Genomic DNA, 57671 nt, shown 5'->3' with positions numbered 1-57671 from the left:
GGGACAGCCGAGGACGCGTTCGAAGTCGCTGAAGCGGGACGAGCCGTACCAGGCCTCGCGCAGGATCAGGATCGTCCACTTCTCGCCCACGATCTCCAGGGTCCGCGCGATCGAGCAGTTCGACGTGTCGCGGTCGAGGCGGGAGTCCAGGCCGGTGTCTGCCAGTGCATCGCTCAACGCATCCATGCAGTGATACTAACCGCATCTAAGTTTACTTTTCTATACTCAGCCTCTAGCGTCGTCACCAGCACACCAACCTCGCCGCACACCGAACAGGCACGCGGCCCCCTCGTAAGGAGTGCCACCATGGCGGTCAGCCAGCAGGCACACGAGTTCGCAGAGTTCCTCGCCGGCGTCAGTGCGAAGTCGTCCACGCCGGGTCTCGACCTGGCCGTCATCCGCGACATCGTCGACTCCCACCACAAGGCGTCCACGGAGCCGGAAGGCGTCACCTACGCCGAGGTCGACGCAGGCGGCGTACCCGCCCTCTGGGCCATCCCCGAAGGCGCCGACCCCGACAAGGCGCTGCTCCACTTCCACTTCGGCGGCTCGGTCACCGCCTCGATGCACTCCGACCGCAAGGCCGCCGGCCACATAGCCAAGGCAGCCGGGGTCCGCTCCCTCGTCGTCGACTTCCGCCTGGCACCCGAGCACCCGTACCCCGCGCAGCTCGACGACGCCGAGACCGCCTACCGCTGGCTGCTCTCCGAGGGCTACGAGCCACGCAGCATCGGCAGCACCGGCCACTCCATCGGCGGCACCCTCGCCGTCATGCTGCCGCTGCGCCTCCTCGCCAAGGGCGAGGCCACCCCCGGCGCGATCGTCAGCGTCTCGCCATGGACCGACCTCACCATCAACAACCCGTCGGTCGACAAGAACGAGCACAACGACAAGATGCTCAGCCGGGCCACGCTCGAACTCTTCCGTGGCGCCTGGCTGCAGGAACCCGGCGTTGAGTTCGCCGATCCTCGCATCAGCATCGCCAATGCCGACCTCACCGGCCTGCCCCCCACCACCGTTCACTACGGCGAGTTCGAGACCCTCGCCGACGACGGCGCCGAACTCGGCCGCCGGCTCGCCGACTTCAAGGTTGTCTCCTCGGTCCACCCGATGCCCGAAGGGCAGCACTCCTTCATCCTCGGCGCCGGACGCGTCCCCGAAGTCGACGAAGCCATCCGGCAGATGGGTCAGTGGCTCCGCCGGCACCTCGGCAGCTGAACGCAACAGCTGCCCGAACAAACGCACCCACCGTGAAGAAACCCCTGAAATCACGCAGAAGGCTGACTGACATGAAGGCATTCGTCGTCGAGAAGTACGGCAAGGACGGCGCACGCGCCGCAGAGGTACCCGAGCCCGTCGTCGGGGACCGTGACGTGCTGGTCAGAGTGAGCGCCACCAGTATCAACCCGCTGGACAAGATGGTCCGCAACGGGGAGTTCAAGCAGCTCCTGAAGTACAAGCCGCCGTTCGCGCTCGGCCACGACGTGGCCGGAGTGGTGACGCGCGTCGGCTCCGCCGTACGCGGTTTCGGCGTCGGCGACGAGGTCTACGCCCGTCCGCGCGACCTGCGGATCGGAGGCTTCGCGGAGTTCATCGCGATCGACCAGGACGACGTCGCGCCCAAGCCAGCCTCGCTCACCCTCCAGGAGGCGGCCGCGGTGCCGCTGGTGGCCCTGGCCGCCTGGCAGGTTCTCGTCGACCGCGCCGCTGTGAAGCCGGGCCAGAAGGTGCTCATCCACGCCGGTGCCGGCGGCCTCGGGTCGACGGCCATCCAATTGGCCAAGCACCTCGGCGCCACCGTGGCCACGACCGCCGGCACCGATTCCGAGAAGTTGGTCAAGAGCCTCGGCGCCGATGTGGTCGTCGACTACACCAAGGAGGACTTCTCGAAGGTGCTGTCCGGCTACGACCTGGTGCTGGACTCCGTGGGCGGGGCGAACCTGGAGAAGTCGCTGACCGTGCTGAAGCCCGGCGGCCTGGCCATCAGTGTCGTCGGCCCGCCGGACGCCGGGTTCGCCAAGCAGCTCGGCGCCCCCTCGTTCATGGGCCTGATCATGAACACCCTCAGTCGCAAGGTCCGCAAGCAGGCCACGTCGCTGGGCGTGCGTTACCAGTTCTTCTTCATGCAGGCCAACGGCTCACAGCTGCGCAAGCTCGCCGCCCTCTACGACAGCGGGAAGCTCCGCCCTGTCATCGATCGAACCTTCCCGTTCGACCAGACGCTTGACGCAATGGCGTACGTCGAGCAGGGCCGCACCAGGGCCGGCAAGGTCGTGGTGTCGATGGTGCCCGACAACGATTGAGGGTGCCGAGTCGGCCGCTCACCGGAAGGCGACCGAACCGCCGTTCATACGGCAGGAGTTGACAGGCATGCGTCCGCCGCCTGGCGGGCAGACAACGGGCTACGTACTCCGGCGAACAGCGACGGTCGCTAGCCTGAACAGCAGATCCCGGACAGGGACCCCGCGCATCGCGGTCATGGAGATCCCGCCGAGCATCCCATCGGCCGCCGGTTTGTCGAATGTGTGCTGCCCGATCCATTGCAAGCCTTCTGTCACGGCGCTGCGCCTCCTCGGTGTCGGTGGGTGCCGACCGTCATGACGCTCCGGGCTTCGTCCACGGGCCGGGGCATCATGACGGTCGCGGGCGGTAAGGGCTCGGTGTCCTGGCCGGTCCCGCAGTAATCCTCTGGTGCAACTGGTCGGCGGAGGCCAGGGGGCTCGCGCCCGTCGCTACGTCCGCGTGGATCGGTAGTGAAGGTGGGGTTCCTCGCTTCTGAGACCTCAAGTTCGGTGCACCCGGGCAAACCCACGTCCACCCGGTTACGGTTACGGCTACACCACCCGTCGGTTCGCCGACGAGCCTCCTTCGGGAACCTCGAACCCACGGCCTGCCCGCCCGAGTTCCTCGATCGCCTGGTGGGTGGGGTGCTTGGGGCCGCCGCAGGTAGAGGGCTGGGTGTCTCGGCGGCTCCGCCTGCGTCTGTCCTCCCTGGACCGCGTACCGATCGCTTCGCCGTCCTCACGGTGGCACACCCTGGCTCCTCAGCTGAACAGGGCAGGTGGTGGGGCCGCCTGCTCACCTGGTGAAGCGTGAAGAGCCGAGGTTCACCAGGTGACCGACCACGCTGATCCGCACGCCGTCCGAAGCGGCACGCGCCTCGGTGAAGCCCACGTTCTCGGGGAGTTGGACCCGCCAGGTGGCCGTCGGCTGTTGCGCACCAGGGAGGTTCAGGGAGATCTCCGTTCCCTGGGCGAGCAGCGTGCCCGTGCTGTTCAGTTCCCGCCCGCCGACGGTGCCCGTGACCTTGACCCGTGCAGCTTGCCCGGTCGAACCCGGGGCCTGTGAGATGCGGATGGGCCCGCCGTTGCCCGCGAGCCGTGTGACCACGCCGGACAGTGCGTCGTACGAGAGCGTCAGTGTGCCTGTGGCGAGGTTCGCCTCGGCGCTGCGTGCGGTGAGGGAGGTCACCTGCACGCCATGCAGGTCGAGCTGGAGCTGCTTGACGGTCAGGTAGCCGCCCTGAGCATTGTTCGTGGTGTCGATGGTGAACTGCCCTGCTGTCAGCTTGACGTGGTCGAATGTCTGGCTGAGCGCCTGTGTCAAGAAGGGGAATCCTTCGATCGACACGTCGAGGTGGCCGTCGGTGGTGTTCTGGTAGCCGTACTTCTCCGCGGCGAGGTGGGTGGCTTCCTTGTCGGCGTAGTACACCGCGACTCGGTCCGCAATGGTGAAGAGTACGGCCAGCACCACCACCGTGATCGCGAGGACCTTGACCCAGCGACGTCTCATGTGAATTCCCCCGTAGTTCCGGCCTTGGCTGTACACGATCAGCCCGGAGGTCAATCATGCACGGCATGCGGCTCGCACAACGGCATGTGGAGTGAGAGGCTACGGGTTCGCGGCGTCCACGACCGGCGGGTCGGTCGGACCTGGGGCTGCGTCGGATGTTGACCGCCAGGGATGCATCAACGGGCCGTCAGCAACACATACTTGATCGCTCGGGAAGGCCTCGCGGTGGCTGACACTGGCGGGCCCAGCCGTGCAGCAGCTCAACTGGCGGTTCACAGCCGACCGTTCGAGTCTCCGATCGGCGACGACGTGGCGGGGGACGTGCTGCGCTGCCTCCCCCTCACCTGGATAGGCAGCCGGCAGTATCGGCGGACGCGGAAAGAACTCAGAACGTCCATGCCAGCAGGGGAGATGACATGACGACGTACGCGGTGGGGGATGAGCAACGCCAGCGGCCTGGCTCGGAGCAGCCACGCCGACGTGGCGCCCTTGTGCGGGTTGCGCCGTTCGTGGTGACTGCGCTGGTGGCCGGAGCCACGGGGGTGGCCGGCACCGTGATGTACCAGAGGATCGCCGCTCCGGACACGGCCGCGGTCGACGCCCAGGCCGCCAGTCTCGCCAAGGACCTGCGCCAGGACCTGACGGCGGGGTTCTACTCGCAGGGGCGCGCCTTCGGCGGGCAGTTCACACAGGGCACGCTCGTCACCCAGACCGAGGCACACGGCGGCGTGCTGCTCAGCGCCGACACGGTGCCCGGCCGGCTCGGCGGTGGCAGTCACACGATGACGGTGATGCTGGGGCTGGTACCACCGGATGCGCAGACCGTCGCCGCGAGCGCCTACCCGGTCCGCTGCTACCGCTACACCTTCGGCATCGGCGCCTACACCGTCAAGCAGTCCGGCACGGCCTGCCCGGCCGAACGGACCGACGGCAAGCCCGGCAGCCTCGTGGCACAGATGGGCGCGCTGCTCGCCGCGCAGCCCACCGGCGCCTACCGGCAGATGGCGACCGCGGGCTATACGCATACCTCGCAGGGCGCCGTGGATTTCCTGACGGACAAAGGCTTCATCACCGCCCGTGACACGGTGACCGGGGTTACCGGGAAAGCCGCCGACGGCGATGCGTACGTCCTTGCCCTGCGCATCAACGACACCTGCCACTACCTGCGTATGGACGCCTCGTCCGCCGCGTCACGCCTGATACCTCTGTGGCCCGCCCCAGCCGACGAACAGGAGACATGCGGCGTGAAGCAGGCCGCGGCCGCCTCCATCCTCTACGGGATCGACCCAGCGAAGGCGGGCTGATCACCACCCCGCCGAGGGTCCTTCCCCTGAAACAACAGCACCGGCGATGAGCCTCGGTGGACGGAGTCGGTGGCTAGAACGCGTGTTATCGGTGGCCGGTTGGCTACCAGCATCACCTTGGTGTCGGCAGTGCGAGATCGCCGGCTGGCTCTGGCACGCATCCGTTCCCAAGGCCTCTGTTCGCGGGAGCTGAGCGACAAGCGCCACGCTGATCCTCCGCAGTTGAGACGGAGTGAGGTGCCGGACCGGAGCCACGGTCCGGCACTTCGTCACGGTTGCACGGTCGCGCCGTGAGGAACAGGCCGCGCAGGTCGTCTCTGCCTACGCCGACACCGTGGCTGATTGCCCCGGACTATGGCCACATCACCACGCTACTGCCGCTGTAGACCGCGGATAAAGTGGAGGCGGACGAGATCAGGGACACCGATGTCCAGGTGCCGTAGGGAGGAACGCCGTCGAGGCCGTCCGCGCCACCGACGCAGGCGTCACCTCCTTCGGCACAGTCCCCGTCTCCGCGGGGGCAGAAGCAAATCCCGTCAGGTTGAAGTCGTCGATCTGCTTGTGAGCGCGCGCGTCAACGTCTACTACGCCGACGGTGACCTCGCCCAGGCGACCTCACCCCTCGGCCTCATCACGCGCTACGCCTACGACCAGCTCGGCAAGGTGCTGACCCAGACCGAGGTCTCCGACACCTACCCGGCGGGCCTGGTCACCCGCTACACCTACGACCCGCTGGGCCGACTCCTCACCGAACTCGACCCGGGCACGACGAACGCCGTCAACCAAGCCGTCGTGCACACGGCCCTGACGACCAAGACCTACGACCCCGACGGCAACACACTCACCACCACGGTCTCCGACACCACCGGCGGCGACACCGCCCGCACGACCTCCACCATCTACAACGACTTCGGCGAGCCGAAGACCGTCACCGACCCCGAACAGCACGCCACTTCTTTCACGTACGACGCCTACGGCAACAAGGCGACCGAGACCGACGCCGACGGCCAGGTCTACGCCTTCACCCACGACGCCAACGGCAACCTGCTGACCACCACCCTCACCAACTACACCGGTTCCTCGGCCACCACCCAGACGGCTGCCCCGCAACTGCTGGAGAAGCGACCTACGACCCGGGCGGCCGCCTGTACACGATCACCGACGGGATCGGCGTCACCACCACCTACGGCTACTACGACAACGGGCTGACCAAGCAGATCACGGGCACTGGTTCCTCCGGCACGACGTCCGTCGACGCGCAGGACTCCTATGACGACGCGGGGAACCTGACTGGGAAGACCACCGCGAACGGCACCCTCACCACCACGTACACGGTCGACGCCGCCGACCGCACCACAGCGACCACTGAAGACCCGAACACTCTGGCCCGGACGACCGCCTACACCTTCGACGACGACTCCCGGGCCCTGATCTCGACGCAGACCGACGCGGCGGGCGACCCGTCCCAGAAGTGGACGTACACCTACGACGCCGGGGCCGACAAATGGCCGTCCTGGGGGCTTTCGTGCGCTCTGGCACCGGTCGGAGGCAGGCGTCCCCATCGCGGCTCGACCGGAGATGAACGAGAGGTCTGCCAGAGTCGCCGCGCCAGATCCGAACCAGCCAACTCGGGTCATTCAGGGGGCAGTTCGGGAGGTCGATGCCTCTGGCTGCCTCTGAGTGACCCGGGTCGAATCGGGGTCGAATCAGAGCGTTTTCCTCTGACCGCCTTCGATCGCCTCTGCAACCCGACCTAGCAGGTCACAGCCGTTTCGGCCTCCGCAAGCCCAGGTCAGAGAGGCGCGTCGGTGGTACCCGCAGTCCCAGGAAGAAGGGTCTGCTGGCTGACCGGGCGGCCTGGGCGCAGGCTGGATGCATGACGACAACACTGATCACCGGAGCCAACAAGGGCATCGGCTACGAAACCGCCCGCCAGCTCATCGCCGCAGGTCACACCGTGTATGTGGGGGCCAGGGACGCCGAGCGTGGACGCCGGGCCGCCGAGGAACTGGGCGCCCGGTTCGTTCTCCTCGACGTCACCGACGACGCCTCGGTCGACGCCGCGGCCAAGACGATCGAGGCCGACGGCGGACTGGACGTCCTGATCAACAACGCCGGGATCGAGACCCGGAACGCGGACAACAGCGTGCCCACCGCCGAGACCGTGACCGCCGACCAGATGCGCACCACCTTCGAGACGAACGTCTTCGGTGTGGTCCGCGTCCTGCACGCCTTCCTGCCCCTGCTGCAGCGCTCGGCGGCACCGGTCGTGGTCAATGTCAGCAGTGGACTGGCCTCGCTGACGGCACTCTCCGACCCGGAGCACTTCGCGCACTTCTACTCGGGCATCGCGTACCCGACCTCCAAGACCGCGGTGAACATGCTCACCGTGCAGTTCGCGAAGGCGTTCCCGGCCATGCGGATCAACTCTGTCGAGCCCGGGTTCACCAAGACCGACCTCAACGGCAACACGGGCACACAGACCGTGGCGGAGGGCGCCGAGATCATCGTCCGGATGGCGCAGCTCGGCCCGGACGGACCGACCGGCGGTTACTTCGACGTCAACGGCCGGCTGCCCTGGTGACTCGCAGCTGAACCAGGCGGGGCGCGGTGAGCATCCCGCCCGGCATCGGCCGCCGGCGCACCCTGCACCTGGCCTTCGACCGCCGCCCCGTCACCGCCGAACGTGCCCTGGCCCGGGGGCTGGTGGACCGGATCGAGGAGTGAGACGGCCGTCGGGGCGGTGCGTCAGCCGAGGCAGATGACCAGCAGACAGAGGTGCGAGGGCGAGGTCGCGGTCGTGGTCGGTGCCGGACTCGCCGTCGGTGTCTGTGCGCTGGTGCCGGCAGCGGCAGCGGCAGCGGCGGTGGGTGTGGGCGTGGGCGTGGCCGCCGGCTCCGACTGCGTGGCGGTGGTGCCGGATACCGCGGCTGCGGCCGCAGCCTGGGGCTGGGCGGCGGATGGCGCCGTGGACGGCACCGACGTGCCGGTGAGCTGACGGGGTGCCGGGGTTGCGCGGGGTGTGCCGGCGGTCTGCTCGTGCGGCGCGTTCGCGATGGCCGTCGACCGGGCGGAGGGCGTGGGGTCCGGGGCCCGGTGGCGGCCGGTCGGTGTCGGCACCGAGGGGATGGGCTCCGTGGCCTGTTCGTCCGCGACTCCCATGGGCGCGTTGTCCGGGGCGGCGGCCGCCTGTGCCCGGTCCGCGGACTGCCGGTCCAGCGAGGCGACGGTCAGACCGCCGCCGACCAGAGCGACCGCGGTGGCCACCAGGGCCCGCCGCTGGGTCTTCTTCCAGCGGACCCGCTGACGGCGCCTGGCTGCCCGGCCGAGCGGCGCGCCGGACACGGTGGGGGAGTCGTCGTACGAAGCCTCGGCCGCCTCTTCCGCCTCTTCCGTGTCGTCGTGCCAGGCGCTGTCGGCCGGGGCCTGCCAGGGCGTCGCAACGACGCGGGGCGCGATGTCCGGGGCGTAGGCGCCGCAACCAGGGCACGCCAGGGCGCCGTTGAGGTGCCGACGGCACGAGGAGCAGTAGTCCATCCGCGGTCTTCCTGACTCGACTGCGCCAGCGGCGTCCTCGGCCGTGGCCTGATCTCGTTCGTATGGGGGATCGAACGGCCTGAACGGTAGCGAGCCTTTGGCCAGGCAGTGTGCAGCCTGTGTGCCGTTTCTGCGCAGATGCGTCACACGGACCGACCGGACACGCTGAGTCACCGCCGTACGTAAACCGCGGTAGGCCCCGCTGCAACCGCAGTACGTCGCCGCGGAGGCGGGTACTGCGTCCTGCGCCCGCCGGTTGACCACAGGGGGACGACGACGGGAGGTCGCCATGCTCGCCGCCCGCGGCAGGTCCAACGACGAGATCGCCGAGCAACTCGTCCTGAGCGTGCTCACCGTGCGCAGCCACATCCAGCGCGCCCTGACCGAACTGGGCGCCTGTGACCGCACCCAACTCGTCGTCATCGCTACCAGACCGGACTGGTCCGTCCGGAACCCCGGCCGGTCTGAGCGTGGGACACGTCGCCGGAAGCGGGTGTCCGCCGATCGCGACGCGTCAGCGCGCGGCCGCCTCCTCGGGTTCCTCGGGCTTTCGTCCCCAGGCGGTCAGCATGCCGGCGGACAGCGCGGCACACTCGTCGGAGGCCAGGTAGCGGACCGCCGCGTCGACGGCGGCGTCGTCGACCAGGCCGGTGGCGAGCATCGCCGGCCGGCTCCGCTCCCAGGTGTCCGCCCAGAAGCGGCTGACGGGGCTGCCCGGCAGCAGCGGCGGCACATGGATCTCGGCGGCGACGGACACCAGCCCCGCCCCCCGCAGCAGCTGCGGATACGACGGCACCCAGGAGACATCCGTCCCGATGGTCGCCCGCAGCCCCTGCCACATCGCCCGCATCACCGTGGAGTACGGCGTCTCGGGCGTCCGGTCGCTCGTCAGGTCGACCGCGTCGCTGAGCACCAGCACCCCGCCCGGCTCCACGAGTCCGGCCAACGCGGTGATCAGACGGTCGTGTTCGGGCAGGTGCATCAACACGAAACGCGCGTGGACGAGCCGGAACCGGCCGCGGACCGACTCCGGGGCGGCGGTGATGTCGGCCTCGATCACGTCGAGCCCGGGCCGCTCGGTGAGGAAACGTACGTCCCGGTCCACGGCGAGCACGCTCTCCACCCCGGCCTCGTCCAGGAGCCTGCGGGAGATCGTGCCCGTGCCGGCGCCCACATCGAGGCAACGCCAGCCCGGGCTGGCGCCGAGCGCCCGCAGCCGCGCCATGGTGATGTCGTCGTAGACGAGGGCGCCGACGTCGATGCGCTCAGCCTCACCCGCCTGATCGGGACGGAAGGCGGCCTCGCCGTAGCGGCCGCCCGGAGCGGTGGTCATGGCGCCGCCGGGGTGACGCGGGGGCTGCCGTCGAGCCCGAGCGGCCGGAACGGCCGGCACAGCGGGTCGTCGAAGAGTTTCATGGCCGGGCCTCTTCAGGTGGTGGTGCGGTACCGGGCGGCCCGCCCTGAGGCGGTCGTTCCACCGATCGTCCACCGACTCGTCCACCGACGACCACGCGTACGACCGAGGCGCGCCGCGCCTGACCCGATCGGCCTCACCGGTCGTGGGTGGCCGCACGCGGGCATTCGCGGACGCGGGCCACGTCCGGGTTGGTGGACACGTACTCCTCGTCGGCCGGCGGCACCGAGGAGAGCGCTCGGCCGCGGGGCCGCCGCGTGGCGATGACCAGGTCGTGCCGGCCCGAGCGCATCTCCTCCCGCAGGGGCCCGAGAAGCCCTGGCGGACCACCGTCGTCGCGCGTAGCGAGCGCATCCAGGGGCGGCCACCTGACCGGCCAGCTCGTGGACGAGTGAACCGGCGGCCCTCGCCCAGGAGCGCCCAACCCCATGCTCAACGGCCACCAGGCCTGGCCGGACGGCCTGATCCGCGCCGCCTCCGGACGGCTCGCGGCCCGATCGCCGCGAGGGGCAGCGGGCCGTCGGCCGCTTCCGCGCCGTACAGTGCCGATGGCCCTTCGCCCTCCGTACGCCGACCAGGAGTCACGACGATGACGCAACCGACCGGCAGCTCCCGTGCCCCCCTGTACGGCTTCGTGGGGCTCGGTGTGATGGGGCAGCCCATGGCGCTCAATCTCGCCCGGGCCGGAACCCCGCTCGTCGTGTGGAACCGGACGGCCGACCGCGCCGAGGCGCTGCATGCGGCCGGGGCGCAGATCGCGACGAGTGTCGAGGACGTCTTCGCACGCGCGCGTGTCGTGATCGTCATGCTCCTCGACGAGGCGGTGACGGACACGGTCCTCGGCCGGGGCGGCCCGGCGTTCGAGAAACTCGTCGCCGACCGCATCGTCGTGTCGATGGGCTCGACGGCACCGGAGTACGCGCGCGGGCTCGCCGCCGACGTCCACGCCGCCGGCGGCCGCTTCGTCGAGGCGCCGGTGTCCGGCTCGCGCAGGCCGGCCGAGGGGGGCGAACTGGTCGCGATGCTCGGCGGCGACCGGGAGACGGTGGAAGAGGTACGGCCGCTGCTCGCCCCGATGTGCCGGGAGACCGTCTACTGCGGTCCGGCAGGCACCGGGGTGCTGATGAAACTGGCCGTCAACCTCTACCTCGACACGACCATCGCGGCGCTGGCCGAGGCCGTCCACTTCGCCCAGCGGCAGGGCCTGGACCTGGAGACCTTCCGGGCCGTCGTCGACTCCGGCCAGCTCGGAAGCGGCGTCACCCGGGTCAAGGTCCCGATGCTCGCCGCGCACGACTTCACGGTGCAGGCCGCTACCTCGGACGCCTACGCCAACACCCGGCTGATCGCCGACGCGGCCCGAGCGGCCGGCATCGCCACCCCGCTCCTCGACCTCAGCAGCGACCTCTACGGCGAGAGCGTACGGCTGGGCAACGGACGCCTCGACATGTCCTCGGTCCTCACCGCGATCGAGTCCCGCACGGACACCGCACCGGGGCGCTCCACCGACTAGGCACCGGGCACGCGGACCTCCGTCTCTGAAGTTTTCCGCCCTGACGTCGGAGATCTCCTGCCTCGACGACGACGACGACGCCGACGCCTGGACGGCCGGCGACGGAACGACCCCCTGTCCGTACTCCTCGACCAGGCGATGGGAGTGACGTCCGGGTCGATCCCGTGAGCGGCCTGGGCCGGCGGGCCTTTCGGGAGACCGCCTATCAGGCACAGGCGCAGCAGCGCGTCACCTTCGTCGTGTGGAACGTGGGAGCCCGAAGCCGGGTGCTGACCTTCGGGACCCGTGCGGCCGCCTCGACAACGCCGGCCGCCGTGTCGGAGGGCAAGACGGTCCAGGTGGCTCGATCCATCACCGCGAAACTGCCCACGGGTCATTGAGCCGGCTCGTGCCTCTCGTCAACGGGTCAGCCGGTACGCAGCGTCCGGTACGTGGATCCGCCACAGGTCCCGCGTCAGACCGGTGCCTCGGCGCCCATGCTGGACACCTGGTCGCTTCTTTCCCTGGAAAGCCTCATAGCGGCGGGCGACCACCAGCCGGCCAAGCTGGCGGCCGGTCGCCGACGTCAACTTCGTCGGGTCGTTAAACTGATTTTGCTTCAGCTTGGCGGGCCCCTTTTCGAACGCCCCGACGTCGATATCGGGCGGGTGCTACGGAGGATCACGGTGAACGAGGCGGAGGAATGGAAGCCGGGGCAGGATACTCAGATGGTTGCGACGGCGCGACTGCTGGGACAGGACCCGGACAAGATCCACTGTCCCGCCTGGGGCGTCATCGGCAACCTGGGTGACAGCATCTGCTACGCCGGCGTCCCCGCGAAGATTGAGGCGATCCAGGCCGAACTGCGTCGCCGCGTCGTCGACGACGATCTCCCGGTGCGGGTGATCGCGCCCAACTTCGCGGGTGGGATCTCCGACGGGCAGCGAAATGGCACGCCTCAGATGCGCTACTCGTTGATCGGCCGGGAAACCACCAACGACGGCGTGTGTCTCCACCTGGAGGGGAGCGATGTCCGCGGCGTGATCGCGGTGGTCGCCTGCGACAAGCCCCCGGTGGGGACCCTCGCCGCGATCTTGGAGCGCAACGTCCCCGCGGTGATCATGTCCGACGGCTCGATCCGCCCTGGCACTGATTCCCGCACCGGCGAGCCGATCGACATCATCTCCTGCTTCCAGGCGGCGGCAGAGCCGGCGGCCGAGCGGCGGCGGGTGGCACTGGAGGCCTCGCCGGGCCATGGCAGCTGCGGCGGCATGTTCACGTACAACACCATGCAGTCGTTCATCGCCACCTGCGGCATGGAGCCACTGCACATGGTGAGCCCGGCATCTGAAGATCCGCGCCGGATCAAGGAATTCCCCGCCCAACTGCTCGATGCACTGCAGCTGCTCACAGAACGCGGCATCCGGCCACGTGACATCGTCACCCCATCGGCGCTGCGCAATGCCACCCTGGTGGCCATCGCGATGGGCGGCTCCACCAACGTCGTGCTGCACGCGCCCGAGCTGGCCCGTGCCGCGGGCATCGACTACTGGCGCGAGGTGATCACCCAGGAGGAGTTCAACAGGATGGCGCGCAAGCTGCCCGTGCTGGTGAACGCGTGGCCCTTCGGGCGGTACTCGATGGTTGACATCGACGCCAAGGGCGGCCTGCCGGTGATCGTGCGCGAACTGCTCGCCGCAGGCATGCTCGACGGCACGTGCATGACCTGCACCGGTGAGACGCTCGCCGAACAAGTCGCACGCCTCAGCCCGGTCGCACCCGACGGGGACGTCATCCATCCACTGTCGGCGCCGTTCAAGCCGACAGGCGGCTTGAGGTTGCTCCGTGGCAATCTCGCCCCCGAGGGCGGTGCCGTCATCAAGCTCGCCGGGGTCGAGGGTGGCATGGAAAACGGCCGATTCGTCGGCCGCGCCCGGGTGTTCGACAGCGAGCAAGCGTTGCTTGAGGAACTGACCAGGGCCCCGGAGGAGTTTCAGCACCGGGACATCGCAGTGATCCGTTACGAGGGACCGCGCGGAGCACCGGGCATGCCGGAGATGCTCGATCCCACCTCGCGGATCACGGCACTCTGTCGGCAACGCGGCATCACCATCGCCCTGATGACCGACGCCCGCTTCTCGGGCGGGTCGGTAGGGCTGGTGATCGGTCACGTGTCGCCCGAGGCGGCGCAGGGCGGCCCGATCGCCCTCATCGAGGACGGCGACACGATCGTCGTGGATGTGAACCAGGACACCCTCGACTGCACCGAACTGAACGACGCGGCGACGGCGGCCGAGCGCCGTGCGCGGTGGCAGGCCGAGACGGACCGCAACGACGGGACACACCCACGGGTTCGGCCGGTCAGCGCCCGGCTGCTCCGTCGGATGCGCGCCTGTGCCCTTCCCCCGCTCCAGGGCGGCGGGGTATCGGAGGGCGTGGCCACCGAACCCCGGGAACAGGCGCGCCCGACAGGCCGGGAGAGGTGACGGAGTCGGCAGGCTTTTCCAGACCCACGTGATCGCGAGTCTTGCGGACCGAAGCTCCGGTTGTCACAGGTGACCGCCAAGTCCCCCGTGACAACCGGAGCTTCGATGTGTCACCGGTCTGTCACGCCGCCCATCGCGAAGGACCGGGCCCCCGTGTCGCCGCCGGGCGCGGCCGGCGCGACCACACGGCGTTGGGCGAGTGGGCCGACGGCCCCCAGCACGTCCTGTCCGGTCATGGACGCCTTCCGGCCGGCGGCATGCCTCGCGCCCGGCCACCCGCGCCGATGCTGGGGCGGCAGACCAGGAGGCGCCGACGAATCCGGCGGTATTCCCCGAGGGAGTTGATGATCGCGATGCCGCACCACCGGGTTGGCGAAGGGCCACGGGCCGGCCGGTGGGCGTGGCCGTCGCCGTGCTGCTCGCGTGACGCAAGACCCCGTTCCTGGTGGTCGCGATCGGGGCCGCCGCGGTCACCGCGCTGCTGCGCCCGGCCGGGATCGACTGAGCCCCGACGGCTCGGGCGTCGCGGTGGAGGCGGCGCAGAGCACGGGCGCCGGGGGAAGGGAGGTCCCTCGTCGAGGTCCACCGGCCGGGCTCACGCGAAGGCGATGATGCCGGCGTGGAGCCGGGACTCGACGGGCAACTGCGTCAGGACCTGTGCCACACAGGCCTTGACCGTACGTCCTTCCCTTGATGGCCAGACGGCCGGCGATTCGGCGAATTGGAGGCGCCCTGGTCGAGGGCCTGGAACACCTCCGGTTCACGCTCGTACAGAGTGGCGACGCCCGCCGTGATCGCGGCGATGCTGGTGTCGTCGCGAGGATGTCGGGCAGGTCGAACGGGTCGTTGCCCTCGCGCATCGCGTCGAGGATCCGCCTGGCCATGGTGTCGCGCCCGATGGCGTCCCGCGAGGTCATACGGCTCCCGCCCGCACCGGCCGGTGACCCGGTCCCGCCGCAGTGCGTCTCGCCCGCCCGTCAGCCGTCGTAGCAGACGAAGACACGGGAATCCGCGGCTGGATCATGCGACAGTCCCTGTAGTCCCCTCCCCGGCTACGACGCGGAGACCTCGGTGCGCCGCCGCTCCGGCTTGAACGGCAGCGAGGCCACCGTCGCCCTCACCTCACGGTGCGCCGTACCCGGCCTGTTCGGCGCGGTGCAGTCAAAGGCGCTCTCGAAGCCGACGCACGCCCGATTGGGTCTGGCCCACTGAGCGGGGGAGAAGATGGAGGCATGAAGATCTCCGTCTCCTCCGACATGGACGAACCCGTCGCCCGCCTCCTCGTCGAGGAGCTGCGCCGCCGTGGCCACGAGGTGCGTACGTACGGCGCACTGGATCCCGGGGCCGACCCGCAGTGGGCGGTCTGCTCGGAGGCGGCCGCCCGCGATGTCGCCGCCGGTGGCGCCGACCAGGCGGTCGTCTGCTGCTGGACCGGCACCGGCGCATCGATCGCCGCCAACAAGGTGCCCGCCGTCCGCGCGGCCCTGTGCACGGACGCGTACACCGCCGACGGCGCCCGCCGCTGGAACGACGCCAACGTCCTCGCCCTGAGTCTGCGCCTGACCTCGCAGCCGGTGCTCAAGGAGATCCTCGACGCCTGGTTCGCGGCAACGCCGAGCCAGGACGCCGAGGACCTCGGGAACGTGGCCCACGTCGGACGTCTCGACGCGGGCCGGGGGACTGTCTAGGGTCAGTGGGCGCCGAGTCCGCCACCACCGAACGAGCCGCTGCTGCCCTTGCTCCAGCGCGGCCGGTCAGTCGACGTGCTCGGCCTGGTCTGCTGATTGCTCAGCTCGTAGGGAGTGAGCGGGCGGCCGCCCTCGGGCATCCGGGGAATCTCCTCCGACTCACGGTTCTCCCGGATCTCGTGGATCGCGCCCTCCGGTGGCAGCTTCGGCTGCTCATCGGGACGCGGCCGGGGCGACTCGCGGTACTTGACACGGTTGCCCAGCCAGAAGCCCCCGGCGAGCATCGCCAGTACGGCCACCGCCACCACGAACAGCCCGAGACTCATCAGGCCGCTGGGAGCGGCCAGCTCCATCGATACCGTACTCATAGGTATAGGGATACCCCGCCCAGAACGGTATGAACCGGACGCAGGTGTTTGCCGTGACCGCACCTCGGCAACCCGGAGTGCATGACGCCGACGACTTCTCAACAGGAGCTCTACGGATACCTTGAGGATCGTTTCACCTGCGCGCAGGCCTGTACGGAGTGTGCTCGGCTGTGCGCGCTGCGCGCCAGTGTGTTCGATCCCGACGGCACGGCCGAGCTGGAGCGGGTGCGCCGTACGGGCATCATGTGCGCCGAGGTGTGCGACGCGACCTGCCGGGCGCTGACCGAGGAGAACGTCCAGGACGAGGCGGGGCTGCGAGTCCAGCTGCAGTGGTGCCGGACGGTCTGCCTCCAGTGCGCGCAGGCCTTCGACACCCGCCCCGGCGCGGAGAAGAGCGCGGCCGCCTGCCGGGCGTGCGCCGTGGCCTGCACTGAATTCATGGCGGCACTGGCCTGAACGGCGGCCTCCGGGCGCAGGTTGGTCACCGGTTCCCCGGCACCCCGCGAGACGCCGTGGGACGGCTGGCCTGTGCAGGGTGTCACGGCCGGGGGGAGCCGAGATGCCATCGCCGGAGACGCCCGTAGGCCGACGGCTGACCGTCACCGCTCTGATCACGCTGATCCCTGTCGCCAGGCGCTGGTTGAGCGTGGCCGGCAAAATGTATCGCCCCGCCACGCTGCGGCTCAGTCGCTCTCCGCGCCCATGTGCAGATGGACGGTGACTTCCCGGAGTGTCGGGGACGGTGGCAGCGGGTGAGGGCCGTTCGGGCGCAGGCCGTCCACGAAGATGCGCACATGGCGGGTGGCCAGGGCCCTGGCCTGCTCCGCGGGCAGGTAGGGCATGGGGCGGCAGACCAGAGCCCCGGTGGTGATCAGGTCCATGTGCGTCACGTCGGGTCTGATCGCACCCCGGGAGCGGGCATGGGTGAGCACCTCTTCGAGGAGGGGGGCGATCCTGCCCTGGAGTTCGACCGCTTCGGGGCTGGTGGCGACCGGCCCGCCGATCAGGGGGAGTACGAGCGTGTCCCGTTCGTCGACCAGGTGGAGCAGGAACCCCTCGACGGCCGCCAAGGGGTCCTGCGGGGCGGTGTCCAGGGCGCGGCGAGCGGCGTCGACCACCGTGACGAACCCGTCGAGGACTACCTGCTGGACGAGGGCCTCGCGATCGGGGAAGCGCCGGTAGAGCGTGGCGATGTTGACGCCGGCGCGGCGGGCGATCTCGTCCAGGGGAGCGGCGGTGCCCAGTTCGCGGAAGGCGGTACGAGCGGCGGCGAGGATCTGTGCCCGGTTACGGGCCGCGTCCGCCCGCAACCGTGGTCTGCCGCTGTCGCCAGGGGTGCGGGAAGCCACCGTGAGCCCGTCCTTTCTCGGCCGCGCCGACCGGCCGTGATCTGGGGGTCGACGCGTCGAGGTTACGTCAGGCGGGTTCCCGTGGATGTCTAAGTGAAGGATTTCCTGCGGTTGATGTTACGGTGGGCGTGCCCGTCGTAGACCGGTGACGTCCGGACGCCCGCGCTCACGCCTCGGGCGCGGTGCACGCCTCCCGCTGGGTTCGGGCGCCGCAGCCGTCGCCCACAGAGACACTCCCCCGGTTTCCTTGGAGAAGAGCAGTGGTGTCATCCGCGCAGAAGGCACGTTTTGAAGGCAAGGCGGCGGTCGTCACCGGCGGCAGCCGTGGCATCGGCGCCGCTGTCGCCAGGCGACTGGTCCAGGAGGGCGCGGCGGTGGCGATCGGCTACCGGGGCAACAAGGAGGCCGCGGACGCCCTGGTCGCCGAGCTGGGTGACGGCGGCGGTCACGCCATCGCCGTCCAGGCCGACGTCGCCGTCCCGGAGCAGACCGGAGCACTGATCGCGCGGGCGGTCGCCGAGTTCGGCCGGCTGGACGTGCTCGCGTCCTGCGCCGGAGTCGAGCACTTCGATGCCCTGGAGAAGATCACGCCCGCCGACTTCGACCATGTCTTCGCGGTCAACACGCGCGGGCAGCTGTTCGCGGTCCAGCACGCCGTCGCCCACATGAGCGAGGGCGGCCGGATCGTGCTGACCTCGTCGGTGAGCGCGTCGAGGGCGTTCTTCGGGCACACGCTGTACGCGGCGAGCAAGGCGGCGGTGGAGTCGATGGTCCTGAACCTGTCCGCGGAACTCGGACGGAAGGGCATCACCGTCAACGCCATCGCTCCGGGCGGCACCGCCACGGACATGGCCGCGGAGAACTCCTCGAACTATCTGCACCCCGATCTGGTCGGCAAGCAGGACCCGTCCGAATGGATCGAGCTCGGCGTCGCGCTGCGGCGGCTGGCGGAGCCTTCGGAGATCGCCGCCGGATACGCCTTCCTCGCCTCCGCCGACGCGGCCTATATGACAGGCCGCACGCTGCAGGTCGACGGCGGGCTGTTCTAGGCGGACGGCTCGAAGAAGCAGAGCCGGCGCATCCGGCCCTCACCCCCCAGGTGGCCCATGCGGTTCGTCGCGCTGCGGAGCCGCGGTCGCTGCCCCCACCCCGGCCATGGCACTGCTGCTGCCGCTCTGGCTGATCTGCGCGTTCTCGTTCGCGACGGGGTGCTGGTGGAACTGAACCGACGATGGCCCAGTGGAACGTGGTCATGGCCAGGACCACCCCGTCGGACCGGCTCACCCGCGTCGGCGCGTACGACATGCTCGGCTTGATGATGGTCGCGACACTGTTCGTCTCGGTGTCGATCCTCGCACCGGCACCGAAGGAGGTGCGCACGGACGTGGGGTGGGCCGGCGCGATCCACTGACCAGATGGCCGGCTTCACGAACGCCCGCTCCCGCCGAACCGCGGTTCCGTTCACGTACCTGCGCCGCCATTCCCAATTTCTGCAACACGTTCTACGGTGTGCGCCGTCAGGACCGCCCGTGGGGAGCCTGGAGGCGCCGTGCACCTCGACCACACGCCCGAGCAGCAGCGGCTGCGCACCGAACTGCGCGCCTACTTCGCCGGCCTGGTGCCGGACAACGCCTACGCCCGCTACGCCGACCCCGCCGCGCAGAAACGCTTCTACCGGGAGACGGTCCGCCGGCTCGGCACGGACGGCTGGCTCGGCGTGGGCTGGCCGAGGGAGTACGGCGGCCGTGGCCTGACCGCGATGGAACAGTTCATCTTCTTCGACGAGGCCGCCCAGGCGGGCGTACCGCTCCCGCTGATGGCGCTGAACACGGTCGGCCCGACGATCATGCGGTACGGCACGGACGAGCAGAAGTCGTACTTCCTGCCCCGCATCCTCTCCGGCGAGATCGACTTCGCCATCGGCTACAGCGAACCCGACGCCGGCACGGACCTGGCCGCCCTGAAGACCCGAGCCGTACGCGACGGCGACGAATACGTGGTCAACGGCCAGAAGATCTGGACCACCAACGGCGACACCGCCGACTGGGTCTGGCTGGCCACCCGCACCGACCCCGAGGCCCCGCCGCACAAGGGCATCACCATGCTCCTGGTGCCGACCTCCGACCCCGGCTACTCCTGCACCGTCATCAACACACTCGCCTCGCACGACACCACCGCCAGCTACTACGAGAACATCCGCGTCCCCGTATCCCGCCGGGTAGGCGAGGAGAACCAGGGCTGGCGGCTGATCACCAACCAGCTCAACCACGAACGGGTCACCCTCGCCGCCCACGGCACCATGGCGATCCGCGCCCTGCGCGACGTCCAGCGCTGGGCCATGGAGACCAAGCTCGCCGACGGCCGCCGCGTCGTCGACCTCCCCTGGGTGCGCCGCGGCCTGGCCCGGACCCACACCCGCCTCGACGCCATGAAGCTGCTGAACTGGCAGATGGTCACCGCCGTCCAGGAGGGCACCCTCACACCGCAGGACGCCTCCGCCGTCAAGGTCTACGGCTCCGAGGCCCGCCGCGACGCCTACGCCTGGCTGATGGAGATCGCCGGTGCGGCGGGCCCGCTGAAGGAGGGCTCGGCCGGCGCGGTCCTCCACGGCGACCTGGAACGCGGCTACCGCTCGGCGGTCATCTTCACCTTCGGCGGCGGCAACAACGAGATCCAGCGGGAGATCATCTCGTGGATCGGACTGGGGATGCCGCGGGTACGGCGTTAGCCTGCGGTCATGGGCGGCGACCCCGGACTGTTCACCCCTGACTCCGTGACCTGGCAGCTGCACGGCGACCCGATGATGTGGGTCGCCGGCATCCGCGCGCTCTACCTCCAGGCCCTGCACCCGCGCGCGGTGCGCGGCGTGATGGAGAACTCGGACTTCCGCCGGGACGCCTGGGGCCGGCTGATGCGGACCGCGAACTTCGTCGGCACGACGACCTACGGCACGACGGAGGCCGCCGAGCGGGCCGGGGCCCGGGTGCGGAAGATCCACAGCATGCTGGCCGCGACCGACCCGGACACCGGCGAGCGGTACGGCGTGGACGAACCCGAGCTGCTGCTGTGGGTGCATTGCGCCGAGATCGACTCGTATCTGCACGTCCTGCGCCGCTCCGGCTTCCCCCTCACCGACGCCCAGGCCGACCGCTACCTCGCCGAGCACCGGGTCAGCGCCCGCCTGGTGGGCCTCGACCCGGCCGCCGTACCGGCCGACCGGGCGGAGCTGGCCGCCTACTTCCAGCAGGTGCGGCCGCGGCTCGCCGTCGGAGCCGACGCACGCGCGGTGGACGACTTCCTGCTCCGCCCTCCTACGCACCCGCTCCTGACACCGGCGCGCGAGGTGCTGTGGCGGCGCGTGGCCCACCTGGCGTACGCCTCCCTGCCGCCGTACGCCCACGAGCTCTACGGCAGACCGGCCCCCGAACCCGCCGTCGTGACCCGTCGACTGCGCGCCACCGGCACCCTCCTGCGCTGTGTTCCCGCACGTCTGCGCTGGCAACTCCCGCCCAAACACATCCTGCGCGCCATGGCGAGGCTCGGCCCCCACGCGCGCCCGGCACCGTACAAAGTCGGGTATTAGACCGCCATACTGGACGACCAGGGGGTGTGTCATGGAACGGGCCGGTTCGCGACGGCCGCACCTTGACGGCGACCCCCTGGGGAGGGCGGGGCTGTAGCGACGGGGGGCGACGGCGCGCGATGGCTGACACCAGGCTGGTCCAGGGTCGGTACCGGCTGCTCGACCTGATCGGACGGGGCGGGATGGGCGAGGTCTGGCGGGCCCGCGACGAGTCCCTCGGCCGGCAGGTCGCCGTGAAGTGCCTCAAACCGCTGGGCCCGCACCACGACCAGGCGTTCACCCGCGTCCTGCGCGAACGGTTCCGCCGTGAGGCGAGAGTGGCCGCCGCCCTCTCGCACCGCGGGGTGACCGTCGTCCACGACTTCGGCGAGCACGAAGGCATCCTCCACCTCGTGATGGAGCTGCTGGACGGCCGCAACCTCAGCCAGCTCATGGAGGACAACAAGCACCATCCGCTGCCCGTCGGCGACGTCGTCGACATCGCCGAGCAGGTCGCCGCCGCCCTTGCCTACACCCATCAGCAGGGCATCGTGCACCGGGACCTGAAACCCGCCAACATCATGCGGCTCACCGACGGCACGGTGAAGCTCTGCGACTTCGGCATCGCCCGCCTCGGCCACGACATCGGCTTCACCTCCCGGCTGACCGGCACCGGCATCGCCATGGGCACCCCGCACTACATGTCACCGGAACAGATCGGCGGCGCCGAGGTCGACCAGCGCAGCGACCTGTACTCCCTGGGCTGCGTGCTGTACGAGATCGCCACCGGGGCACCGCCCTTCGACCTGGACGACGCCTGGGCGATCCTCGTCGGCCACCGCGACACCCCACCCGCGCCGCCCCGCGGCCGGCGCGCCGAACTGCCGGGCTGGCTCGAGAAGGTCATCCTGGACCTGCTGGCCAAACGGCCCGGGCAACGTCCATACGACGCCGAGGAGTTGGGCCGCCGGATCACCTCCGGGCGTACGACACCCACGTACGTCCCCACCGTCGTCACCGCGCAGCCCCGACTCCGGCCCTTGGAACCGGCGCTCCGTGAGCACCGGCTGCCGTCCTGGACCCGTGGCATGACCACCGGCCACAAGGCGACCGGCGCCGGCCTGCGCAGCACCCCGCCCGACCCCGGAGCCGGGCTCACCGGGGAATGGATCGCCCGCCCGGCCACCGGCGCCGCCCAGCCCCTCCCGGCGGTCCCCGCCCCCGATCCGGAGACCGTCACCGCCCTCGCCGGCCGGCACAACGCCGGTCTCGGTCTCGGGCGGCTCGGGCGCTGGACCGAGGCCGGCGAGGTCCACCGCGCGGTCGCCGCCGAGCGCGTCCACCTCCTCGGCCCCGACCACCCGGACACCCTCGCCAGCCGCTACGAGATCGCCTTCACCCTGAGCCGCACCGGGCGCGCCGCCGACGCCCTGCGCGAGTACACCGAGGTCGCCCGCGCCCGAGAGCACGGGCTCGGCGCCGACCACCCCGACACCCTCGCCGCCCGCCAGGAAATGGCCTACGTCCTGGGCCAGTTGGGTCGCCACTTCGAAGCCCACCAGGTGTACACGGCCGTACTCGCCGCCCGGCAACGGCTGATGGGCCCGGACCATCCCGACACCCTGCGCTGCCGCCACAACCTCGCCTTCAACCTCAGCAGGCTGGGCCGGCTGGAGGACTCGTACCGCATGGCCCACGACGTGGCCGACGCCCGCACTCGCGTCCTCGGCCCGCGGCACCCCGACACCCTGGTCACCCGCTACGAAGTCGCCTACGCACTGGGTCAGTTGGGACGCCGGGAGGAGGCCCTGGGGACCTACCGCGAGGTCGCCGAGGCACGCTCCCGAGCCCTCGGCCCCGACCATCCCGACACCCTCGCCGCCCGCTACGAGGTCGGCGTCAGCCTCGGCCGCCTCGGCCGCAGCGCCGACGCGCTCACCCTCTACCGCGCGCTGATCGACGACCGCACCCGAGTCCAGGGCCCCGCCCACCCGGAGACCCTGCGCGCCCGCCACGGCCTCGGCGTCAACCTGGGCCGCCTCGCCCGCTGGGAGGAGGCCCTCGCCGAGTCACGCGACGTAGGCGCCATCCGCGAGCGGGTCCTCGGCCTCGACCACCCCGACACCCTGGTCAGCCGCCGGGAGGTCGCGGTGAGCCTGGGGTGGCTGGGACGGTGGGCGGATGCACTGACCGAGTATCGGCGCGTTGCCAGTGCGCGGGAGCGCGTCCTCGGCCCGGACCATCCGGACACGCTGGCCAGCCGGAACGACGAGGCGCACTGCCTGGAGCAGCTGGGCCGAGGGGCCGAGGCGGTGCAGCTGTACCGCCGTGTGGCGGTACTACGCCAACAGCGGGCATCTGGCGGACGCCTGTGAAACGCGCCCCCATCAGGAGCGCGGGGCTGTGACAATGCGGCTCCGCCGCGTGGGCGCGACCGGCCACACACAACCCGCGCCGTCCGAACGGCCGCCCTGCGGCAAGCCTCTTACTTGGCTAGATCATCATGTGTTACGAAGAACCATGCCCCCTGCCACCGAAGCATCCAGGACCTACGACGCCATCATCGTCGGCGGCGGCCACAACGGCCTGGTCGCGGCGGCCTATCTGGCCAGGGCCGGCCGCACCGTGCTGGTGCTGGAGCGGCTGGGCCGCACCGGTGGCGCCGCCGTCTCGACCCGCCCGTTCACCGGTGTCGACGCGCGGCTGTCACGCTACTCCTACCTGGTCAGCCTGCTGCCCAGGAAGATCGTCCGCGACCTGGGCCTGAACTTCCGCGTCCGCGGCCGCACCATCTCGTCGTACACCCCCGTGGAGCGCGCCGGCCGGCCGACCGGACTGCTGGTCGGCGGCGGCGAGCGGCGCATCCGCGAGGCGTTCGAAAGACTGACCGGGGGCAAGAAGGAGTACCAGGCCTGGCAACGGTTCTACGGCATGACCGGCCGGGTCGCCGAGCGCGTCTTCCCCACTCTCACCGGGCCGCTGCCCTCGCGCGAGGAACTGCGCCACCGGATCGACGACAAGGAGGCCTGGCGGGCCCTGTTCGAGGAGCCCATCGGGGTCGCCATCGAGGAGAACTTCACGGACGACCTGGTCCGTGGGATCGTCCTCACGGACGCGCTGATCGGCACGTTCGCCGACGCCCATGACGCCTCGCTGCGGCAGAACCGCTGCTTCCTCTACCACGTCATCGGCGGCGGCACGGGCGCCTGGGACGTGCCGGTCGGCGGCATGGGCGCCCTCACCGACGCCCTGGCCGCGGCCGCGCGCTCGGCGGGCGCGGTGCTCGCCACCGGGCACGAGGCGGTACGGATCGAGACGGACGGCCGGGCCGCCGAGGTCGCCTACCGCACCGCCGACGGCGAGGGGGTCGTCGCCGCCCGGCACGTCCTGGTCAACGCCGCCCCGCAGGAACTCGCCGCCCTCACCGGCGACCCGGCACCGGAGCCCGCCGAGGGCGCCCAGCTCAAGGTGAACATGCTGCTGAAGCGGCTGCCCCGGCTGCGGGACACCGCCGTCGACCCGCGCGAGGCGTTCTCCGGCACCTTCCACATCGCCGAGGGCTACGAGCAGCTGGCCACCGCCCACGCCCAGGCGGCGGCCGGCCGGCTCCCCGCCGCCCCGCCCTCGGAGATCTACTGCCACTCCCTGACCGACCCCACGATCCTCAGCCGTGACCTGGCCGAACGCGGCTACCAGACGCTCACCCTCTTCGGCCTGCACACCCCCGCCCGGCTCTTCACCGCCGACAACGACGCCGTACGCGGCGAACTCCTCAGGTCCACCGTCGCCCAGCTCGACGCCCATCTCGCCGAGCCCCTCGTCGACTGCCTCGCCCTCGACGCGGACGGCCGCCCCTGCATCGAGGCGAAGACCCCCCTGGACCTCGAACGCGACCTCCGACTCCCCGGCGGCAACATCTTCCACCGCGACCTCTCCTGGCCCTACGCCCAGGACGGCACCGGCCGCTGGGGCGTCGAGACCCGGCACGCCAACGTCCTGCTGTGCGGGGCGGGCGCGGTGCGCGGGGGAGGGGTGAGCGGGGTACCGGGGCACAACGCGGCGATGGCGGTGCTGGAGGGGGAGTGACGGGCGGCTCGCCCGGCCCGGGTGTCCGCCACAGAATCTGATCAAGCAAAGACCTGCCGGAGCAAAGACCTGCCGGGAGCAGAAACCTGCCGAAGCAGAAACCTGCCGGAGCAGAAATCTGACGGCGCATCAGAAAAGCTCTTCCGTCGGTCGGTCGACTGCGGCATCCTGCGCCCATGCAGACGGAGCTGAGCAAGACCCTGGGAGTCGAGCACGCCGTCTTCGGCTTCACGCCGTTCCCCGCCGTCGCCGCGGCCATCAGCCGGGCCGGCGGTTTCGGAGTGCTCGGCGCGGTCCGCTACACCGCCCCCGACGACCTCAAACGCGACCTCGACTGGATCGAGGCGCATGTGGAGGGGAAGCCGTACGGCCTCGATGTGGTGATGCCCGCCAAGAAGGTGGAAGGCGTCAGCGAGGCCGACGTCGAGGCGATGATCCCGGACGGGCACCGGCAGTTCGTGCGGGAGACCCTCGCCAAGTACGGGGTGCCCGAGCTGGCCGAGGGCGAGGCGTCGGGGTGGCGGATCACCGGCTGGATGGAGCAGGTCGCCCGCACCCAGCTCGACGTCGCCTTCGGCTACCCCATCCGGCTGCTCGCCAACGCCCTCGGCTCCCCGCCCGCCGACGTCATCGACCGCGCCCACGACCAGGACATCCTGGTCGCCGCGCTCGCGGGCAGCGCCCGGCACGCCGTGAAGCACCGGGACGCGGGCATCGACGTCGTCGTGGCGCAGGGCTACGAGGCCGGCGGTCACACCGGCGAGATCGCCACCATGGTGCTCACCCCGGAGGTCGTCGACGCCGTTGCCCCGCTGCCCGTGCTGGCGGCGGGCGGCATCGGCAGCGGACGGCAGGTGGCGGCCGCACTCAGTCTCGGCGCCCAGGGTGTGTGGCTCGGCTCCATGTGGCTGACCACCACAGAAGCCGATCTCTCCTCGCCCGCGGTGACGCGCAAGCTGCTCGCCGCCGGCTCCGGCGACACGGTCCGCTCCCGCGCCCTGACCGGAAAACCGGCACGCCAGCTGCGCACCGAGTGGACCGACGCCTGGGACGACCCGAACGGCCCGGGTGCTCTCCCCATGCCACTGCAGGGCCTGCTCGTCGCGGAGGCCGTCACCCGTATCCAGAAGTACGAGGTCGAGCCCCTGCTCGGCACCCCCGTCGGTCAGATCGTCGGCCGCATGACCAGTGAACGCAGCGTCCAGGCCGTCTTCGACGACCTCACCCGCGGCTTCGAGCAGGCCGTCGACCGCATCAACCGCATCGCCGGAAGGAGCGCCAAGTGACCAGCACACCCCCCGTCGGATTCTGGGCCCAGGCCACCCGCGAACCCGACCGCACGGTGCTCGTCGCACCCGACGGCGAGGAATGGACCGCAGGCCGCCTGCACGCCGCCGCCAACCGCCTCGTCCACGGACTGCGCGCCGCGGGCCTGGAACGCGGTGACGCCTTCGCGGCCGTGCTGCCCAACGGGCCCGAGTTCTTCACCGCGTACCTGGCCGCCACCCAGGCCGGCCTCTACCTCGTCCCCGTCAACCACCACTTCGTCGGCCCGGAGATCGCCTGGATCGTCTCCGACTCCGGCGCCAAGGTGCTCCTCGCCCACGAACGCTTCGCCGGTCCCGCCCGCCACGCCGCCGACGAAGCCGGTCTCCCGGCCACCCACCGGTACGCCGTCGGCGAGGTCGAGGGCTTCAGGCCGTATGCCGAACTCCTCGACGGACAACCCGAGTCGCCGCCCGCGGACCGCGAGCTCGGCTGGGTCATGAACTACACCTCCGGTACGACCGGCCGCCCCCGTGGCATCCGCCGCCCCCTGTCCGGCAGGCTCCCCGAGGAGGCCTACCTCGGCGGCTTTCTCGGTATCTTCGGCATCCGGCCCTTCGGCGACAACGTCCACCTGGTCTGCTCGCCGCTCTACCACACGGCCGTACTGCAGTTCGCGGGCGCGTCACTCCACATAGGCCACCGCCTGGTCCTCATGGACAAGTGGGCCCCCGAGGAGATGCTCCGCCTGATCGACACACACGACTGCACCCACACCCATATGGTCCCCACCCAGTTCCACCGCCTGCTCGCCCTCCCCGAGGAGGTGCGCGCCCGCTATGACGTCTCCTCCATGCGGCACGCCATCCACGGCGCCGCCCCCTGCCCGGACCACGTCAAACGGGCGATGCTCGACTGGTGGGGCCCCAGCGTGGAGGAGTACTACGCGGCCAGCGAGGGCGGCGGCGCCTTCGCGACCGCGGAGGACTGGCTCAAGAAGCCCGGTACGGTCGGCAAGGCCTGGCCCATCAGCGAACTCGCGGTCTTCGACGACGACGGCAACCGGCTGCCGCCCGGTGAACTCGGCACCGTCTACATGAAGATGAACACCGGCGGCTTCTCCTACCACAAGGACGAGGCCAAGACGAGGAAGAACCGCATCGGCGACTTCTTCACCGTCGGCGACCTCGGCTACCTCGACGAGGACGGCTACCTCTTCCTCCGCGATCGCAAGATCGACATGATCATCTCCGGTGGGGTCAACATCTACCCCGCCGAGATCGAGTCCGCACTCCTCTCCCACCCCGCCGTCGCCGACGCCGCCGCCTTCGGCATCCCGCACGACGACTGGGGCGAGGAGGTCAGGGCCGTCGTCGAACCCGCCCCCGGACACACGCCGGGACCCGACCTCGCCGCCGACCTCCTCGCCCACTGCGCCGAACAGCTCGCCGGCTACAAGCGGCCCAAGACCGTCGACTTCATCACCGAGATGCCCCGCGACCCCAACGGCAAGCTGTACAAGCGGCGGCTGCGCGACCCGTACTGGGAGGGACGCACCCGCCCGGTCTGACCCCGGCCCGTCCCTCAGGGGCGATGGTGGGGACGGGCCTCCAGGAACCCGGCGAGGCCGGCGGCGTCGGTGCCGATCTTGCGGTAGACGCGGGACAGCAACTGCCGAACGCCCTGCTCGGTGAGGCGCAGCTCCTTGGCGACCACGGCCACCGGGTGGCCCTGGACGGTCAGTTCGGCGGTTCGGAGTTCCTTGGCGGTCAGCGTGTCCGCCTGCACATAGCGCAACGGCAGCGGGCGCAGCCCGGCCACCGAGAGCTCCCCCCGGGCCCGGGCGGCGAGCGCCTCGGCCCCGCAGTGGACGGCGCCTTCCAGCCCCTGGTAGAGCCGTTCGGCGGCCTCCTGCAGCCGCCCGTTGCGGGACAGCGCGGCACCGTGGCCGACCTGGGCGCGGGCGAGTTCGTAGGCGGCGGGCGACTGCTCCAGGTGGTCGACGGCCTCCGCGTACAGATCGACGGCCGCGGGCCCACCGGTCACCTCCGCGAGGGTGTGCAGGGCCTGACCGACGGTGGAGGCGGCCCCGAACTCCCGGGCGCGCCGTACGGCTTCCTGGGCGTGATGGACCGCCTCCTGGGGGGCGGTTGGGGCGAGCGCGGAGGCGAGCCGCAGCTGCCACGGGCACCAGGCCGGGTTGCGCCAGCCCCGAGCGTCCAGCCAGTCCCCGACCGAGGACAGCAGCAGCACCGCCTCGGCATGCCGTCCTTCCGCCAGGAGCAGTTCCGCGTAGACGGTGCGGGGGTCTGGATAGATGACGGCGTTCGGGGTCGCCTCACCGAAGTGGTGCTTGTCGGCGAGTGCGCGTGCCTCGTTGACGCGACCACGGGCGAGCAGGGTCTGGATCAGGATGCCGACGGCGAACCACTGGGCAGGCACGGCCCCTTCGACCCTGTCGGCGATACGCAAACCCTGCAGTTCAAGGTCTTCGGCCTCGGCCAGGCAGCCGCGGCGGTAGCGGATGTAGCCGGCGAGGGTCTGGCCGAGGGCCAGGTGGGAGCCGCACCACCCCTTGGCCAAGCATTCGGCGATCCCCTTGGCGAACAACTCCTCGGCTTGTCGAGGCTGGTCGCCGTACATGAAGACCAGCGCGACCGAGGCGGGTACCTCGAAACCCCGGTTCTCGTCGGTCCAGCTCATGCCGCCGTGCAGGGCCTTGTTCGCATACCCGAGGGCGGTCTGCCGCGGTTCGCCGCGCATGATGGCGTCCCAGGCCCGCAGGCCCAGGATGTAGCGCTCCTCAAGACTGCGGCCCGGCAACTGCTCGGCCAGCCGCGCCAGCGTCCGGGAGCGCGCGGGTGAGTCGCGGTCGTCGGTACGGAACATGCCCCAGACGAACTGATCGGCCTGCATCCGCAGTTTGACGCGCGGATTTGGGGCCTGCTTCGCCTCCTCGGTGGCCACCCGCATGGCCTCGGCCATCTGATCGGTGTGGGCCAGAGCCTGCGCCAGCCGGAAGACGACGGAAGCGCGCAGATCGGGGTCGACGTGGGGCTCCGCCAGCGCCTGCCGCAGATGCCTCACTGTGGCGGTGGGTTCGATCAGGAACGTGGCGCACGCGAGTTCGTGAAGGATCGCGGCACGGTCCTCGGGGCAGGGCGGCTCCTGCAGCGCGCGGGTCAGCAGACGCCCGGCCGCCTCGGTAGCCCCGGCACGAAGGTATTCGCGAGCGGCCTCGCGTAGACACTCGACCGTCTCGGTACTGCCGTCGCAGGGGACCTCCAGCAGATGGCGGGCGGCGGTGGCGGGACCGTATCCGGCGGCCAGGAGCGCCTGCGCGGTGGCATCATGCAGACCCGCACGGAAGTCCGTGCCGATGGATCCGTAGATCGTCGTGGCGATCAGCGGATGGACGAACTCCAGCTCGCCCTCGGGGCCGTGGCCCTCCGTCAGGATCCGGGCCGCGCGTAGTTTCCGGGTCGCCTCGGCGGCGGCCTGCTCGCCGAGTACCGCGATGGTCGCGGCGAGCTGCGGTGCGAAGGGAGAACCCAGTACGGCCGCGGTGTGTGCGAAGCGGACGGTCGCGGTGCCGAGTCGTTCCAGACGCGCGATCAGTCCCGGGCCCTTGATCGTCGCGGCGAGTTCACGCATCGCGGGCAGATCCTCCTCGGTGCCCCTCAGTTTCCGCTCGGCGAGTCCGATGGCGAGTTCCACCGCTTCGAAGGGGCTGCCGCCGGTGGCCGACCAGCACTCCTTGCAGAACTGGTCCTCGGCCGCCTCCCCGATCTCACTCCTGACGATCTGCGCCACGCCGTCGGCGGTCAGCAGCGCCAGGTCATGGGGGCGGCCCCCGTGGTCTGCGACGAGCGTGCGGAGTTCGCCCGCTTCGGACGGCAGTTCGTCGGGCCGGTAGGCGACCACGATCAGCAGCGGAAGGTCTTCGACCCGTGAGGCGAAGGAGGCGAGCCAGCTCAGGGACTCGGCGTCGGCCCAGTGCAGATCGTCCAGGAGCAGGACGACGGGTGCCTGCTGCACCGTAAGGCGTGTCATGACCCAGTCGAGACCGTCGCGGACCCCGGTCGGGTCCGGTGCCGGGGCAGAGCCCCTCGCTTCGAGGCCGAGCACGGCGGCGACGATGTCGTACCAACTTCCCAGGAATGAGTGGAGTTCCGCTTCGTCCATCCTCGCCAGCGAGGGCTGCATCAACTGGCGTACGACGCGGAACGCCGACCCCTGCTCCGATTCGCCACCCCTGCCCGAGAGCACGGTGAGCCCGGATGCCGCGGCCTGGGCCCGGGCTTCCGTCATGAGTGCCGTCTTGCCCAGTCCGGCCCGCCCTGTCAGGGCGAGCAGTCCCCTGCGCCTCGCGCGCGGGACACCGTCCGTGGTGCCCCGCAGCTCCTGGAACGCGGCATCGAGGGCCTCAAGCTCCCGTTGGCGCTCGATCAACGTCCTTCGGTCAGTGATCGACTGCCTAGGCTCCGTCGCCATGTGCCGTACCGCTTTCTGTCGTTCGGCCCAGGAGAGCCGAGCGTACGCCCGGACCAGGTACGGCAGGTCGGATTGGGCACCATAGGGTGAATCATGAACTGCGAGAGAGATAATGTCCGATCTCCGGGTATAGGGTCCGGATGGTCGGGGTCCCGGTGACGCTGTCGCCGGGCGCGTCAGGTGCCCTACGAGACGGCGGGCACCGACACCACGTCGGCGTAGCGTGGCACGGTACGGGACCAGTGGTAACAGCCGCGGATCCAGCCGATCATGCCCTCCACATAGCCGATACCCGCAGAGCTCAACTCCGGCTCTACCTCGGCGTAGAGCTTCTGGAACTCCTCGATCGTGCCGTTGATCTGTTGGATGGCCAGGATGACGGCGGCCTGCAGAGAGCATCGGTGTTCGCGCTGGTGGGCCAGGGCCAGATTGATCATTCCGCCCGTACGCTGTTCCTTCACCGCGGAGAACAGGTCGGGTATCCACACCGCCGCGTCGGCCGACAGCCGGCCCAGCCGCTGTACGACGGGGTGGTGGAGTTCGGCGGGGGACAGTTCGTCTGGCTGGGCGGCCTCGCACAGCGGGTAGAACGGTTCGACGCCCGCGGTAAGCGACCGTATCGAGGTGCAGTCTCCAGCCCGCACCAGAGAGGGCTGGGCCTGCGCCACCGCTTCGTACAGCAGGCCGTGCACGTACTCACGGCTCTTCCAGGCCCACCGCGCGGCCTGCGCGGGTGTGCACCGCTCACGGACCTGTCGGTGGAGGTCGGCCAGGGCTGCTCCGAGGGGGGTGCCGGCCGGTCGGCCGTCCCGAAGAACCGCGATGCTCTCGCACAGCATGGGTACCAACCTGCCCGGAGAGCGTCGGCCGACATCCTCGGCACAGTCGTCGAAGATGAACTGATAGGCGATCTGATTAGCCACGATCTGGAGGAGGGCGGAATCCATGGTGGGACTGTTGTAGGACGCGAGTTCGGCCGGCCGAGTATAAGCGATCATCGCCGCCACACTCGGTTCGCCGGTCAGGCCCCACCTGCTCAGCCATGCGTCGACGCCGGCCGCGGCCTCGGCTTCATGGGGGTTGCGCTGGAAGGGGAAGGGCATGTGGAGGTGGGTGTCGATCAGGTCCCGGAGGTTGGCGGCCGGGGTTTCGTCCAGTACACCGACCGTGATGTCCTCATGTGTTGCCGACAACGTGATCACCTGCCGTTCGGGAGTCCGATACGCGAGGGGCGGCTGCGGCTCGGGGCGCCGCGCCTGACGGCATGCTGGAACGGGCTTCGCAGGCCATGACCAGGGAACGCGGGCCCAGCGTGATCGCGGGGCGCGGTGTCTGTTCGGCGGAGCCGGGCAGATGGCGCAGGCGCCGGCGGCCGGCGATGGTCGCGAGCGCCAGGGTGACCTCCACCATGGCGAACTCGTCGCCGAGGCATTTGCGGTTGCCCGCGGAGAACGGCATCGTCGCGCGGCGCTGTGCGGCGGTCGGCCGCCCCGGCAGCCAGCGGTCGGGGTCGAAGCGCTCGGGGTCGGGGAACCACGACGGATCGTGGTGCAGGAGGTAGGGGCTGTAGAGCACGGTGGCTCCCTTGGGCAGCCGGCACCCGGCGAGTTCCGTCTCCCGGGTTGTGACGCGGGTGAAGAGCCAGCCGGGCGAGGAGTGGCGCAGCGTCTCGGAGACGACGCACCGGGTGTGGACGAGGTGCGGCAGATCGTCGGGGCCGGGCCGGCGGCCGTCGGGGAGGACGGCGTCGAGTTCGGCGTGCAGGCGGCGCTCCGCCTCCGGATGGCGGGCCAGCAGGTTGAAGGCCGCGGCCAGAGCCAGTGCCGATGTCTCGGCGCCGGTGAGCAGGAGCGTGATCAGGTGATCGTGGATCTCCTGGTCGGTGATCGCCGCTGCGCCGCCGTCGTCACGCGCGGCCGCCAGCAGCGTTCCGAGCACGTCGTCACGGTCGGCACCGAGCCGGCGCTTCGCGATCGCCGTGTCGATGATCGCGTGCAGACGGGAGAGGGCGCGGCGATAGCGGCGGTTTGCGGGGGTCGGAAGGCGGAAGAGGGCGTCGACCGGGACGACCGTGCGCAGGAACAGGCCACGGACGACGTCCGCGAGACAGTCCCGCACCTCGGCGGTCGTCGTGTCGTCCAGTGAGTCGGAGAGCAGGACCCGGCTGATCACCCGGGTCGTGAGGGTCATCATCGCCTCGGTGACGGGAACGGTCCCGCCCGCCTGCCACGCCTCGCACACCGACTCGGCCTCCTCGGTGACTAGGTCCGTGTAGGCGGCGACGTGGGAGGGGCGGAAGGCCGGTTGCAGCAGCCTGCGCTTGTCCCGGTGGGTCGGCTGGCGGCAGGTGACGAGACCGTCGCCCATCAGGTTCCCGAGCCTGTCGTAGAGCGGGCCCCCCTTGTCGAAGGTGTGCGGATCCATGAGCACCTCGTGGGTCAGCTCCGGGTGGCACACCATCCAGGCACGCTGGGGGCCCAGCCGTATCTCGACCAGGTCCCCGTGTGCGGGTAAAGAATTCAGAAACGCAAGCGGCCGACGGTATAAGGCGATACCGTGACCGAGGAGAGGGAATATGCCGGGAGCAGTACCTGTCGTCCACGTTCGTTTTTGTTCAGGCACAGCACGGTTCATGGAATCCTCCTGCCTGGTGCTACACGTGAAATGAGTGAACGAGCTTCGGACTTGACCTCCGAGACGAGTCCTGCCCAGGTTTCACGTTTCTCGGTTTCCCGAAACCTTTCTCCAAAGGGGCGCACGGGAGCACGCTGAAGCAGAATCCCCATGTTCTGAACGACTGTTGATGCATTGCGCGTCAACCGGGATCTCCCTGTGTCACTCACGTGTGGTCCCGCCCCATGGGGAACGGGACCACACGCGCTCAGCTTCGTGCACGCGGACGGATTTCAACGCGGGGGACGCAAGGATGTCCTTCTCGCGGAGACCGGTGGAGCAGCGTGCCGCGAGGTCGTCGGTGTGGGCATCTGTGCCTCCCAACGTCGTTGCGAGAAGAAGCGGTTGAGCGCGGGTGTGTGCGGGCGCGGTTCCGTGGTGCTTGACCTGCCTGGGCGGCGGGCCGAGGATCATGAGTCATGACGCAGGGACAGGGCAGCACGGTTGACGGGGTACTGCGGCGCAGCGCCCGGCGCACCCCCGCGCGGGTGGCGCTGGAGTACGGCGAGCGCCGGTGGACGTACGCGGAACTCGACGACGCCGTCTCCCGGGCGGCGAGCGTACTGCTCGACCAGGGCCTCGCCCGCGGCGACCGGGTCGGTACCTACGGGCACAACTCGGACGCGTACCTGATCGCCTTCCTCGCCTGCGCCCGGGCCGGCCTGGTGCATGTGCCGGTCAACCAGAACCTGACCGGCGACGACCTCGCCTACATCGTCGGCCAGTCGGGCAGCTCGCTGGTGCTGGCCGACCCACGTCTGGACGGTCGACTCCCGGACGGGGTGAGGGTGCTGCCGCTGCGGGACGCCGACGGCTCGCTCCTCGCCCGGCTCTCGGCCGCGCCGCCGTACGACGGTCCCGAACCGCGTACCGAGGACCTGGTGCAGTTGCTGTACACCTCGGGGACGACGGCGCTGCCCAAGGGCGCGATGATGACCCACCGGGCGCTGGTGCACGAGTACCTGAGCGCGATCGCCGCCCTCGACCTGAGCGCCGGGGACCGGCCCGCGCACGCGCTGCCGCTCTACCACTCCGCCCAGATGCATGTGTTCCTGCTGCCCTACCTGGCGGTCGGCGCGACCAACATCGTCCTGGACGGCCCCGACGGCGACATTCTCTTCGACCTGATCGAAGCCGGACGCGTGGACAGCCTCTTCGCGCCGCCCACCGTGTGGATCGGGCTGTCCAACCGGCCCGACTTCGCCTCCCGCGACCTGGGCGGACTGCGCAAGGCCTACTACGGGGCGTCGATCATGCCGGTGCCCGTCCTTGAGCGGCTCCGTGAACGGCTGCCGAAACTGGCCCTGTTCAACTGCTTCGGGCAGAGCGAGATCGGGCCCCTGGCCACCGTGCTGGCGCCCGAGGAGCACAAGGGGCGGCTGGACTCCTGCGGCCGTACCGTGCTGTTCGTGGAGGCGCGGGTGGTCGACGAGGACGGCGAGGACGTGCCCGACGGCTCGCCCGGCGAAATCGTCTACCGGTCACCGCAGTTGTGCGAGGGGTACTGGGAGAAGCCCGAGGAGACCCAGGAGGCCTTCCGGGACGGCTGGTTCCACTCCGGTGACCTCGCGGTGCGCGACGCCCACGGCTACCTCACCATCGTCGACCGGGTGAAGGACGTCATCAACTCCGGTGGCGTACTGGTCGCTTCACGACAGGTCGAGGATGCCCTCTACACCCATGAGGCCGTCGCGGAGGCCGCCGTGATCGGCCTGCCCGACGAGCGGTGGATCGAGGCGGTCACGGCGGTCGTCGTGGCGCACGGCGAGGTCGGTGAGGCCGAGCTGATCGCCCATGTGAAGGAGAAGATCCCCGCCTTCAAGGCACCCAAGCGGGTGCTGTTCGTGGACTCGCTACCCCGCAACGCCAGCGGCAAGATCCTGAAGCGGGAGCTGCGGCAACGGTTCGGTGACGCCTCATGAGGATCCAAGAAGTCTGGTTCCATACCTTGCGCGGCTTCCGGTACCACGTCCGCCGTTCACTGGGGGAGTGCACATAGCAGACATGCGCTGCTGCCTCCCCGTCCCCCTTGGCGCACTCGCGGGCATACCCGGCCCCTGCGAGATGCTGCGCTCAGGTTTCCTGCTCGCACCCGCTCTGCTCCGGTCCGCCACCGCCCCCGCGCCCCGTCACCCCCGCTTCCTCGCCGCCGTCCACCTGGAACTGGTCACCCTCACCGAGGACCGCGCCGTCATCACCTGGCACACCGCCCTGCCCGGCACCGACGACGGCACCGGCCGTATGCTGCCCGCCGTCACGGAGGGCGAGGTCGTCTACGGCACCCATCCCGCCCGCCTCAACCGCACCGCGGGTGAGGACCGGCCCACCGCCCACCACCATGTCGAGCTCACCGGCCTGGAGCCGGGCCAGACCTACTACTACCAGGCCCGCTCCCGGGGCGTGCCCGCCGCACCCACCGCGCTGCACCTGGTGCGCGGCAACGCGGCCGGCACCTCCCGGCACGGCCTCGGCTCACCCGGCGGCCCCTACTCCTTCACCACCCCGCAGCCCCCGCCCGGCCGCCATCTGCTCTCCCTCGCCCTCTGCAACGACCTGCACATCGGCGAGACCGTCGCCGGTCTGGTGGCCGGTGTGCCCTTCCTGCGCGGAGTGGCACAGGGGGCCGGACGCACCGCCTATCCGGAGCTGATGAGCCGCGCCGTGGTGGACGAGGCCCGCAGCCGCGGGGCCCACCTGCTGCTGGCGGCCGGTGACATCTCCGCCGGCGGCGGACCGCGCGACCTGGCGGAGGCCAGACGGATCCTGGACGGCTTCGGCACCCACCGGCGGGACTACTTCGTCGTCCGCGGCAACCACGACCGCAACGCGAAGGAGGGCGACACCTTCCGCCGCGCCTTCGGTACACCGGACGGTCCCGGCTACTTCGAGCACGACGTGGGCGGGCTGCGGATCATCGGGCTCGACACCTACGACAAACGCGGGAACGGCGGCGACGCGGGCGGCCTCGGCGCCGAGCAACTGTCCTGGTTCCGGCGCCGGTTGCGCGCCCACCGGGAACAGCCCACCGTGGTCTTCGGACACCATCCGCTCACCGTCCGGGACGCCCTCTTCCCGGTGAGCCCCGCACAGCGCCTCGGCCGCCGCCAGGCCCGCGCGGTCCTCCGGGCCTATGCCGCCGCCCCCGGTGTGTTCCTCCACCATGCCGGCCACACCCACCGGAACAAGCGCATCCATGTGCCTCTCGCCCCCCAGGTGACGCTGCAGGAGGTCGGCGCCGCCAAGGAGTACCCCGGCGGGTTCTTCCTGCTGCGGATCCACTCCGGCGGCTACGCGCTCAACTTCTTCCGGGCCCGCGCCGCCGAGGCCATGGAGTGGAATGAGCGCAGCCGGCGCCAGGCCGGGGGACTGTGGCCGTACCACGCGCTCGGCCGCACGGTCGCCGACCGCAACAGCGTGGCCGTCCGCGACCTGTCCGGCATCAGCCGCCCGGCACAGCTGTCCGCGCCGCCCCGTTCGTCCCAGGGGATGACGGCCGTCCCGAGCCCCCGCCTGGACGTGGCCCAGCGAACGGCGCCTCCGTAGCGTGGGTGCATGTCGACCCTCTGGGAACTCATGCACGACTGCATCCCCGACGACCACGCCCGCCAGGTCACCTCCCGCTACTACCTCGACGAGGCCATGAGCTCGTCGAGGGCACCGGACCGGGTGGTCGACCTCGGGTGCGGGCGCGGTACCTCGGCCGGGCTCTTCCGCCGGCACGACCCCGAGGTGCGGTGGGTGGGCCTCGACATCCGCGACTCCCGGGAGGCCGCGCAGCGCCCAGCGGGAGGCGACCCGGTGGTGTACTTCGACGGCGTCAACATGCCGCTGCGCTCGAACGCCGTACCGCTGATCTACTCACACCAGGTCTTCGAGCATGTCGCCCGGCCCAGGGAACTGCTCGCGGAGGTGGGCAGAGTGCTGCGTCCGGGCGGGCTGTTCATCGGCAGCACCTCCCAGTTCGAGCCCTACCACTCCTTCAGCCTGTGGAACTACACGCCGTACGGCTTCCGGGTGCTGGTGGAGGAGGCAGGACTCGTCCTGGAGGAGATCCGGCCGTCGCTCGACGGCGTGACACTGATCATGCGTACCTACCACGGCACGCGGAAGCAGGATTACGGCCTGTTCTGGCGGAAGGAATCGCCGCTCAACACGGAGATCGACACCTGGGCGCGCGAGAGCCGGCGGAACATGGCCCTGGTGAACCTGCGCAAGCTCACCTTCTGCGGACAGTTCGCGTTCCGGGTGAGCAAGCCGGGACCGAGCGCCTGACACCGCCGCCCGCACGGGTGGGGGCCCTCGAACTCCGTTGCGATACGGCGCCGCCGTCCCCCATGATCAGCGGTATGCCCACCTTCACCGCGGCGGACGGGACCCGCCTCGCCTACCACGTCAGAGGCGAGGGCGAACCGCTCGTCGTGCTGCCGGGCGGCCCCATGCGTGCCTCCGACTACCTCGGGGACCTGGGCGGGATGGCCGCCCACCGCCTGCTGATCCTGCTCGATCTGCGGGGGACCGGCGACTCCGCGGTGCCCGCCGACCCCGCGTCGTACCGCTGTGACCGGCAGGTCGACGACGTGGAGATGTTGCGGGCCCACATAGGGCTCGACCACATGGACGTACTGTCGCACTCGGCGGGCGCGAGCCTGGCGACCCTGTACGCGGCGGCCCATCCGCACCGGGTGCGGCGGCTCGCGCTGATCACCGGCAATCCCTCGGCGCTCGGCCTGAGGACCACGCCCGAGGAGCGGCTGACGGCGGCCCGGCAGCGGTCTGGGGAGCCCTGGTTCGACAAGGCGTTCCCCGCGCTGGAGGCATGGCTCACCGGCACCGGGGACTTCGACGAGGCGTTCGTGCCCTTCTTCTACGGCCGTTGGGACGACACCGCCCGGGCCCATGACGCGGCCGCCGAGGAACAGACCAACGACGAGGCAGGCGAGCGCTACTTCGCCGAAGGCGCCTTCACACCCGGCGCCACCCGGACCGCCCTGCGCGCCCTCACCGCCCCCGTCCTGCTGTACGCGGGCGAACTCGACGGCGGACCCAGCCCGGCGCTGGCCCGGCGCGCCGCCGAGGCCTTCCCGAACGCCGAGGTCACCGTCCACCCCGGCGCCGGTCACTACCCCTGGCTCGACGAGCCCGAAGGGTTCGTCCGCCGTACCCTCGGCTTCCTGGACGCCTGAGCCGCGCTCAGTCCCGCGGCCCGAATGCCTTCAGGGAGCGCTTGCGGAACTGGTTCATCGCCCAGATCGGGGCGTCCCCGGCCGGCTTCGGACCCGGCGTCCAGCCCCAGCCGGCGACCCGGTCCAGGACCTTCCGGTCATGGGCGACGATCGTGGTCGGGACGTCCCCGCGCGGGCTGCCCGCGACGACCTCCGGGCGGGGCTGGTGGTCGCCGAGGAACACCAGGACCGTGGTCTGGTCGGCGTAGCGCCGCATGAACCCGAACAGGCCGCGCAGCGAGTACTCGACGGAGTCCGGGTACTCGGTGCGCACGCGCTCCGTGTCCTTCCAGACCTCCGCCGGGTCTTGCCCGCCTTCCGGATCGGCCCGAAGACCGAGCCGTCGCCCAGATGCCGTCGTGACACTGTGCGTGATCCATGTCGAATCGTGCGCACAGAGTACGGCCCCCGGACCGCCGCGCCGCGGTGGTACACCCGTGCGTCCTACCGGTCGGCGGCGACCGCCACCGCGCGCGCCCACCGGTAGTCCGCCTTGCCGCTCGGCGACCGCCGGATGGACTCGGTGATCACCAGCTGACGGGGGATCTTGTATCCGGCCAGCTGGGTACGGCAGTGGGTCTGGATGTCCGTGAGAGAGGGCCGCACGGCGCCCTCGCGCAGCTGCACCACGGCCGCCACATGGTTGCCCCACTTGGCGTCCGGCACCCCGGCCACCAACGCGTCGTACACGTCCGGATGGGACTTCAGGGCCTGCTCGACCTCCTCCGGGTAGACCTTCTCGCCCCCGGTGTTGATGCACTGCGAGCCCCGGCCGAGCACCGTGACGACACCGTCCTCGTCGACCGTTCCCATGTCACCGAGGAGCACCCAGCGCCGGCCGTCCTTCTCGAAGAAGGTCTCGGCCGTTTTCCGCGGGTCGTTGTAGTAGCCGAGCGGCACATGGCCGCACTGCGCGACCCGGCCGATCTCGCCCGGCGCGACCGGCTCGTGGGTGGCCGGGTCGACCACCTGCGTACGGGAGTTGACGCGGACGCGGAACCGGCTGCCGGCCCCGGAGTCGTTCGTCGCGGTGCCGTTGAAGCCGGACTCGGAGGATCCGAAGTTGTTGAGCAGCATGCAGTTCGGGACGAGTTCGCTGAACTGCCGGCGCACCGTCTCGGAGAGGATCGCGCCGGAGGAGGAGACACTGAACATGGAGGAGCAGTCGGTGCCCTTCAGCGGCCCTCTCAGAGCGTCGATCAGCGGGCGCAGCATCGCGTCGCCGACCAGGGACATGCTGGTGACCTTCTCCTTCTCGACGGTCCGGAGCACTTCCTCGGGCACGAACTTGCGGTGGATCACCACCCGTTGCCCGAAGTTGAAGCCGATGAACGTCGTGAGGGTCGACGTGCCGTGCATCAGCGGGGGAGTGGGGAAGAAGGTGATGCCGGTGCCGCCCGCCGCGACCCGCTCGGCCAGCTCCTGCGGCCGCTTCACCGGCTCACCGGTCGGCGCACCACCACCCAACCCGGCGAAGAACAGGTCCTCCTGACGCCAGATCACACCCTTGGGCATCCCGGTGGTGCCGCCGGTGTAGATGATGAACTGGTCGTCCGCCGAGCGCGCCGCGAAGCCCCGCCCGGGCGAGCCCGCCGCCTCGGCCTCCGCGAAGGACACGGCCTTCGGGCCCGAGTCCGGCTCGCCCACCCGCACCAGGTGCCGCAGCTTCGGCGCCCGCGGCAGCGCCGCCGCCACCCGGTCGCCGAACTCCGCGTCGAAGACCAGCGCGACCAGGTCGGCATCCTGATAGAGGTACACCAACTCCTCTTCCACGTAGCGGTAGTTGACGTTGACCGGTACGACCCGCGCCTTCAGGCAGCCGAGCACCGTCTGGAGGTACTCGACCCCGTTGTAGAGGTGAAGCCCGAGATGCTCGCCCGGGCGGATCCCACTGTCCACCAGATGGTGGCCGATGCGGTTGGCGGCCGCGTCAAGCTCCGCGTAGGTCAGCCGGCGCTCCTCGCCCGTGCCGGGGTGGTCGAGGTACACGAGCGCCTCGCGGTCCGCGGCCACGTCGACGACCGACTCGAACAGATCGGCAAGGTTGTACTCCACCGCTCCTCCTGACCCCGGCGACCATGGCGAACAAAGGCGCACTTGTCGGTTCGCCGGTCATCAGAGCAAAGGGCGCGGCAAGTGTGAAGGGTTCGCGCGAAGAAATCTGACTGACTGTCAGAAAACCCTTGAAGTGCCTCCCGCCCTACTGCAACCTGTTCTCGTTCCGGCAGAGGGGAGAGGTCCATGGGTGGGACGGAACACCTCACCGTACGGCGCCAGGGCGCCACACTGGTGCTCACGCTCAACAGGCCCGAGGCGAAGAACGCGCTGTCGATTTCCATGCTCGTCGGCCTGTACGACGGCTGGATCGAGGCCGACGAGGACGACACGGTCCGCTCGATCGTGCTCACCGGAGCAGGCGGCGCCTTCTGCGCCGGGATGGACCTCAAGGCGCTGGCCGGCAAGGGCATGGCGGGCGAGCACCTCCGCGACCGGCTGAAGGCCGACCCGGACCTGCACTGGAAGGCGATGCTCCGTCATCATCGCCCGCGCAAACCGGTGATCGCCGCCGTCGAGGGTTACTGCGTCGCGGGCGGCACCGAGATCCTCCAGGGCACCGACATCCGGGTCGCGGGCGAGTCCGCGACCTTCGGGCTCTTCGAGGTCAGACGGGGGCTCTTCCCGATCGGCGGCTCCACGGTCCGGCTCCAACGCCAGATCCCGCGCACCCACGCCCTGGAGATGCTGCTCACCGGACGGCCGTACACCGCCCGCGAAGCCGCCTCCGTCGGGCTCGTCGGCCATGTCGTCCCGGACGGTGGCGCGCTCGACAAGGCCCTGGAGATCGCCGAACAGATCAACGCCTGCGGCCCGCTGGCGGTCGAGGCGGTCAAGGCCTCTGTATACGAGACCGCGGAGCTGACCGAGACCGACGGGCTCGCCGCCGAACTCAAACGCGGCTGGCCGATCTTCGACACCGCCGACGCGAAGGAAGGCGCCCGCGCCTTCGCGGAGAAGCGGCCGCCCCTCTACAAGCGCCACTGAAGGAGACCGGGCATGCCCGAAGTCCTCAAAGCCCCGCTCGTCGTCGAGTTCCCCTTCACCCGCTCCCTCGGACCCGTCCAGAGCGCCTTCCTCACCGGCCTGCGCGAACGAGTCGTCCTCGGCGTGCGGACCGGCGACGGCCGCACCCTCGTCCCGCCCGTCGAGTACGACCCGGTCACCGCCGACGAGATCCGCGAACTGGTCGAGGTCGCCCCCACCGGCACCGTCACCACCTGGGCCTGGAACCACGAACCCCGCCGCGGCCAGCCCCTCGACACCCCCTTCGCCTGGGTCCTGGTCCGACTCGACGGCGCCGACACCGCACTGCTGCACGCCCTTGACGCCCCCGGCCCCGATGCCGTCCGCACCGGCATGCGAGTCCGCGTCCGCTGGGCCGAGGAGCGGTCGGGTGCCATCACCGACATCGCGTGCTTCGAACCGTACGACGGCGCGGCGGCCGAACCGACCGGCCACAGCGGCGAGTTCGAGGACGCCGTGCAAGGCATCGTCGCCCACGCCCGCCTCGACTACACCTACTCGCCCGGCCGCGCCCAGTCCGCCTACATCAACGCCCTCTCCACCCGGCGGACCTACGGCGAGCGCTGCCCCTCCTGCCGCAAGGTGTACGTCCCGCCGAGGGGTGCGTGCCCCACATGTGGGGTGGCCACATCAGAACAGGTCGAAGTGGGTCCCGGGGGCACGGTCACCACCTTCTGCATCGTCAACATCAAGGCGAAGAACCTCGACATCGAGGTGCCGTACGTCTACGGGCACATCGCCCTCGACGGCGCCGGCCTCGCCCTGCACGGCCGGATCGGCGGCATCCCCTACGACCAGGTGCGGATGGGCCTCAGGGTCGAGCCGGTGTGGACCGAGGGGGCCCGCTACCCCGACCACTACCGGCCCACCGGCGAACCCGACGCGGACTACGAGACATACAAGGAGCTGCTGTGACGAGGGAGGAAGCATCCGGCGCCCGGGACATCGCCGTCGTCGCCTTCGCGCAGACCGACCACCGGCGCACCAGCGAGGAGCTCTCCGAGGTGGAGATGCTCATGCCGGTCCTGCACGACGTACTCCAGCAGACCGGTCTGCGCACCGCCGACATCGGCTTCACCTGCTCCGGCTCCAGCGACTACCTGGCCGGCCGCGCCTTCTCCTTCACCCTCGCCCTCGACGGCGTCGGCGCGTGGCCGCCGATCTCCGAGTCGCACGTCGAGATGGACGGCGCCTGGGCGCTGTACGAGGCGTGGACCAAGCTGCTCACCGGGGACGCCGACACCGCACTCGTCTACTCGTACGGCAAGTCCTCACCGGGCTCTGTCCGGGACGTGCTCACCCGCCAGCTCGACCCCTACTACGTGGCCCCCCTCTGGCCGGACTCCGTCGCCCTCGCCGCGCTCCAGGCGCAGGCCTTGATCGACGCGGGCGAGACCGACGAGCCCGCGCTCTCCGCCGTCGGCGCCCGCAGCCGGGCCGATGCCGGTGCCAACTCCCATGCCCAGCTGCGGGGTCCGGTGCCCCAGGGCGACTACCTCGTACGACCGCTGCGCACCGGCGACTGCCCGCCCATCGGGGACGGGGCCGCCGCGGTGATCCTCGCGGCCGGGGAACGGGCCCGCGAGCTGTGCTCCCGGCCCGCCTGGATCCGGGGCATCGACCACCGCATCGAGGCGCACAGCCTCGGCGTCCGCGACCTGACCGACGCGCCGTCCGCCCGGCTCGCCGCCGAGCGGGCCGGCGCCTTCGAACGGCCCGTCGACACCGCCGAACTGCACGCCCCGTTCAGCTCCCAGGAGGTCGTCCTCCGCAGGGCGCTGCGGCTCGGCGACGACGTACGGGTGAACCCGTCCGGCGGGGCCCTCGCCGCCAACCCGATCATGGCCGCAGGGCTGATCCGCATCGGCGAGGCCGCCGCCCGCATCCACCGCGGCGACTCCGACCGCGCCCTCGCCCACGCCACCTCCGGGCCCTGTCTGCAGCAGAACCTGGTCGCCGTACTCGAAGGGGACCCACTGGAGAGCCCCTCTCAGGAAGGGGATCCGCGATGAGCAAGGAGCCCGTGGCCGTCGTAGGGATCGGCCAGACCAAGCACGTGGCGGCCCGGCGGGACGTGTCGATCGCCGGACTGGTCCGGGAGGCCGCGCAACGCGCGCTCGACGACGCCGAGTTGGCCTGGGCCGGCGTCGACGCCGTCGTCATCGGCAAGGCACCCGACTTCTTCGAGGGCGTGATGATGCCCGAGCTGTACCTGGCGGACGCGCTGGGGGCGGTCGGCAAACCCATGTTGCGGGTCCACACAGCGGGGTCCGTCGGCGGCTCCACGGCACTCGTCGCGGCCAACCTGGTCGCCGCCCGCGTCCACTCCACCGTGCTGACCCTCGCCTTCGAAAAACAGTCCGAGTCCAACGCCATGTGGGGACTGTCCCTGCCGATCCCCTTCCAGCAGCCGCTGCTGGCGGGCGCGGGCGGTTTCTTCGCCCCCCATGTGCGGGCCTACATGCGGCGCACCGGCGCCCCCGACACGGTCGGCTCGCTGGTCGCCTACAAGGACCGCCGCAACGCGCTCAAGAACCCCTACGCCCACCTCCACGAGCACGACATCACTCTGGAGAAGGTCCAGGCGTCCCCCATGTTGTGGGACCCCATCCGCTACTCGGAGACCTGCCCCTCCTCCGACGGCGCCTGCGCCATGGTCCTCACCGACCGGGCCGGAGCCGTCCGCTCCCCGAAACCGCCCGCCTGGATGCTGGGCGGCGCCATGCGCAGCGAACCCACCCTGTTCGCGGGCAAGGACGCCGTCTCGCCGCAGGCCGGCAAGGACTGCGCGGCCGACGTCTACCGCCAGGCCGGTGTCGCCGACCCCCGCCGGGACATCGACGCCGTCGAGATGTACGTACCGTTCTCGTGGTACGAGCCCATGTGGCTGGAGAACCTCGGCTTCGCCGACGAGGGTGAAGGCTGGAAACTCACCGAATCGGGCGTCACCGAACTCGACGGGGACCTCCCCGTCAACATGTCGGGCGGTGTCCTCTCCACCAATCCGATCGGCGCCTCCGGCATGATCCGCTTCGCGGAGGCCGCCCTCCAGGTGCGTGGCCAGGCCGGAGAACACCAGGTGGACGGCGCCCGCAAGGTGCTCGGGCACGCCTACGGCGGCGGCTCCCAGTTCTTCTCGATGTGGCTGGTCGGCGCCGCGGCCCCCGACTCCTGAAAGGTCCCCTTCACGTGGCCTGTTGAGTGCCGGAACCGAAAGCTAGGCTGGCCGCGGACGACGAATTCGGGAGGAGCACGGACGTGGCCGAGAGCACCATCCAGCAGCAGTCGGTACTGGGCTGGGACAAGCCGGAGCTGGACCTCAGCGAGGCGGAGTGGCAGTCCAGCAGCCGTGGCGTGGGGGATGTCCAGATCGCCTTTGTCGAGGGATTCATCGCGATGCGCAACAGCGGCCGCCCGCAGAGCCCTTCCCTCATCTTCACCCCCGCCGAATGGGGCGCCTTCGTTTCGGGGGCCCGGGAGGGCGAGTTCGACCTGACCTGAGCGCCGCCTCCCCCCACGGTTCTGTCGGCAGAGAGGTGAACCGGGGGGTGTTCCGCAAGGATTTCCGGACACGTGACCGGCAGCGCCCTTCCGGGGCCGCAGCCTGCGACAGGCTGGCCCCGGACAGGGAAGGTCGTATTCCGGAGGTGGGCAATGAGCACTGCGCCGGTCATCGCCGCGGTGGACGGTTCGGACGACAGCCTGCGCGCCCTGGACTGGGCCCTTGACGCGGCCCGGCGACGGGCCGCGCCGCTGCGGGTGGTGCATGTGCGCCAGTACGCCGCGTGGGGGCAGCCGGACGTGCTGGTCGCCGGGGAGCCCGACGCGGCCGGCGACCCCGTCCTCGACGAGGCCCGCGACCGGCTGGTCGCCGACGCGGTGGGACCGGTCGCCGAGTACCCGGCCGTCGAGTACGTCGCCCTGGAGGGCGCTCCGTCCGCGCTGCTGCCCGAACTGGGCTCCGACGCCCAGCTGCTGGTGCTCGGCTCCCGGGGCCGCGGCGGCTTCGCCAGCCTGATCCTGGGCTCGAACGGCATGGCCGCCGCCCGCGACGCCCGGTGCCCGGTGGTCGTCGTACCCCGGCCGGGGCGGGAGGTGCACGACCAGCTGCCCGCGCAGCCCGGGCCCCGGGTCGTCGTCGGCGTGGACGTGGACAGCCCCGACGACGCCACCCTCGCCTTCGGCTTCGAGGAGGCCGTGTGGCGCGGCGCCCGGCTCCAGGTGATCGCCGCCTACCCGTGGCCGGTCCAGTTCTGGGCCACGGCCGGGGAGCTCGCCCCGCCGACCGTCGACCAGGACGAGGTCGAGCAGGAGACCCGCACCCTCGCCGAGGGCTTTCTCGCCCCGCACCTCAAGGAGTACCCGAACGTGCGCGCCGAGGTGCTCGCGCTGCCCGGAGACGCGGCCGGCGCCCTGGTCGCCGCCTCCAAGGACGCCGAACTGGTCGTCGTCGGCCGCCACCGCAGGCGCCTGCTCGCCCCTGCCCGCATGATGGGCTCGGTCACCCAGGCCGTCCTGCTGCACGCGGCCGGCCCCGTCGCGGTGATCCCGCCGTCGTCGTCCGAAGAGTCCTGAAGTGTCCCGTCAAGCCCCTTGGGTCAGTAACCGTCAGTAGGGGGCGGACCACGCTCATCGAGCGTACGCTGAGCTGCCTGTAAGCCACGGTGCGCGCCCGCTCCCCGCGCTCGCACATCACCGTGGCGGGGGGTGGTCATGGGACAGCGGGTCCTTCGCAACCGACGGACGCTCTACGAACGTGAGAGCGAACTCGCTGTCGTCGACGAGGCGTTGGCCGAGCTCACCGGTCTGAGCGCGGACGGCGCCACACCTGCCGACCGACCGCTCGGCGCAGTGCTGGCCTTCGCCGGCCGCGCCGGCATCGGCAAGACCGCCCTCCTCGCCGAGGTCCGCCGCCGCGCCACCGCGCAGGGCTGCACCGTGCTCTCCGCCCGCGGCGGCGACCAGGAACAGCGCGTCGCCTTCCACGTCGCCCGCCAGCTCCTGCAACCCCGCCTCGCCGGCGCCCCGGAGGCCGAACTCCGCGCCTCACTGGGCAGTTGGTACGACATCGTCGGTCCCGCACTCGGCCTCTGCGCCCCCACCGAGGGCGCCCCGCCCGACCAGCAGGGCCTGCGTGACGGCCTCGACTGGGTGCTCACCCACCTCGCCGTGCGCCGGGCGCCGATGGTCCTCGTCCTCGACGACGCACACTGGGCCGACCCCGAATCCCTGGGCTGGCTCGCCGCGTTCGCACCCCGCGCCGAGCAACTCCCGCTGCTCGTCGTCGTCGCCTACCGGCCCGAGGAACTCCCGGACCACGCCGAGTCGTTGCGCGGACTGCCCGGCCGGGCCGGCGGCCGCCCGCACGACCTGGAACCGCTCAGCGCCGACGCCGTCGCCGGCCTGGTCCGCGAGAGCCTCGGCGCCCACGCCGACGACACGTTCTGCCACGAGTGCTGGGCCGTCACCGCCGGCAACCCCTTCGAGACCGTCGAACTGACCGCCAAGGTCCACGACCGCGGCCTCGACCCCACCGAAGCCGGCGCACCCCTGCTGCGCGACCTCGCCGCCGCCGTCAAGGGCAGCGGGCTGATCGCCCGCCTCGAACGCCTCGGCCCCTCCACCGTCCGGTTCGCCTGGGCCTGCGCGGTGCTCGGCACCGAGATCCATCACGCGCTCGCCGCCGCCGTCGCCGGCCTCGGCCACGAGGAGGCCGCGGACGCCGCCGACGCCCTGCGCGGCGCCCGCGTCCTCACCGGCGCCGAGACCCTGGAGTTCGTCCACCCGCTGATCGCCACCGCCGTCTACCGGGCCATCCCGCCCGGCGTCCGGGTCGCCCTGCACGGCCAGGCCGCCTGGTGCGTCACCGACGACGGGCAGAGCGCCGCCACCGCCGCCCGCCACCTCCTCGAGACCCACCCCGAGGGCGACACCTGGGTCGTCCAGAGACTGCGCGCCGCCGCCGGCGAGACCCTGCGGGCCGGCGCCCCCGACGCCGCCTGCCGCTACCTCGCCCGCGCCCTGCGCGAACCCCCGCCCGCCAAGGACCGCGCCGCCGTCCTCTACGAACTCGGCAGCGCCTCCCTGCTCACCGAACCCGCCACCACCGTCAACCACCTGCGCGCGGCCCTGGCGGAACCGATCGCCGAACCCGAGCTACGCCAGAACATCGTCTACCGGCTCTCCCAGGTTCTCGCCCACAGCGACCGGCTCGCCGAGGCCTCCGAGAGCCTCGCCCGGGAGATCCGGGTGAGCGGCGACGCCCGGGTCCGGCTGCGGATGCTCTCCGAACAGTTCATGTGGGACGCCTTCCGCGCCGACGAACCCGACCACCCCTCCCGCTCCCGCCGGCTCGCCCGGCTCGCCGACCGGCTCCAGGGCCGCGACCTCACCGAGCGCTACATCATCGGTCTGCGCACCTGGGACGCGGTCCAGCGCGGCGAACCCGCGTCCGTCGCCCTCCGGCACGCCGAACGCGCCCTCGCCGGCGGCCTCGGCTGGGCCGAACCGGACCGCGGTTTCGAGGTCCCCGTCCTGGTCGCCCTCGCCTTCACGTACGCCGACCGGCCGGACCGCACCGAGGAACTCTTCGCCGCCGGCACCGCCGACTTCGAACGCCAGGGCTGGCGCGGCGCGCACCTCTCGTTCGCCTACACGCTCCTCGGATACGTCCGCTACCGGCGCGGCCGCCTCGCCGAGGCCGAGGAACTGGTCCGCTCCGGACTGCGCCTCGCCGAACGCGTCGGCCCCGGCACCCCCGTCCACTGGTACGCGGTCGGCACCCTCGTCCAGACCCTCCTCGCCCGCGGCCGTACCGACGAGGCGACCCGGCTCGCCGAGGACCACTCCTTCCACGAGCCCTTCCCGGCGGCCGTGGTCTTCCCCGACGTCCAGACGGTCTACGGTGAACTGCTCCTCGCCCGTGGCCTCACCGAGGACGCGGCGGCCGAGCTCGCGGCCGCGGGTCGCCGCCTCGAACCACGCGGCATCCGCAACCCGGCGTGGTGCCCCTGGCAGCTCCACCTGGCCCGCGCCGAAAGCCACGACACACCCGGCCGCGCCCTGGCCACGGCCCTGGAAGCGGTCGGCCGCGCCCGCCAGTTCGGCGCCCCGTCGGCGATCGGCCAGGCCCTGCGCACAGCGGCGGAGGTCTCGACGGGCCCGGCCCGCCTGACCTACCTGAAGGAGGCGGTGACCCACCTGGAACGCTCCCCGGCAGCCTACGAACTCGCGTGCGCGCTGGTAGCCCTGGGCACAGCGCTCCATGACCCCGCCCACCTCCGCAGGGGCCTGGAAACAGCCGAACAGTGCGGGGCGGACGGCCTGGCGGACGAGGCACGAGCCGAGCTCGCCTCCACTATGAAACAGGCGGAGGGGGCAACCCCATAGGGCCTGTCTGACAATGCCCGTCTGCCTCGCGACGCCATGCACGCACTCTCGCCGCACCGGGCGCAGACCCAAGTACGTCCAGTACGAGTGCCTACGCCCGGCAACTCCCCCAGCCTCCGGCCGGGGGGAACCCCCAGAGCACGCACCTGACGCCGCGAGGCCGCCCTCCGGGCGACGACGGGAATTGTCAGACAGGCCCTCGGGCCGCGGGACGGTATCCGACATGCGGCTCCGCCGCTCGGGCGCGACCGGCCACGACGCTGCCGCCGCCACCACACAACCGCCACCTGGCACGGCGCCCACCACCCGGCCCGGCACCGCCAGAGGCAGTCGCCCCGTACCATGGACCGCATGTCGTTCCTCCGTCGCCGCAGCGCCACTCCCGCCGGCCCCGACTTCGACGTACTGGCCATGGACCCGGGCGACTGGCCCGGCAACCTCGGCGCCGGGCTGCTGCCCGCCCCCGACGGCACCTGCCAGGGCGTCTTCCTGCGCTACGACCTCTTCGGCGGCCGCGGCCCCGCGATGATCATCGGCAACCTCCCCGAGGGCTCCCCGGCCCGTGAGGTCGCGGAGGACGAGATCCCCTTCGAGGTCGGCCAGCTCCTGCTGGCGCTGGAGAACGACGAGGACGTCACCGTCGTGGGCACCGAGGACATGCCGGTCCTGCAGGGCGACAACCTGCTGATCGTGCGCCGGCTCAAGCTCTCCGAGAGCCGGATCTCCTGCGTCCAGTTCGACCGCAGCGACGGCGTCCTGGTGACCATCGCCGCCTGGGACCGCCCGATCACGGACGACCTGTACGCCCTGCTGAAACCGCTCCCGGCGGAGCTGTTCCAGCAGGGCTGACGAGGGTTACCTCCTGACCCACCGGCTGGCCGGCGTCACCGTCACGTCGGCCGCGCGGACGAACGCGACCCGGTGGCCGTACTGGATCTCGTAGTACAGGTCCTTGCCGGCCACGACCAGGTGCGAGGCGGTGTCGAAGGTGACCGCGTAGTAGTACTCGCCCGGCACCTCGTCACCGACCACGTACTCCTGGCCCGCGGGAATGGTGTACGGCAGCGCCGACACCGCCTGGGCAGGTACCCCGGAGGGGTACGCGGCCGCCTCCGGATAGGCACGGCCGTACACCGGGACGCTGGTCAGACCCGCCTTCGGCGTCACCACCAGCCCTGCGGCGGTCACCGCCGTCGGCGCCTTCGCCGGGTTCTTGAACCAGGCCTTCTGCCCCAGGTACCAGATCGCCGTCCAGTCGCCCCAGGTGTCCGCCACCGCGTACTGCTGGCCGGTGGAGGCCCGCGAGGAGATGTCGTTCACGTCGGCCGTCGGTGTCGTACCGAGACCGATGTCCTTGATCAGGGCCGAGCTCTCGTCGTGGTCGGAGTACAGCCGTACCTCGCTGGAACCGTGCACGGCGCACGGCTGGCCCTTGGTGACACAGCCCGTGTACGTCGGCTGGTTCGTGGCGTAGTCCGGCAGGATCGTCACCAGACCGCCCTTCTTGCCCGCCGTGCGCTTGAAGGGGTGCTCCAGCAGCTCGAAGTAGTGCCGCCAGTCCCAGTACGGGCCGGGGTCGGTGTGCATCCCGGGGATCGTGGAGGTGGTCGGTCCCGGCACGTTGTCGTGGCCGAGGATGTGCTGCCGGTCCAGCGGAATGCCGTACTTGGCGGTCAGGTACTTCACCAGCCGCGCCGACGAGCGGTACATCGCCTCCGTGTACCAGGCGTCCGGAGAGGCGAGGAAGCCCTCGTGCTCGATGCCGATCGACTTGGCGTTGATGTACCAGTTGCCCGCGTGCCAGGCCACGTCCTTCGCCTTGACGTGCTGGGCGATCAGACCGTCTGTCGAGCGGACGGTGTAGTTCCAGGACACATAGGTCGGGTCCTGGATCAGGTTGATGGTCCCGTCCCAGGCGCCTTCCGTGTCATGGATGATGATGTACTTGATGCTCTGCGAGACCGGCCGGTCGCCGACGTCGTGATTGCCGTAGTCGTTGTCCCCGAACTCCTCGTAGGGCGCCGGGATCCATTCGCACGACACCGTTGTCGGGCATTCCGTGTCGTCCGCCGCCACCGTGCGCAGCCCGGTCAGCTTCAGCTGCGCGGTGTCGGCCTTCAGGTCCGGCTGGGCGGCGAGGGCGACCACCTGTCCCTCGTCCGTGGTGCGCTCCTCGCCCGTGTGGAGGACGTCGAACACGTCGTTCGCGTACGCCGCCGCGGTCGCCGTGTCGTCGGCGCCGGAGAAGCGGGCGACCGCGCCGTACCATTCGGCCGGGTCGGCGCTGAGCGGCTGGTGCAGGGACTGCTGGGCGGCCGCGAGCAGGGCGGCGCCGCCGGCCACGTTCGCCGCCGGGTCGGTGCGCAGCTCCGCCGCCGGGATACCGGTCAGCCCGGCGGCCCGGACGAGGGTCTTGAGACGGGCCGGGAGCGCGGAGTTCGCCGGCACCTTGACGCTGGGGTGCAGGGCCGGGCGGGCGCTGTCGCCGCGGGCGTCCTCGGTGCCGTCGGCGAAGTGCTCGGTGGTGGTGGCCAGCGCGGTGCGCGCGTCGGTGAGGTGCATCGGGCCGTAGCCGCCCGTCACACTCGGCGCGCCGTCGTGGGTGTCCCAGCGGGACTGGAGATAGGAGACAGCCAGCAGAACGCTCTGCGGCACGTGGTACTCGGTGGCGGCCGACGCGAACGCACGCTGAAGCAGTCCGGCGGACGACGCGGTCTCGCCGGGGGGCGGAGCGGCGCCCAGCAACGGCAACAGCAGCGCCGCGGAGGCTACGGCACCGGCCGCCCTCCGTAGATGTCTGCCGCCGCGCGTGGGCGCTGGCTCGGTGACGGATCCTCGCAAGACGGCCTCCTGGGGCGATCGGGCGCGGCGGGGCGTGCGGGGCTGAGCGTGGCTCAGTGGTACCGGCTGGCCGACGATCCGTCAATCATGCCCAGAGAAGGGAGAATTCCCATGTCATACGATGATCGTGGGAGTTTCGCGGCGGAGGCTCCCGGCCTGCGCGGCGTCAGTGGCGTACACCAGTGTGAGCGGTACGGCCACCCGGGAAATCCGAGAAATCCGCGGTGCGCAGTTGCCCTGAGCACACCGCGGATCCTCGTCCCCGTCAGCGAGTGCCGACCGCCGCGCGCACGGCCCGCCGGGCCAGCTGGCAGTCGTCGTGCAGCCGCCGGAGCAACAGCCGCTGTTCCTCGCCGGTCGGCGCGGCACCCGGGTGGGCCATACCCGGTGCCGCCGGGGTCGCGTCGTGCATCGAACGCTGCACGGCGGTCTCGTACGTCCGGATCTCCCGGGTGAGGACCAGCATCAGGTTCACCAGGAAGGCGTCCCGGGACGCGGGCCCCGCCGACTGGGCGATCTGGCTGATCTGACGACGCGCCACCGGGGCGTCCCCCAGAACCGACCAGAGCGTCGCCAGGTCGTATCCCGGCAGATACCAGCCCGCGTGCTCCCAGTCCACCAGTACTGGACCGGCCGGCGACAGCAGGATGTTCGAGAGCAGGGCGTCGCCGTGGCAGAACTGGCCCATTCCCTGTCGGCCCGCCGCGACCGCGATGCCGTGCAGCAGCTTCTGCAGGTCACCCATGTCCCGGTCGGTGAGCAGACCCAGCTCGTGGTACCGGGAGATACGGGCCGCGTAGTCCACGGGCGCGTCGAAGGTGCCCGCCGGAGGTCGCCACGCGTTCAGCCGGCAGATCGCGCCGAGAGCGGCCCGGATGTCCGCCCGGGGCGGAGCCTCCGCCGGGTGGCGCTGTACCGCCGCCACCCGCCCTGGCATCCGCTCGATCACCAGCGTGCAGTTGTCCGGGTCTGCCGCGATCAGCCTCGGCACCCGGATCGGCGGCCGGTGCCGGACGAACGAGCGGTATGCGGCTATTTCGTGGCGGATCCGCTCCGCCCAGGCGGGGGATTGGTCCAGTAGACACTTCGCTACGGCCGTGCTGCGCCCCGTCGTCCCGACGAGGATCACGGACCGCCCGGAGCGCCGCAGCACCTGCACCGGAGCGAACTCCGGGCAGATCCGGTGCACCGACGCGATCGCGGTGCGCAGCTGTGCGCCCTGGGGGCCGGACAAGTCGAGTCTCCCGCTGAGCGGTTGGGTGCCTGGAACCGCGGCGCGCCGTGGCCGGCCCACGACCGGTACGGCGGCCCCGGTACGGGCGGGGTCGAGATAGGGTCCGCTGCCCGCCGGGCGGGGGCGCAGCGTCCGGGGCGGGGCGGACACGGAGGACGATGCTGCGTACATGGGCGATACAGATCCCTTCGTGTACCTGCGGTGCCTGCCTGAGAAGTCCTGCGAGAGGTCCTCGGCGCCCACCCGGCCCGGCCGCCCGGACACACCCTGGGGAGTGTGCCCGTCGAGTGGCGACCGGGTCGGGGTGGCGCGTTCCTACCTGACACCCGTTGCCCAGTGGCACACCATCTGGCGCACCCTGGCGAACCGTGGCGAATAGTCGCCCGGCAACTGGCACGGGGCTACTGTCAACTCAGCCGAGAACCTGGGGGCTTGACGTGAGCGGACAATCCAACACCCGTCTCTCGGACCTGTTCGGCCTGGCCGGCTGGTCCAAGGGCGAACTCGCGAGGCTGGTCAACCGGCAGGCGGCGGCCATGGGCCACCCCCAGCTGGCGACCGACACCTCGCGGGTGCGGCGGTGGATCGACACGGGAGAGATCCCGCGCGATCCGGTGCCGCGGGTGCTGGCGGCCCTGTTCACCGAGCGTCTCGGCCGTGTCGTGACCATCGAGGACCTCGGTCTGGTACGGCACGGGCGTACGGGAAAACGGTCGGACGACGGGAACGTGGAACATCCCGACGGCATGCCGTGGGCGCCCGAACGAACCGCCGCGGTCCTCACCGAATTCACGGGAATGGACCTCATGCTCAACCGACGCGGCTTGGTGGGCGCGGGTGCCGCGCTCACCGCGGGATCCGTACTCAGCAGCGCCATGCACGACTGGCTGCACACCGACCCCACGCTCAAGGCCGACGCCCCCGTCCTCGACGACCCTCTGCACGCCGACCCCGCTGGGTTCGACCGCTACGAGGCCGCCCCCATCGGGTCCGAGGAGATCGAGGAACTGGAGCGTTCCGTCGAGGTGTTCCGCGCCTGGGACGCGGCCCGTGGCGGCGGGCTGCAGCGCAAGGCCGTGGTGGGACAGCTCAACGAGGTGGGCGGCATGCTCGCCTACCGCCACCCCGACCATCTCCAGCGGCGCCTGTGGGGCGTCGCCGCCAATCTCGCCGTCCTCGCGGGCTGGATGTCGCACGACGTCGGCCTGGAGCCCACGGCCCAGAAGTACTTCGTCATCGCCGCCCACGCGGCCCGTGAGGGCGGTGACCGGCCGCGTGCCGGCGAGGCGCTCTCCAGAGCGGCTCGCCAGATGGTACATCTCGGCCGGCCCGACGACGCGCTGGATCTGATGAAGCTCGCCAAGTCCGGCTCGGGCGACGAGGTGCTGCCACGCACCAGGGCGATGCTCTACACCATCGAGGCCTGGGCGCAGGCGTCGATGGGCAGGGGCCAGGCGATGCGCCGCACCCTCGGCCAGGCGGAGGACCTCTTCGTCTCCGACCGGGGCGACGTGCCGCCGCCGAGCTGGATGCAGATGTTCAAAGAAGAGGATCTGTACGGCATGCAGGCCCTGGCCTACCGCACGCTGGCCGAGCACGACCCGAGCGCGGCCGTACACGCCCAGCACTTCGCGGAGAAGGCCCTGGCGCTGAGGGTCGACGGCCGGCAGCGGTCGAAGATCTTCGACTTCCTGTCCATGGCGTCCGCCTGCTTCATCGCGGACGACCCCGAACAGGCGGACCGCTACGCACGGTTGGCCCTGATGTCGATGGGATCGAACTCCTCCCACCGCACCTGGGACCGGCTGCGCCAGATGTACCGGCTCACCGCCGAATACTCCGGCTACCCGAAGATCCAGGAACTGAGGGAGGAGATCAAGCTCGTCCTGCCCAAGGCCAGGAGCAGGGGGACGAACAACAGCGCACAGGCGTAGGGAGCCTGTACGCATTGTGACGCGCGCCGGCAGACTCGCGTGCGCCGACTGATCCGGGTGGCGCCGGCTGCCCTTACTCACTCACCTTGGCGATGAGCACGCAGGCCTCGTCCTCGCGCCCGGTCTCGCCGAACTCCTCGATCACGGTCCTGACACAGTCGTGGGCGGTGCGTGCCGCTCCGAACCGCGGCGCCATGCCGAGGAGACGGTCCAGGGAGTCCGCCGCGCTGTGCCCGGGCAGCAGTCCGTCGGTGTGCAGCAGGAGCAGGTCGCCGGGTTCCAGGGTCACTTCGGCCTGCCCGTAACCGGCTCCCGAGGTGGCGCCGAGCAGGACGCCGTCCGGCGCGCTCAGCACGCACCCCGTCCCGCCGCGGAACAGCAGCGGGGCGGGGTGTCCTGCCTGTGCCCAGGTCAGGGTGCGGGTCAGGGGGCGGTAGCGGCAGCAGACGGCGCTGCCCAGCGCGGGCTGCACGGTGGTGTCGAGCAACTGGTTCAGCAGGGACATGAGTTGCCCCGGCCCGGCGCCGGCCATCGCCATGCCGCGTACGGCGCCCAGCAGCATCGCCATGCCCGAGGTGACGGCGACACCGTGTCCGGTGAGGTCGCCGACGCTGAGCAGGGTGTCGCCGTCGGGCAGCTCCAGCGCGTCGTACCAGTCGCCGCCGAGCAGGGCGCCGGCCCCCGACGGCAGGTGACGGGCGGCGGCTTCCAGGGCGCCCGGGCCCCGGCGCGGCAGCCGCAGCGCACCGCGGCCCGGCGGCAGCACGGCTTCCTGCAGCTCGGCCGCGAGCCGCTGCTCGGTCCGGTCCTGTCGGTGCTGGTGCCGCATCGAGTCACGGGTCTCGCGCACCGTACGCTGGCTGCGCCGCAGCTCGCTGACGTCCCGCAGCACGGCCCACATCGAGGCGGTGCTGCCGTCGCCGCCGAGCACCGGCTCGCCCATCATGTGCACGGTCCGCACGTGTCCGTCGGGCCGCAGGACGCGGAACTCGCCGTCGATCGGCTTGGCGTCGACCAGGCAGTCGGTGACCATCGCGGTCAGCCCGGGCCGGTCCTCGTCCACTACCAGTGAGGGCAGTTCGTCGAGGGTGAGCGCGGGCGCGGCCGGGTCGCGGCCGAGGATCTGGTAGAGCTCACCGGACCAACTTGCCTCGTCCGTCAGGAGGTTCCACTCCGCGCTGCCGACCCTGCTGAGCAGCGAACCGTGCGGAATGCCGACCGGCGCCGACGGGTGCGCGAGCCCGGCGTCCGGGACGGGCGGCAGCGGCGCGGGGCCGTCCCGCAGCTGCGCCAAGTGCTCGTCCAGATCGTTGAGTTGATGCAGCGCGAGGTCGCAGAGCGCCCGCTGCCAGCGATCCCGGGGATCCGAACCGTCGCTCCGGGTGTCCCGCCGTACGGCGTCCACGTCGCCCTTGAGCCGCCGCGTCTGCGATATCAACGCCTCGACCGAGCCGTGCCCGGGCGGCTGGGCGGCGGGGCGGTCCGCGGAGACATGGGACGGCATGACGCACTCCGATGGGGGGACGGTACGGCCAGGACGGGCGGGGGACCGGTTACGACTGTTGCACAGCCTGCGACGCCCCGTAAGGGATTTGGCAACACACGATCCGGTGGTGCTTCTGGCATATGCCAGAGTCTTCACGGGCTGGTGGACCCCCATGAAAGACGTAGCGGCCGGACGGGGCAAGTCGTAGGCGCACTACGTGACTTGGCCTACATTCAAGGCCGTCCGTGTAGCGCTCGGGCGACTGTTCGACGCGCCTGTGTTCGCAGTGTCGCGGTCTCGGCCAACCGCGGAAATCTGTCCGGATTTCGCGTCATGCGAAGGGCACCTGTGGAGTCCTACAGGCATGGACATCACTTTCGAGCAACCCGCCCGCGCCCGGCTGATCACCGCCGAGGACCAGGAGGTCCCGGTGCCCGCCACGCTCCGGTACACCTCCGGTGATCCGCTGGCCGTGTTCGTCGACTTCCCCGCCGAGGTCACCCTCGGCGGGGAGGAGGTCACCTGGACCTTCGCGCGCTCGCTGCTGGACCAGGGCCTCGATGTCCCCGCCGGACGCGGGGACGTGCACATCTGGCCCTGCGGCCGGGGCCGTACGGCCGTGGAGTTCCACTCGCCGCACGGGCTCGCCCTGCTCCAGTTCGACACTCAGGCACTCTTCCGTTTCCTGCAGCGCACCCACGAGGTGGTGGCACCGGGGGAGGAGGACGTCGAGGCGGTCGTGGAGCGGGGCCTGAGCACCTTGTTCGGGGGCGTGTGAGAGCGATCCGGCGCTGCCGACGCGTATTTTGACTTTTGTTCACTCCCGCCTCACCGCTCCGGCCTGGACCTTGGTGAACGGTCCGTGCACCCTTGCGCGCGGTGTGCCACAGGGGCACACCCGTGACGAGGACGGGGCGAATGACACCGATCAGCCGAAGAGGCTTCGTGGGACTGGGCGCTTCCGTGGCGGCGG

At 70.9% G+C, this 57671-nt stretch carries 49 protein-coding genes and 1 pseudogene (2 of these 50 only partly in view); 34 read left to right on the top strand and 16 right to left on the bottom strand.

Features of this window, described 5'->3' with window-relative positions; all coding sequences use genetic code 11:
* Window positions 1–150: the beginning of a winged helix-turn-helix transcriptional regulator gene (locus ABTY98_RS17205; protein WP_502994253.1), read on the bottom strand. 324 nt of this gene lie to the left of the window's left edge; only the first 150 of its 474 coding nucleotides appear in the window; it begins with the start codon at window positions 148–150; the stop codon falls past the left edge of the window.
* A gap of 156 nt (window positions 151–306) precedes the next feature.
* Here ABTY98_RS17205 and ABTY98_RS17200 point away from each other — a divergent pair, with 156 nt between their 5' ends.
* Both ABTY98_RS17200 and ABTY98_RS17195 read left to right on the top strand, forming a co-directional pair.
* Window positions 307–1218, top strand: coding sequence for an alpha/beta hydrolase (locus ABTY98_RS17200; RefSeq protein WP_352221737.1), 912 nt, complete (start codon window positions 307–309; stop codon window positions 1216–1218).
* A gap of 71 nt (window positions 1219–1289) precedes the next feature.
* Complete coding sequence (locus ABTY98_RS17195) at window positions 1290–2303, top strand: NADP-dependent oxidoreductase (RefSeq protein WP_352221736.1); 1014 nt, start codon at window positions 1290–1292, stop codon at window positions 2301–2303.
* A 775-nt stretch (window positions 2304–3078) separates the two neighbouring features.
* Here the strand turns inward: ABTY98_RS17195 and ABTY98_RS17190 are convergent.
* Window positions 3079–3792: an LmeA family phospholipid-binding protein gene (locus ABTY98_RS17190; protein ID WP_352221735.1), complete on the bottom strand. Its 714-nt coding sequence runs from the start codon at window positions 3790–3792 to the stop codon at window positions 3079–3081.
* Window positions 3793–4208: 416 nt separating this feature from the next.
* Here ABTY98_RS17190 and ABTY98_RS17185 point away from each other — a divergent pair, with 416 nt between their 5' ends.
* From ABTY98_RS17185 to ABTY98_RS17175, 3 genes are all read left to right on the top strand, one after another.
* The gene (locus ABTY98_RS17185) at window positions 4209–5096 is read left to right on the top strand and encodes a hypothetical protein (RefSeq protein WP_352221734.1); all 888 of its coding nucleotides are present in this window, start codon (window positions 4209–4211) and stop codon (window positions 5094–5096) included.
* 561 nt (window positions 5097–5657) lie between these two features.
* On the top strand, window positions 5658–6305 hold the full coding sequence (locus tag ABTY98_RS17180; protein WP_352221733.1) for an RHS repeat domain-containing protein: 648 nt from the start codon (window positions 5658–5660) through the stop codon (window positions 6303–6305).
* A 667-nt stretch (window positions 6306–6972) separates the two neighbouring features.
* Window positions 6973–7680 carry an SDR family oxidoreductase gene (locus tag ABTY98_RS17175; protein ID WP_352221732.1) on the top strand — a complete coding sequence of 236 codons (708 nt, stop codon included), beginning with the start codon at window positions 6973–6975 and terminating at the stop codon, window positions 7678–7680.
* Between the two features lie 164 nt (window positions 7681–7844).
* Here the strand turns inward: ABTY98_RS17175 and ABTY98_RS17170 are convergent, their stop codons facing one another.
* On the bottom strand, window positions 7845–8633 hold the full coding sequence (locus ABTY98_RS17170; protein WP_352221731.1) for an SCO2400 family protein: 789 nt from the start codon (window positions 8631–8633) through the stop codon (window positions 7845–7847).
* A 271-nt stretch (window positions 8634–8904) separates the two neighbouring features.
* Between ABTY98_RS17170 and ABTY98_RS42310 the strand changes: the two are divergent.
* A pseudogene (locus ABTY98_RS42310) lies at window positions 8905–9101 on the top strand (response regulator transcription factor); the annotation flags it as partial.
* 46 nt (window positions 9102–9147) lie between these two features.
* Here the strand turns inward: ABTY98_RS42310 and ABTY98_RS17160 are convergent.
* Together ABTY98_RS17160 and ABTY98_RS42305 are read right to left on the bottom strand one after the other, a co-directional pair.
* The gene (locus tag ABTY98_RS17160; RefSeq protein WP_352221730.1) at window positions 9148–9966 is read right to left on the bottom strand and encodes a class I SAM-dependent methyltransferase; all 819 of its coding nucleotides are present in this window, start codon (window positions 9964–9966) and stop codon (window positions 9148–9150) included.
* Between the two features lie 217 nt (window positions 9967–10183).
* Complete coding sequence (locus ABTY98_RS42305) at window positions 10184–10339, bottom strand: hypothetical protein (protein ID WP_502994247.1); 156 nt, start codon at window positions 10337–10339, stop codon at window positions 10184–10186.
* Window positions 10340–10636: 297 nt separating this feature from the next.
* Between ABTY98_RS42305 and ABTY98_RS17150 the strand changes: the two genes are divergently transcribed.
* From ABTY98_RS17150 to ABTY98_RS17140, 3 genes are all read left to right on the top strand, one after another.
* A complete protein-coding gene (locus ABTY98_RS17150) occupies window positions 10637–11560 on the top strand; it encodes an NAD(P)-dependent oxidoreductase (RefSeq protein WP_352221729.1) in 924 nt (307 codons plus the stop codon).
* Window positions 11561–11724: 164 nt separating this feature from the next.
* Entirely contained in the window at window positions 11725–11940 is a 216-nt protein-coding gene (locus ABTY98_RS17145) for a hypothetical protein (RefSeq protein ID WP_352221728.1), read from the top strand.
* Between the two features lie 96 nt (window positions 11941–12036).
* Window positions 12037–14025, top strand: a complete 1989-nt coding sequence (locus ABTY98_RS17140; protein WP_352221727.1) for a dihydroxy-acid dehydratase domain-containing protein — start codon at window positions 12037–12039, stop codon at window positions 14023–14025.
* A gap of 110 nt (window positions 14026–14135) precedes the next feature.
* On the opposite strand, the gene ABTY98_RS17135 is transcribed toward ABTY98_RS17140, so the two are convergent.
* On the bottom strand, window positions 14136–14261 hold the full coding sequence (locus ABTY98_RS17135) for a hypothetical protein (protein WP_352221726.1): 126 nt from the start codon (window positions 14259–14261) through the stop codon (window positions 14136–14138).
* A gap of 996 nt (window positions 14262–15257) precedes the next feature.
* On the opposite strand from ABTY98_RS17135, the gene ABTY98_RS17130 reads away from it, so the two are divergent.
* Window positions 15258–15713, top strand: coding sequence for an RpiB/LacA/LacB family sugar-phosphate isomerase (locus ABTY98_RS17130; protein ID WP_352221725.1), 456 nt, complete (start codon window positions 15258–15260; stop codon window positions 15711–15713).
* Window positions 15714–15715: 2 nt separating this feature from the next.
* On the opposite strand, the gene ABTY98_RS17125 is transcribed toward ABTY98_RS17130, so the two are convergent.
* Window positions 15716–16081, bottom strand: a complete 366-nt coding sequence (locus ABTY98_RS17125) for a DUF6479 family protein (RefSeq protein ID WP_352221724.1) — start codon at window positions 16079–16081, stop codon at window positions 15716–15718.
* 81 nt (window positions 16082–16162) lie between these two features.
* Here ABTY98_RS17125 and ABTY98_RS17120 point away from each other — a divergent pair, with 81 nt between their 5' ends.
* Complete coding sequence (locus ABTY98_RS17120) at window positions 16163–16537, top strand: four-helix bundle copper-binding protein (protein WP_352221723.1); 375 nt, start codon at window positions 16163–16165, stop codon at window positions 16535–16537.
* A gap of 227 nt (window positions 16538–16764) precedes the next feature.
* On the opposite strand, the gene ABTY98_RS17115 is transcribed toward ABTY98_RS17120, so the two are convergent.
* On the bottom strand, window positions 16765–17430 hold the full coding sequence (locus ABTY98_RS17115; protein ID WP_352221722.1) for a TetR/AcrR family transcriptional regulator: 666 nt from the start codon (window positions 17428–17430) through the stop codon (window positions 16765–16767).
* A gap of 263 nt (window positions 17431–17693) precedes the next feature.
* Between ABTY98_RS17115 and ABTY98_RS17110 the strand changes: the two genes are divergently transcribed.
* The 8 genes from ABTY98_RS17110 (at window position 17694) to ABTY98_RS17075 (ending at window position 27914) form a co-directional block, all read left to right on the top strand.
* On the top strand, window positions 17694–18479 hold the full coding sequence (locus tag ABTY98_RS17110) for an SDR family NAD(P)-dependent oxidoreductase (protein ID WP_352221721.1): 786 nt from the start codon (window positions 17694–17696) through the stop codon (window positions 18477–18479).
* Window positions 18480–18682: 203 nt separating this feature from the next.
* A complete protein-coding gene (locus ABTY98_RS17105; protein ID WP_352221720.1) occupies window positions 18683–18841 on the top strand; it encodes a hypothetical protein in 159 nt (52 codons plus the stop codon).
* A gap of 138 nt (window positions 18842–18979) precedes the next feature.
* Complete coding sequence (locus tag ABTY98_RS17100) at window positions 18980–20158, top strand: acyl-CoA dehydrogenase family protein (RefSeq protein WP_352221719.1); 1179 nt, start codon at window positions 18980–18982, stop codon at window positions 20156–20158.
* A gap of 9 nt (window positions 20159–20167) precedes the next feature.
* Complete coding sequence (locus ABTY98_RS17095; protein ID WP_352221718.1) at window positions 20168–21013, top strand: oxygenase MpaB family protein; 846 nt, start codon at window positions 20168–20170, stop codon at window positions 21011–21013.
* Window positions 21014–21132: 119 nt separating this feature from the next.
* Window positions 21133–23367 carry a serine/threonine-protein kinase gene (locus tag ABTY98_RS17090; protein WP_352221717.1) on the top strand — a complete coding sequence of 745 codons (2235 nt, stop codon included), beginning with the start codon at window positions 21133–21135 and terminating at the stop codon, window positions 23365–23367.
* Between the two features lie 145 nt (window positions 23368–23512).
* On the top strand, window positions 23513–25078 hold the full coding sequence (locus ABTY98_RS17085) for a phytoene desaturase family protein (RefSeq protein ID WP_352221716.1): 1566 nt from the start codon (window positions 23513–23515) through the stop codon (window positions 25076–25078).
* Between the two features lie 176 nt (window positions 25079–25254).
* Window positions 25255–26364 carry an NAD(P)H-dependent flavin oxidoreductase gene (locus tag ABTY98_RS17080; protein WP_352221715.1) on the top strand — a complete coding sequence of 370 codons (1110 nt, stop codon included), beginning with the start codon at window positions 25255–25257 and terminating at the stop codon, window positions 26362–26364.
* Complete coding sequence (locus tag ABTY98_RS17075; RefSeq protein WP_352221714.1) at window positions 26361–27914, top strand: acyl-CoA synthetase; 1554 nt, start codon at window positions 26361–26363, stop codon at window positions 27912–27914. The genes ABTY98_RS17080 and ABTY98_RS17075 overlap by 4 nt, the downstream gene beginning before the upstream one ends.
* 14 nt (window positions 27915–27928) lie before the next feature.
* Here ABTY98_RS17075 and ABTY98_RS17070 read toward each other — a convergent pair whose 3' ends face one another.
* The 3 genes from ABTY98_RS17070 to ABTY98_RS17060 all read right to left on the bottom strand — a co-directional run bounded on the left by ABTY98_RS17070 (window position 27929) and on the right by ABTY98_RS17060 (window position 33472).
* A complete protein-coding gene (locus tag ABTY98_RS17070; protein WP_352221713.1) occupies window positions 27929–30838 on the bottom strand; it encodes an ATP-binding protein in 2910 nt (969 codons plus the stop codon).
* A 185-nt stretch (window positions 30839–31023) separates the two neighbouring features.
* The gene (locus tag ABTY98_RS17065; protein WP_502994246.1) at window positions 31024–32031 is read right to left on the bottom strand and encodes a (-)-alpha-amorphene synthase; all 1008 of its coding nucleotides are present in this window, start codon (window positions 32029–32031) and stop codon (window positions 31024–31026) included.
* The gene (locus tag ABTY98_RS17060) at window positions 32015–33472 is read right to left on the bottom strand and encodes a cytochrome P450 (RefSeq protein ID WP_352221711.1); all 1458 of its coding nucleotides are present in this window, start codon (window positions 33470–33472) and stop codon (window positions 32015–32017) included. Before ABTY98_RS17060 ends, ABTY98_RS17065 begins: the two co-directional genes overlap by 17 nt.
* A gap of 458 nt (window positions 33473–33930) precedes the next feature.
* On the opposite strand from ABTY98_RS17060, the gene ABTY98_RS17055 reads away from it, so the two are divergent.
* The 4 genes from ABTY98_RS17055 (at window position 33931) to ABTY98_RS17040 (ending at window position 38694) form a co-directional block, all read left to right on the top strand.
* Window positions 33931–35433 (top strand): acyl-CoA synthetase, encoded by a 1503-nt coding sequence (locus ABTY98_RS17055; RefSeq protein WP_352221710.1) that lies wholly within the window; start codon window positions 33931–33933, stop codon window positions 35431–35433.
* Between the two features lie 67 nt (window positions 35434–35500).
* On the top strand, window positions 35501–37054 hold the full coding sequence (locus ABTY98_RS17050; protein WP_352221709.1) for a purple acid phosphatase family protein: 1554 nt from the start codon (window positions 35501–35503) through the stop codon (window positions 37052–37054).
* A 9-nt stretch (window positions 37055–37063) separates the two neighbouring features.
* Window positions 37064–37783 carry a class I SAM-dependent methyltransferase gene (locus tag ABTY98_RS17045; protein ID WP_352221708.1) on the top strand — a complete coding sequence of 240 codons (720 nt, stop codon included), beginning with the start codon at window positions 37064–37066 and terminating at the stop codon, window positions 37781–37783.
* A 74-nt stretch (window positions 37784–37857) separates the two neighbouring features.
* On the top strand, window positions 37858–38694 hold the full coding sequence (locus ABTY98_RS17040) for an alpha/beta fold hydrolase (RefSeq protein WP_352221707.1): 837 nt from the start codon (window positions 37858–37860) through the stop codon (window positions 38692–38694).
* Between the two features lie 7 nt (window positions 38695–38701).
* Here ABTY98_RS17040 and ABTY98_RS17035 read toward each other — a convergent pair whose 3' ends face one another.
* Window positions 38702–39007 (bottom strand): hypothetical protein, encoded by a 306-nt coding sequence (locus ABTY98_RS17035; RefSeq protein ID WP_352221706.1) that lies wholly within the window; start codon window positions 39005–39007, stop codon window positions 38702–38704.
* Window positions 39008–39177: 170 nt separating this feature from the next.
* Window positions 39178–40788, bottom strand: coding sequence for an acyl-CoA synthetase (locus ABTY98_RS17030; protein WP_352221705.1), 1611 nt, complete (start codon window positions 40786–40788; stop codon window positions 39178–39180).
* A 186-nt stretch (window positions 40789–40974) separates the two neighbouring features.
* Between ABTY98_RS17030 and ABTY98_RS17025 the strand changes: the two genes are divergently transcribed.
* From ABTY98_RS17025 to ABTY98_RS16990, 8 genes are all read left to right on the top strand, one after another.
* Window positions 40975–41775 carry a crotonase/enoyl-CoA hydratase family protein gene (locus ABTY98_RS17025; protein ID WP_352221704.1) on the top strand — a complete coding sequence of 267 codons (801 nt, stop codon included), beginning with the start codon at window positions 40975–40977 and terminating at the stop codon, window positions 41773–41775.
* Between the two features lie 12 nt (window positions 41776–41787).
* The gene (locus tag ABTY98_RS17020) at window positions 41788–42729 is read left to right on the top strand and encodes a Zn-ribbon domain-containing OB-fold protein (protein WP_352221703.1); all 942 of its coding nucleotides are present in this window, start codon (window positions 41788–41790) and stop codon (window positions 42727–42729) included.
* Complete coding sequence (locus tag ABTY98_RS17015; RefSeq protein WP_352221702.1) at window positions 42726–43826, top strand: thiolase family protein; 1101 nt, start codon at window positions 42726–42728, stop codon at window positions 43824–43826. Before ABTY98_RS17020 ends, ABTY98_RS17015 begins: the two co-directional genes overlap by 4 nt.
* Window positions 43823–44989, top strand: coding sequence for a thiolase family protein (locus ABTY98_RS17010; protein WP_352221701.1), 1167 nt, complete (start codon window positions 43823–43825; stop codon window positions 44987–44989). Before ABTY98_RS17015 ends, ABTY98_RS17010 begins: the two co-directional genes overlap by 4 nt.
* An 83-nt stretch (window positions 44990–45072) precedes the next feature.
* On the top strand, window positions 45073–45315 hold the full coding sequence (locus tag ABTY98_RS17005) for a DUF397 domain-containing protein (RefSeq protein WP_352221700.1): 243 nt from the start codon (window positions 45073–45075) through the stop codon (window positions 45313–45315).
* A gap of 153 nt (window positions 45316–45468) precedes the next feature.
* Window positions 45469–46389: a universal stress protein gene (locus ABTY98_RS17000; RefSeq protein WP_352221699.1), complete on the top strand. Its 921-nt coding sequence runs from the start codon at window positions 45469–45471 to the stop codon at window positions 46387–46389.
* A gap of 138 nt (window positions 46390–46527) precedes the next feature.
* Entirely contained in the window at window positions 46528–49203 is a 2676-nt protein-coding gene (locus tag ABTY98_RS16995; protein ID WP_352221698.1) for an ATP-binding protein, read from the top strand.
* 351 nt (window positions 49204–49554) lie between these two features.
* Window positions 49555–50052, top strand: a complete 498-nt coding sequence (locus ABTY98_RS16990; RefSeq protein ID WP_352221697.1) for a glycosyltransferase family protein — start codon at window positions 49555–49557, stop codon at window positions 50050–50052.
* Window positions 50053–50058: 6 nt separating this feature from the next.
* On the opposite strand, the gene ABTY98_RS16985 is transcribed toward ABTY98_RS16990, so the two are convergent.
* Window positions 50059–52044 carry an N-acetylmuramoyl-L-alanine amidase gene (locus tag ABTY98_RS16985; protein WP_352221696.1) on the bottom strand — a complete coding sequence of 662 codons (1986 nt, stop codon included), beginning with the start codon at window positions 52042–52044 and terminating at the stop codon, window positions 50059–50061.
* Between the two features lie 265 nt (window positions 52045–52309).
* On the bottom strand, window positions 52310–53449 hold the full coding sequence (locus ABTY98_RS16980) for an aminoglycoside phosphotransferase family protein (protein WP_352221695.1): 1140 nt from the start codon (window positions 53447–53449) through the stop codon (window positions 52310–52312).
* 266 nt (window positions 53450–53715) lie between these two features.
* Here ABTY98_RS16980 and ABTY98_RS16975 point away from each other — a divergent pair, with 266 nt between their 5' ends.
* Window positions 53716–55212, top strand: a complete 1497-nt coding sequence (locus tag ABTY98_RS16975) for a DNA-binding protein NsdB (protein WP_352221694.1) — start codon at window positions 53716–53718, stop codon at window positions 55210–55212.
* 73 nt (window positions 55213–55285) lie between these two features.
* Here the strand turns inward: ABTY98_RS16975 and ABTY98_RS16970 are convergent, their stop codons facing one another.
* A complete protein-coding gene (locus tag ABTY98_RS16970) occupies window positions 55286–56716 on the bottom strand; it encodes a PP2C family protein-serine/threonine phosphatase (protein ID WP_352221693.1) in 1431 nt (476 codons plus the stop codon).
* A 346-nt stretch (window positions 56717–57062) separates the two neighbouring features.
* On the opposite strand from ABTY98_RS16970, the gene ABTY98_RS16965 reads away from it, so the two are divergent.
* The gene (locus tag ABTY98_RS16965) at window positions 57063–57476 is read left to right on the top strand and encodes an SsgA family sporulation/cell division regulator (protein ID WP_352221692.1); all 414 of its coding nucleotides are present in this window, start codon (window positions 57063–57065) and stop codon (window positions 57474–57476) included.
* Between the two features lie 140 nt (window positions 57477–57616).
* Window positions 57617–57671, top strand: partial view of a phosphocholine-specific phospholipase C gene (locus ABTY98_RS16960; protein WP_352221691.1) — the beginning only. It continues 1973 nt past the right edge of the window; the window shows 55 of its 2028 coding nt (coding positions 1–55); the start codon lies at window positions 57617–57619; its stop codon lies off the right edge, out of view.

The sequence above is a fragment of the Streptomyces sp. NPDC096040 genome, assembly GCF_040303265.1.
In the GTDB taxonomy this organism is placed as follows: Bacteria; Actinomycetota; Actinomycetes; order Streptomycetales; family Streptomycetaceae; genus Streptomyces.
The sequence above is the reverse complement of the archived record's forward strand: the minus strand, read 5'-3'. Positions and strand labels throughout refer to the sequence as shown.

Excerpts from the sequence above, each read along its gene's own strand:
- ABTY98_RS17200 (WP_352221737.1), top strand. The coding sequence starts at position 307 with ATGGCGGTCAGCCAGCAGGCACACGAGTTCGCAGAGTTCCTCGCCGGC.
- ABTY98_RS17195 (WP_352221736.1), top strand. The coding sequence starts at position 1,290 with ATGAAGGCATTCGTCGTCGAGAAGTACGGCAAGGACGGCGCACGCGCC.
- ABTY98_RS17190 (WP_352221735.1), bottom strand. The coding sequence starts at position 3,792 with ATGAGACGTCGCTGGGTCAAGGTCCTCGCGATCACGGTGGTGGTGCTG.
- ABTY98_RS17185 (WP_352221734.1), top strand. The coding sequence starts at position 4,209 with ATGACGACGTACGCGGTGGGGGATGAGCAACGCCAGCGGCCTGGCTCG.
- ABTY98_RS17175 (WP_352221732.1), top strand. The coding sequence starts at position 6,973 with ATGACGACAACACTGATCACCGGAGCCAACAAGGGCATCGGCTACGAA.
- ABTY98_RS17170 (WP_352221731.1), bottom strand. The coding sequence starts at position 8,633 with ATGGACTACTGCTCCTCGTGCCGTCGGCACCTCAACGGCGCCCTGGCG.
- ABTY98_RS17160 (WP_352221730.1), bottom strand. The coding sequence starts at position 9,966 with ATGACCACCGCTCCGGGCGGCCGCTACGGCGAGGCCGCCTTCCGTCCC.
- ABTY98_RS42305 (WP_502994247.1), bottom strand. The coding sequence starts at position 10,339 with ATGCGCTCGGGCCGGCACGACCTGGTCATCGCCACGCGGCGGCCCCGC.
- ABTY98_RS17150 (WP_352221729.1), top strand. The coding sequence starts at position 10,637 with ATGACGCAACCGACCGGCAGCTCCCGTGCCCCCCTGTACGGCTTCGTG.
- ABTY98_RS17140 (WP_352221727.1), top strand. The coding sequence starts at position 12,037 with ATGCTGGACACCTGGTCGCTTCTTTCCCTGGAAAGCCTCATAGCGGCG.
- ABTY98_RS17135 (WP_352221726.1), bottom strand. The coding sequence starts at position 14,261 with ATGACCGGACAGGACGTGCTGGGGGCCGTCGGCCCACTCGCCCAACGC.
- ABTY98_RS17130 (WP_352221725.1), top strand. The coding sequence starts at position 15,258 with ATGAAGATCTCCGTCTCCTCCGACATGGACGAACCCGTCGCCCGCCTC.
- ABTY98_RS17125 (WP_352221724.1), bottom strand. The coding sequence starts at position 16,081 with ATGAGTACGGTATCGATGGAGCTGGCCGCTCCCAGCGGCCTGATGAGT.
- ABTY98_RS17120 (WP_352221723.1), top strand. The coding sequence starts at position 16,163 with ATGACGCCGACGACTTCTCAACAGGAGCTCTACGGATACCTTGAGGAT.
- ABTY98_RS17105 (WP_352221720.1), top strand. The coding sequence starts at position 18,683 with ATGGCCAGGACCACCCCGTCGGACCGGCTCACCCGCGTCGGCGCGTAC.
- ABTY98_RS17095 (WP_352221718.1), top strand. The coding sequence starts at position 20,168 with ATGGGCGGCGACCCCGGACTGTTCACCCCTGACTCCGTGACCTGGCAG.
- ABTY98_RS17090 (WP_352221717.1), top strand. The coding sequence starts at position 21,133 with ATGGCTGACACCAGGCTGGTCCAGGGTCGGTACCGGCTGCTCGACCTG.
- ABTY98_RS17085 (WP_352221716.1), top strand. The coding sequence starts at position 23,513 with ATGCCCCCTGCCACCGAAGCATCCAGGACCTACGACGCCATCATCGTC.
- ABTY98_RS17080 (WP_352221715.1), top strand. The coding sequence starts at position 25,255 with ATGCAGACGGAGCTGAGCAAGACCCTGGGAGTCGAGCACGCCGTCTTC.
- ABTY98_RS17070 (WP_352221713.1), bottom strand. The coding sequence starts at position 30,838 with ATGGCGACGGAGCCTAGGCAGTCGATCACTGACCGAAGGACGTTGATC.
- ABTY98_RS17060 (WP_352221711.1), bottom strand. The coding sequence starts at position 33,472 with ATGAACCGTGCTGTGCCTGAACAAAAACGAACGTGGACGACAGGTACT.
- ABTY98_RS17055 (WP_352221710.1), top strand. The coding sequence starts at position 33,931 with ATGACGCAGGGACAGGGCAGCACGGTTGACGGGGTACTGCGGCGCAGC.
- ABTY98_RS17045 (WP_352221708.1), top strand. The coding sequence starts at position 37,064 with ATGTCGACCCTCTGGGAACTCATGCACGACTGCATCCCCGACGACCAC.
- ABTY98_RS17040 (WP_352221707.1), top strand. The coding sequence starts at position 37,858 with ATGCCCACCTTCACCGCGGCGGACGGGACCCGCCTCGCCTACCACGTC.
- ABTY98_RS17025 (WP_352221704.1), top strand. The coding sequence starts at position 40,975 with ATGGGTGGGACGGAACACCTCACCGTACGGCGCCAGGGCGCCACACTG.
- ABTY98_RS17020 (WP_352221703.1), top strand. The coding sequence starts at position 41,788 with ATGCCCGAAGTCCTCAAAGCCCCGCTCGTCGTCGAGTTCCCCTTCACC.
- ABTY98_RS17010 (WP_352221701.1), top strand. The coding sequence starts at position 43,823 with ATGAGCAAGGAGCCCGTGGCCGTCGTAGGGATCGGCCAGACCAAGCAC.
- ABTY98_RS17000 (WP_352221699.1), top strand. The coding sequence starts at position 45,469 with ATGAGCACTGCGCCGGTCATCGCCGCGGTGGACGGTTCGGACGACAGC.
- ABTY98_RS16995 (WP_352221698.1), top strand. The coding sequence starts at position 46,528 with ATGGGACAGCGGGTCCTTCGCAACCGACGGACGCTCTACGAACGTGAG.
- ABTY98_RS16990 (WP_352221697.1), top strand. The coding sequence starts at position 49,555 with ATGTCGTTCCTCCGTCGCCGCAGCGCCACTCCCGCCGGCCCCGACTTC.
- ABTY98_RS16980 (WP_352221695.1), bottom strand. The coding sequence starts at position 53,449 with ATGTACGCAGCATCGTCCTCCGTGTCCGCCCCGCCCCGGACGCTGCGC.
- ABTY98_RS16970 (WP_352221693.1), bottom strand. The coding sequence starts at position 56,716 with ATGCCGTCCCATGTCTCCGCGGACCGCCCCGCCGCCCAGCCGCCCGGG.
- ABTY98_RS16965 (WP_352221692.1), top strand. The coding sequence starts at position 57,063 with ATGGACATCACTTTCGAGCAACCCGCCCGCGCCCGGCTGATCACCGCC.